The organism is Oribacterium sp. P9 (genome assembly GCF_046365365.1).
Classification (GTDB): Bacteria; Bacillota; Clostridia; order Lachnospirales; family Lachnospiraceae; genus Oribacterium.
Genome location: NZ_JBKEIS010000015.1, coordinates 1 through 55,040 on the forward strand (window position 1 = coordinate 1; position 55,040 = coordinate 55,040).

Here is a 55,040-nt window from a genome sequence, read left to right on the forward strand (position 1 = left end):
CCTTTGTGATATCATCCTTCTAGCAACCAATCTTAAGTTGACGTTGGGTTGACGACATTGGGGTCAGACCCCATAAACTAACCGTCGAGAAGTATGGAACGATCGATGTTGTCGTGAATAATGCTCAGGCGATCGTGCCGTCTTCGCCGGTCGAGGAGACGAGCTACGACAATATGCTGAAGGCATGGCAGAGTGGCGTGATCGGTTCGTTGAACTATATGCAGGCGGCGTTCCCTTATATGAAGGAGCAGCACGAGGGCCGCATCATTAACTTCGCGTCGGCGACCGGTATGTTTGGTATCGCCGGACAGCTCGCGTATGGCTCGAACAAGGAGGCGCTGCGCGGACTGACGAAGATCGCGGCCAAGGAGTGGGGGCAGTGCGGCATCTGTGTAAACATTGTCCTCCCAGGCGCAGAATCGCCAGCCGCAAAGGCCTGGGCGGAGAAGTTCCCGGAGGAGTACGCGAAGCAGGTGAACCTGAACCCGATGAAGCGTTTCGGTGACCCGGAGAAGGATATCGCACCGGTCATCGCCTTCCTCGCCGGCCCGGATTCCTGCTATTTCTCGGGCCAGAGCGTCATCGTCGACGGTGCAAACTCGATCATGCCGTAAAGACAGGCGTGACCGTCGACGGCGCATCTTGGTCATGCTGTAAGGACGATATGCTGGCGCGGAGGGATGAAATCCATCCTGAAGTGGCGCGCCGTCGCCAGAAGGCTACGAAGACGATGCCCCGACGGAATATTTTCAGACTGCATGTGATTTCAAATTCGAAAAGTGAGCGCGTCGCAGCAGCGGCGCGCTTTTTACGGTGCGCCCATTTTCTATGACCGTTGTCGATGAAATATACACGATTCCAGAATCAAAGCGGCTGTGTCTATTTTGACTGTTGATTTTTGCTTTTCGCAGAGAAATCGGTATACACAGTTTTTGAAATAAGCCCTGCGTGTACAGTATGCTTAAAATCATAGCTTCCCCGGATATATAAGGAGCGAACGGTGGACTGATCAGTCCCCCGTTCTTTTTCAGCACGTCTTTCCGAAAAAAGAGCTAGGAGAAATGCCGCGGGTGATTTATGATTTGGTGAGAATCAGATCAGGACGAAAAGGAGCGAAGCGATGATTCATTTACGACCACATCATGGTGTCTGTCTTCTGAATTTCAGGGGTAAGGGCTACTCAGACGAGTTCAGTCGGAATATGGCGGCGATGCAGGCGCGGCTGATGGCAGAGCCGGAGACGGAGATCTGCATCACGCGGGGCGCAGATGATCTCTGCGCGAAGTGCCCGAATCGGCGTGGCGAGGGCTGTACCTCGACGCATCCGCCACTCTTTGATGAAAATGTGCTGTGCTTGACCGGATTTCAGTACGGGCAGCGGCTCACGTGGCGCGCGTTCACGGATGCGACTTGCCCGATCAGTCTGCATCGCCTGGACGAGGCCTGCCCGGACTGCCAGTGGCTCGCCCTCTGTAAGGAAATCGCCGCAGCGCGGATGGAGGAAGAACCAGCGCTGCCGGACCAGCGCCGACATGCGGGTGGTGGATGGCAAAGCGCTATGAAGAACAAGCGTTAGATGTGAACGAAGGAGAATGCAAATGACATACTATTTTCCGGCGATTATTAAGAAGACGGCGGCGGGCTACAACTTGCGTTACGTGGACCTGCAGGACTGCTTCGGTGAGGGTGGGACACTCGACGAGGCGCTGGATGAGGCACGCGAAGCGGGCGTGAATTACATCCTGACCGAGCTCGAGACGGACATGGATCTGCCGACGCGGACTCTGCTGATGGATGTCGAGACCGCCGACGGCGAGGAGAAAACCGACCTCGCGCTGGTCATGCCGCGCGACGAGCAGTACGATTCGTTCGGCTGACCGCGGCCAATGTTTCCGCCGGTAGCACAGGACCTTCGCGTGACGCCTGCGAAGCCGGAACAAAAAAGTCGCGTGGAATGGATGTTACATACGGCTTTGTTTGTGATATGATATATAGATAGTGATGACACGAGAGTTCAATGGTGGAAGAGGCGAGAGCGTAGTGGCGACGGAAAGACGACGTAGCGGAAGCGTAGAGCCGATCGGTGGAGGTGAAGATGTGAAGCAGGAGGCATTGGCCGCGGGTGCGGAAGCGGCGAGGGTGCGGAAGCGGCGGCCGGGCGGTGGCAGGAAGCGGAAGCGGCCGGACTATGATGCGGGGCGAAACCTCGAGGAGCTGATGGACGCAGCAGTGGAGCTGTACGATGCGGGGCAGTCACTGCAGGCGATCGCGGATGAGCTTGCGCTGAATCCGATCAAGGTGCGGAAGCTGCTGATCACAGCGGAGGTGTACGAATCGGAGATCGCGGAGGAGGTACGGGCGACGTTTGAGGCGTACCGGGCGCGGCAGGACTACCGGGCAGCGGTGCAGGCGACGGCGGAGGAGCTTCGGCTCTCGATTCCGTCGGTGAACTCGTACCTGCCGTATGAGAAGGGCGTGTATTTTGCGGCGACGGACAGCGTCGAGAAGATCAGCGCCGGGGCGGAGCGGCAGCGGCGTTACCGCGCGATGAAGAAGTGGCGGGCAGCGCCGACGGAGGAGAACCTCTGGGGCGTGGTGCAGGCCTACGCGGGCGCGCAGTTTAAGACCTGGTCGGGGCTCGGGTTCAGCTATCAGCTGCGGCGTGGACGGAATGGCGAGTTCACGCGGGAACTCTGGATCGATCGCCGCGCGCAGAGCAAAAGTCTTGCGTGGAGCTCGGTGATGCTGGCGCTCGGGAAGGTGTCGGGAACGAAGAAGTCAGCAGAGCTCGGCGGAATGTCAGATTCCGGGCAGCAGGCGATGCTGGCACTTGGGAAGATGCCGGATGGGCGGAATTCAGCAGAGCTCGGCGTGATGTCAGATTTCGGGAAACAGGAGCCGCAACCGCAGAAAACAACGGTGCCGGTCATCCAGCGCCCGAAGGACCTCGGCGACATCCGCGGTATCAGTTACATCTACGCGATGTTCTACCGCTTCGGTATCATCGACGTGCCGGAGAAGGTGAAAGCGAAGATGGGACGATGAGGGACTTTATAAAAATTTAATGGGGTCAGACCCCATTAAGAATTTCTGAAGCATCGTAAGGAAAAATTAAGGGGCTCTGCCCCCATAAACTCCCCCGGAGTGACGATCGACAGGGCGTTTGCATTGGAGAGCGGAAAGTGCTGGTGTAGTGAAAGCAGGACAGCCAAGGTGCTGTTATAGGAGGTGTAATGATGATGGAATATCCAGAAGCGGTGATTTTTGATTATAATGGGACGATGGTGAATGATGAGATCTACCATAACGAGGCTTGGAGTCTGTTTATGAAGCGGCATCTCGGGCGGGATCTCACGGAGGAGGAGTTCGATCGGTACATCCACGGGATTCATGCGGATGTGACGATCCGGCATTTCCTCGGGGAGGGGCTCAGCGAACAGGAGGTGAAGCAGCTCGTCGAGGAGAAGGAGGAGACCTACCGGGAGATCTGCGTTTCGCATGCAGATATCTATCAGCTACGGGACGGGCTGCCGGCGTTTCTGGACCGGTTGCAGGCCGCGGGCGTGAAGCTCGGGATCGCGACCTCGTCGCCGATCGAAAATGTCGAGTTTTATTTCCGACAGATCGACCTCGCGCGCTGGTTTACGCTCGAGCAGGTGACGTACAACGACCACAGCTTCCCAGGAAAGCCGGCGCCGGATATCTTCCTGCGCGCGGCGGAGAAGCTTCACGCAGACATCCATCGAAGCTATGTATTCGAGGATGCGAAGTCGGGGGTGCAGGCTGCAGTGGCGGCCGGTGCGGCGAAGGTCATCGCTGTGGCGGGGACGGCCGACCCGGAGGCACTTCGAGCGCTCGGCGCCGCGCAGGTGATCGAGACCTACAGGGAGCTGCTGTAAGCTTGATGCACCTGCGCCATCGGCACCTGCCTGCGCCAATGCTGTATCAAATTGGCAAAAATCTCATTTGGTGAATTTAATAGGGTCAGACCCCATAAACTTCTGTTCAGATTCTGTTTAGAAAAATTTAATGGGGTCAGACCCCATAAACTAGAGGAGGGAAAACATGCGATATAAGGCGTTTGGTAAGACGGGGCTGGAGGTTTCGGAGCTGTGTCTCGGCACCTGGGGCATCGGTGGTGCGGGCTGGGATCAGAATCCGGAGGAGACGAAGATGGATGCGATCCGGGCGTCGTTTGAGCAGGGTGTGAATATCTTCGATACGGCGCCGGCGTACAACGCGGGCGCGGCGGAGCGGATCCTGGGCGAGACACTCGAGAAGATGGGCGTTCGGAAGGATGTGATCCTGTCGACGAAGTGTGGCAATGACTTCGTGAACGGGCAGTACGTGCATTGCGGTAAGCGCGACCACATCCTCGCACAGTGCGACGCGTCGCTTCGAAACCTCCGGACCGACTATATCGACCTGTACATCCTGCATTGGCCGCAGGACGATGCGACACCGGAGGAGACGCTCGGAGCAATGATGGAGCTCAAAAAGGCGGGCAAGGTCCGTTTCCTCGGTCTCTCCAACCACAGTGTGGCGCAGATGGAGGAGGCCGCGAAGTATGCGGACATCGATTTTATCCAGGTGCAGTATTCCATGCTGGAGCGCGAGCGTGAGGTGGAGATGAAGTACGCAGAGGCACACGGCATGGCGACGATGGGCTATGGCGTCCTCGGCGGAGGTTTACTCACCGGACGTTACCGCGAGCTCCGGACCTATGAAACCATGGACAGCCGGAACCGCTTCTACAAGTTCTTCCGCGAGCCGGGCTGGAGCAAGGCGCAGCAGCTTCTCGGCGTGATGGATGAGATCTCCGCTGCCCGCGGCGGCGTGCCGCTCTCGGAGATCGCCGTGAACTGGGCGCTTCAGAAGTCCTTCCTCACGACGGCCCTTTTCGGCACACAGCACCGCGCCCGCGTGATCGAGAACTGCCACGCCCTCGACTGGACACTCAGCGACGCCGATATCGCGAAGCTCGACCAGGCGCTGGTGGAGTTCGGGATCTGAATCGAACCATTGTGCAGACAGGGCCCAGAGGGGCGCTGCATGTATTGACCGAATCCATCCTTACGCGCAGCCACCTGTTTCGAGGCCGCCTGCATTGGCCAAAGCCAAACGAAAATATGTCGATTCTGTGAAGCCTGTGCCGAAAAAATGGCGAAAACAGCCCCTGAAAAAAATTCAAATTTGGTGAATCTTCAAGCCGAAAAAGGACTACCATAATGGCGTTACAGATAGTTGTCTGTGCACCGTATCACCACGGCCCTTACATCCTGTAAGAGCAGAAATCTTTCGCGGGAAATTTGCCGGGGATGTTACGATGTTTCTGCCGCGCCCACTGTGGACGTGGATAACATTTTCAGTGGCAGAGGCCACAGGAGGTAGTTATGGAGACATTAGAGGCGAAGACAAGAGATCTGAGCGTCAAGGGAAAGAAGCTTAGAAGAGAAGGCTATGCGACCGGTTCGATCAGTGGTAAGGCAATGAAGGAGTCCCTCGCGATCATCATGACGCAGAAGGATCTCGGCATGTTCTTCCAGGATCATCATGTCGGCTCCGAGGCAGAGCTTTCGGTCGATGGTACGAAGTATTCCGTTCTGATCAAGAGCGTGGATTTCGATGCGATGAAGCATCAGTATATTGATGTTACATTCCAGCAGCTGCTGAACGATGAGAAGATCCACTCGAAGGCAGTCATCGAGTTTATCAATGCAGAGAAGGCGCAGGGCTTCCTGACGAAGACCTGTGAGGAGGTCGAGTTCGTCGGCTATCCGAAGGACCTCGTCGATCATATCGTGATCGATCTCGCGAAGTATCCGGTCGGCACGAGACTGACCGTCGGTGATCTCGACATCGCGAAGGAAGGTAAGCTCGAGATCAAGACACCGCTCACCGATACCGTGCTTCATGTAACCGCACATCAGCATGGCAAGGCAGCTGAGGTCGATGAGCCAGAGGCACCGGCAGAGAAGGCGCTGGTAACACCGGCTACGAAGGAAGCCGCTGCACTCGCTGCGAAGGAAAATAAATAATTCCGTTAAGGATGCGGAGCCGGAGGGAGACCTCCGGCTCTTTTTTTGATCATTTCCGGCGTGTGTTTTGACATGTGATTTGTAGTTTTATAGTACGGAATCTGCTAGAATATCCCCTGTGGACGCAGGACGCCCACGCGAAATTTCTCATCTTAAGAATTTCGTAAGGGGGTCAGACCCCATAAACTTTAACTTTAGATTTTGTTTAGAAAAATTTAATGGGGTCAGACCCCATAAACTGCCAGGCAGGTGATGTATGGAACTTAAGAATCAGAACACAACACAAAAAGACTTCAAAAACTGGTCGGAACTCCGGATTTTTCTCTCGTATTTCCGACCGCACCGGAAGCTGTTTTACCTCGACATGGTGAGTGCGCTGGCGATCGCGGTGATCGATCTCGCCTTTCCAGCGGTGTCGCGCTGGTGCATGTACACGCTGCTGCCGGCGAACGCCTGGCGCACCTTCTGGACGGTGATGGCCGTCGTGACCGCCGCCTACGTGCTGCGTTCCGTGTTTTACTACGTGATCACGTACTGGGGCCACAACTTCGGCGCGCGCGTCGAGGCCGACATCCGCCGCGACCTGTTCCGGCACATCCAGGAGCTGAACTACAGCTTCTTCGACCATAACCGCGTCGGCCAGCTCATGAGCCGCCTCACGACGGACCTCTTCGACGTGACAGAGATGGCGCACCACGCCCCGGAGGACATCTTCATCAGCTCGGTGACGATCCTCGGCGCGCTCGTCATCATGTTCACCATCCAGTGGCGGCTCGCACTCGTGCTGACGCTCATGCTGCCGATCTTCCTGTCGGTGGTGCTGCGCTGCCGTTTCCACATGCGCGACGCCTCGCGCAAGGTGAAGTCAACGGTTTCCCTGATCAACACCGAGTTCGAGTCGGGTCTGTCCGGCATCCGGACGGCGAAGGCCTTCGCGAACGAGGGGGAGGAGCTCGAGAAGTTTGAGAAGGCCAATGCAGGCTACCGGAGCGCGAAGTTCGGGTTCCACCGCGCGATGGCGGAATTTCATTCGACGATGGAGTTCTGCCTCTGCATGATGTCCGTGGTGGTCATCGCGGTCGGTGGCGCCCTCATCATGAACGACCAGCTCACCGTCATTGACCTCATCGCGTTCAGCATGTATGTGTCGGCCTTCGTGAATCCGATCCGGAAGCTCGCGAATACCACGGAGGTGATCGCGAACGGCACGGCGGGGCTGCATCGCTTCGTGGAGCTGATGCGGACCGAGCCGGAGCTCCAGGACAGCCCGGGCGCGCTTGCGCTGGAGGACGTGCAGGGTGAGATCCGCGTCGATCACGTGTCCTTCGCGTACCAGAAGGGGCAGGGCATCCTGCACGACGTGTCGCTCGACATCCGGCCGGGTGAGACCGTGGCCTTCGTCGGTTCCTCCGGCGGCGGCAAGACGACGCTCAGCCAGCTGATTCCGCGTTTCTACGATGTCACGGACGGCGCGATCTACCTCGACGGGCACGATGTCCGCATGGTGACGCAGGAGTCCCTGCACCAGAACATCGGCGTCGTTTCGCAGGATGTGTTCCTGTTCGCCGGCAGCATTGCCGACAATATCCGCTACGGTCGTCTCGATGCGACGATGGAAGAGGTGATGCTTGCGGCTGCGAAGGCAGAGATTGCGGACGACATCGCAGCGATGCCGGACGGCTATCAAACCAATGTCGGCGAGCGGGGTGTCCTGCTCTCCGGTGGTCAGAAGCAGCGGATCTCCATCGCGCGGATCTTCCTGAAGAACCCGCCGGTCCTGATCCTCGACGAGGCGACCTCCGCGCTCGACAGTGTGACCGAGGCCCGCATCCAGGCGACCTTCGAGAAGCTCTCGCAGGGCCGCACCACGATCGTCATCGCGCACCGCCTCGCGACCGTGAAGAACGCGGACCGCATCGCCGTCATCGACGACGGCCGCATCATCGAGCTCGGCAGCCACGACGAGCTCATGGCCCGGAACGGCGCCTACGCCGCCCTGGTGCGCACCCAGGAACTCAAGTCTTAAGAATTTCGTAAGGGGGTCTGACCCCATTAAATTTTTATAAACTAAATCTAAACAAAAGTTTATGGGGTCAGACCCCATTAAGTTTAAAGAGGAGAGAAAGATGCAATTATTTGATGGACGGCCGGCGACGGCGGAGGGGCGTGAGCCGAAGGAGATGCGTGTGTATGATCTGCTCGATTCGCTGGGGATCTCGTACCAGCGGACAGATCATGCGCCGGCGACGACGATGGAGGTGTGCGAGGTGATCGACGCGGCGCTCGGCTGCCTGATCTGCAAGAATCTGTTTCTCTGCAACCGCCAGCAGACGGAGTTTTACCTGCTGATGATGCCGGGCGACAAGGTCTTCAAGACGAAGGAGCTGTCGCACCAGATCGGCTCCGCGCGCCTGAGCTTCGCGAAGGAGGAGCAGATGATGGAGTTCCTCGAGATCCACCCGGGCGCAGTGAGCATCATGGGCCTCATGAACGACACGGAGAATCACGTGCAGCTGCTGGTTGACGAGGACGTCCTGAAGGGCGAGTATGTCGGCTGCCACCCGTGCGTGAACACCTCGTCGCTGAAGCTCCGAACCGCGGACGTCTTCGGGAAGTACCTCGAGGCCGTGCACCACGATTACCGCGTGGTGAAGCTGGTCGGCGAGGCGTGACCGCGATGCCCGCACGGGGTCAGACCCCTGTCCGCATAGATTTTTTACATGGAGGTAAGATATGAAGGTTTTAATGCTGAATGGAAGTCCGAAGGCAGATGGGAATACGAATCGTGCGCTCACGGAGATCGGTGAGCAGCTGAAGAAGGAGAGCATCGATTATGAGATCTTCCAGATCGGCGGGCAGGCGATCCGGGACTGCATCGGCTGTGGCCAGTGCACGGAGAAGGGCTGTGTGTTTGATGATGACGTGACGAATGCCTTCATCGCGAAGGCACAGGAAGCGGATGGCTTCATCTTCGGCACACCGGTGTACTATGCGCACCCGAGCGGCCGCATCCAGTCGCTGCTCGACCGCGCATTCTATGCCGGCGGCACAGCCTTCGCGTTCAAGCCGGGCGCAGCAGTCGCTGTAGCGAGACGTGCCGGCACGACTGCCTCCGTCGATGTGCTCGAGAAGTACTTCGGCATCAACAACATGCCGACCGTGCCATCCACCTACTGGAATGTCGCGCATGGCCGTGTGCCGGGTGAAGCCGGACAGGACCTCGAGGGTATGCAGACTATGCGGAACCTCGCCCGCAATATGGCGTGGATGCTGAAGTGCATCGAGGCGGGACGGAAGGCGGGCATCGACCACCCGGAGGTGGAGAAGAGTGCACGCACGAACTTTATCCGCTGAAAAAACCACTTGCATATAGTATAGACTTATGGTAGTGTTACCACATTGTTTCACCCGTTGAAGTGTTAGGAATCGCAAGAAACCGAACATGGAGGGCGCTTTGGAGAATTCCATTCAGTTGGATGCCGAAGGTGTAAGGTGCGCATGCGCCGAATCTCTCAGGCAAAAGAACGAAGCTGCAAGTGAAATCATCGTGTGTACAATGTCGTACACGTATTTGTATTTGCGTAGAAGTTCTTGAGCCTGCCGGAAACGGAAGGCTCTTTTTTTTCGCGAGAAACGAGCCAAAGCCCATGCTTGCATGGGGCCGGGCACCAGACCGCGATACCATCTTTCAATTCTCCGAAGTGACAGCACATCATGATTTTCAGGGGGTTCTACATTATGCTGCTATCACTTGTCCAGACGATCAATTCCTATCTGTCCGACTATGTTCTCGTGATCCTGCTTCTCGGCGTGGGTCTCTGGTACTCCATCCGGACCGGCTTCGTCCAGATCCGCTACTTCGGCTATGGGATGAAGAAGACCTTCGGTGAGCTGAGTCTCTCCGGTAAGAAACACGCCGCCGGCATGTCCTCCTTCCAGGCCCTCGCGACCGCCATCGCGGCACAGGTCGGCACCGGCAACATCGTCGGCGCGAGTGGTGCGATCCTCACCGGCGGCCCGGGTGCGATCTTCTGGATGTGGGTCATCGCCTTCTTCGGCATGGCCACCATCTACGCGGAGGCGATCCTCGCGCAGGAGACGAGAGTGGTCCGTGAGGACGGCAGTATCCACGGCGGCCCGGTCTACTACATCACGACCGCATTCCGCGGTCACTTCGGCCAGTTCCTCGCTCGCTTCTTCGCGGTGGCGATCATCCTCGCGCTCGGCTTCTTCGGCTGCATGGTGCAGTCCAACTCGATCGGCTCGACGATCAGTACCGCCTTCGGTGTGCCGTCGTGGATCGTCGGCATTGCCCTCGTGATCTTCTGCGGTGCCATCTTCCTCGGCGACGTCAAGCGCCTCGCGTCCGTGACCGAGAAGGTCGTGCCGGTGATGGCGCTCGTGTTCCTGATCGGCGGCCTCGCGGTGCTCGTGCTGCGCATCCAGTATCTGCCGGCGACCTTCGCGATGATTTTCCGCTACGCCTTCCAGCCGCAGGCCATCATCGGCGGTGGCTTCGGCTATGCCCTGAAGACTGCGGTTAGCCAGGGGGCGAAGCGCGGTCTCTTCTCGAACGAGGCCGGTATGGGTTCGACCCCGCATGCGCATGCGCTGGCCAATGTCTCCTGCCCGCATGAGCAGGGTGTGGTCGCGATGGTCGGTGTTTTCATCGACACCTATGTGGTGCTGACCCTCAATGCGCTGGTCATCATCTCGACGATGTATACGAGTGACGGTATCCTCGCGGGCGGTGTGATTCCGGAGACCATCGGCAAGGCCAATCTCGCGCAGACCGCCTTCGGCACCGTCTTCGGCGAGCGCCTCGGTGCGATGTTCGTCGCCATCTGCCTCTTTTTCTTCGCCTTCTCGACGATCCTCAGCTGGAATCTCTTCGGAAAGATCAACGTGATCTGGCTCTTCGGCGACCGCGGCAGCCGCGTCTACACCCTGATCGCCCTCGTCTTCATCTTCCTCGGCACCCTGACCTCGAGTGACCTTGTGTGGGAGTTCTCCGACATGTTCAACCAGCTCATGGTCGTGCCGAACGTCATCGCCCTGTTCGCCCTCACCGCCCTCGTCGTGAAGAACGTGAACGCCGCGAAGTCCTCATCTTAAGAATTTCGTAAGGGGGTCTGACCCCATTAAATTTTTCTAAACAGAATCTAAACAGAAGTTTATGGGGTCAGACCCCATAAACTGCAGGCCTTAAGTGGTTCATGGCTACTATTAAATTTGTGCAAAATTCACTGATTTGTAAGAAAAAATGCGCAAACGAAGAACATTTTTCCTTCTATCTATGATAGATTAATAGTAGAGAGCAGGTGGCGGGCAGCGCGTGGCCATCCTGCGGGTGTTCGTGATTTAAAGAGTGAGAAACGACTGGGGATGTCGTATATTCCCGGCTATTTCGTCGTATCTGTAATTCTCGTCTGGAAAGGAGGCGTGTGATGCATAGAAAAGAGCATGAGAAGTTCAGCGCAGGCGATGTGAGAAGAGTGAGCGAGGGTCGGTGTTCGAGCCGGAAGCTCCCTGCCGGCTGCTTCCTGAGGCTGTGCCTCTTCAGCACACTTCTTCTCCTTATGTTTCTGACGGGCTGCGGGAAGAAGCCGGCGCAGGCGGGGCCGAAGCCATCCGGCGGCACTACGTCGAAGGTGGAGAGCACGGACAAATCAACGTCGGCGCTCCCGGAGGACATCGACTTCACGGCGCTCGACGAGGATAAGAAGGAGCAGCTGCTGAAGACGCTCGTGCAGGACAGCTACACCTTCGAGGGCGAGGTGAGCGACGGCCCGGCGGATCGGACCGATGTTTCTTATCATGTGCCGAAGATCTGCTCCGACAGCGCCGGCGCGAAGGAAATCAACCAGGCGATCGCGGCGGCATGCGAGGATGTGACGAGCCAGAAGGAGGACGACTACGTGGGCTGGATCGAGGTCGACTACGACAGCTACCTGAACGGCGACACGCTGAGCCTCGTCCTCACGAAGAGCAGCAACCTCGACGATTATACCGAGTATTACGCGTACAACCTGAACCTCACGGACGGCACGCGCATGTCGGCGAAGGAGCTCGCGCAGCTGCTGGTGCGTGGTGTGCCGACCGATGCAGACGATTTCGACGATTTTGACGATGACGAGGACGACGCACCGCTGACCCTCGAGCTGCAGAGCGGCGAAACCGTTGAGGCCGCACTTCTTCGTGTGATCCGAAGGGCCGCTGCCTACGAGTTCGACCAGTCCGTGCGCTATATGTACGATTCCGATTATTACAGCAGCGCGGGCGAGGCCGAACGCCAGAGCCTCTACGCCGAGTTCATGAAGTACCGCATGCAGACCCTCGCGGACGACAACATCACGTCGGACCTCCCGATGTATCTGGACGACGACGGCGAGCTCGTGGTCGCGGTGCCGGTCCACGTGATGGCGGGCGGCGGTCTCTACAACTGCGAGCTTAAGCCAATGCAGACGATCTATCAGTATGATGCTGCTTCGGGTCGTGTTCTCTCCGGAGAGGACTGGGAAGACAGGCTTGAAGATGCACGCGAGGCGGGTACGAGTGGGGACGTGATGAACGCGGAGCGTCATGATCTGAAGCTCAGCTTCGACGATGCGCTTTTCGTCAACTACGAGGATGGCCGCATGACCGTCCGCATCGAGCAGAATGAGTGGACCGAGGCTGCGTTCGGGGTCGGAAGCATTGACTATGGCAAGGAGTATGAGGTCGACGGCGTCTATAAGGATTACGTGAGCGCAGAGCTGCTGACCATCATGCACGGCGAGCATGTCGTGCCGACCTTCGTCTCGAACGACGGCATGATCGCTTACCTCGATCTCTACCACGGCGCGTGGGGCGGCCACTTCTGCCTGACCGAGCCGGCCTGCGGGATCGTGAATGTCGAAGCGATCGGGGAGGGCAATGCAGGCGAAATCGCAGCAGCACTTGAGAAGAACATGTTTGGGAGCAGCGACACGTTCAGCCGTACGGTGATGGGCCTCTACGAGAACGAGGGCTGCACGACGGAGACGAGCTTCGATACCGATGCCGGCACGAGCTACACGGATAGCTTCTACCTCGGTTTCGATCCGAACGATCCGTCGAAGTTCCTGTATCAGGATGCGTGTGTGGACGCGGAAATCTATCTGAATTATGAGGGCCGCTGCACCTGGCTCGGCATGAATGGGCAGGGCCTCGTGTTCTGCGTCGAGTTCTATGATGAGGACCTCGGGCAGATGCACTACAGCAGCTTCCAGATCCGCCGCGTGGAGGAACTGAATGAGAAGACCGACGAGTGGTATGAGTACATGCGTTACCAGCACCTCGGCGGCTATGACCTCTTCGGCAGCGACGACGAAGTGCGCGAGCTCAGCCTCGCGATGGGGGATGCAACGGCTGCGGATGCAGCAGAAAAGGAGGAAAGTATGAGCACTGGAAATCTGGCAGTTACGGGAACCTTTGTAGATGGTGGGATGCTGAGTGCGGCGGACCGCGCGGCGATGATCGTGCTTGAGAACGATGCATACAGCCAGTTTGCGAAGCTGACAGCGACCGAGACACTGACCGACGTTCGTATCTACACACTGGAAATGGATTTTGAGGCGGGATCCGACGATATCTACTTCCATGGCACCGAGAAGAGCAGTATACCGAAGCTCGCAGCCGGTCAGTCGATCTACCTGCAGCTTTCCTTCCCAGGCGATACACCGCACCACGGTATTTCCTTCGTGGATGCGAACGGCACACCACGCTGCTTCTCGATGATGATGAGCGGGTTTGATGGAAGCCTCGCACTGAGCGAAGAAAAGGCCTTTACGTAAGCGCGATATCGGAGCTCTTTTTGCAGAACAGGCCTGCGCAGGCTCTGTGACATTAGTTTTTCTGAATTTGACGCAATACCGGGGCCTGGGGAAAAAAGACATTAACCAAGTTTGACGATATCGCGCTCTGAATAGAATATGACATTATGTTTTTTCGCAATAAAAGAGCATCAGAAAAAAGGGCATTAGATTTTCGAAAGATTTGACACAAAACCGGTCATAATAAGAAAAGGGACATTACCTGAGGTAATGTCCCTTTTCTAAAAGGAAGCTCTATTGCGTCAAAATAAGGAAAAACAGCCCATGAAGCAGGGCGATGTTTGAGAAAACATAATGCCCGGATTTTTTCAGGACACCTATTGCGAAAAAGCATAATGCCTGAAATCTTCAGAGACACCTATTGCGAAAAATCTTAGAGTTTCCAGCGGGTCAGCGGTTCCTCGACATCGCAGATGCGGTTCTTATAGCCGGCAGCACAGTCGAGGGCGAGGAACTTCTTCGGTAGTCCCTTTTCGCCGAAGTTATGCATCGGGAAGATCCGATCGGCGTCGGCATAGTGCATGAAATCCTCGATGCCCTTCCACCAGCCATTGAGGCGAGGATCGAGGGGGATAAAGGCGGCTGTGAAATGTCGTCCGCGGATGCGCTCGAGTTCTTCGTGGTAGATGTCCGCGAGCTTCTGATCCTCCACATCGCCGTCCCACCACCAGTTGTTGAGATCACCGGCATGGTAGATGCGGAGGTCGCCGAGCCGGACGATGAACGCGACGCCCTCATCATTCGAGTGGAGAGTGTCGATGGAAACGTCGATGATCGAAGCATCTGTGATACTATGTACGTTCGGTGCATCCGGTGCCTTATCATCCATTCTCGCCTCTGATGTAGGATGAGGCTTCATCGAAGTTTCGCTCGCCCGCAGGATGCCTGCACGAAAGACAGCTTCCTGTTGTTTTGTGTCCATCGGCTGAACCAGCTTGTCAGCGGATGTCGGCACTACAGCTGCCCGCCCGCCTGCGAGCTGGATGAGACGGTGCTCGTGTGGAAGCATTGAACAGGTGAAAGGCTGAACGGCCGCCGGTACCGGGATGTCAGCCGAGAGTACGAAGAAAGACCTCGGATATCGCTCGTGCAGTGTGAAAATCTCCTTCGAAAAGTGATCAGGGTGCGCGTGGCTGTTAAAGAGTAGCAGCGGTTTTACAGGATCCAGCTCTGGAAGCTGTACGTCACCACAGTAGTAGTCAAACAACATATAGCATTCCGCTGTTTCGACCAGAAAACAAGAGTGTTCGATGTAGGTGATTTTCATTTCATACCTTCTTTCAGAGAATATGGGAATGCCCATCACGGAATCAGATGGCATCTGTCTGTATGCTCATATAATACGACATCGGCAGGCGTAAGAGCAAGGTCTGAAAGAGTCCCTGAAACATAACGAACAGGGTTTGACCGCTGCCGTTGAAATGGAACCCATCATACGGAATAGAATGGCAGTCAGCATGCCTGCACTTATAAATAAACGCCTTTTAACTATAGGATTAATCTATAACTGATTCGAAATATCCGGTATTAGGCATGATCAAACGGAGGTGTTATGATGATTTCATCACGTAAGAAAAGGTTACCCGAAAGGAGACGATATTATGGCAGAGTACAAGCTTTGGGATGCATTAAAGGAAGCAAAGAAGTATAAGTGGGTGGAGCTTTCCCACTCATTAAACAACGAGAGTCCGTACTGGTCGGGCATCCCGGAGGGCTCGGTCGAGCTGGGCACGACGGTGTGGGACTGGGGCAAGCCGGAGCTGGAGTGCCTGATCCAGACCTTCAAGTTCCCGGGTCAGTTCGGTACCCACATCGATTTCCCGGGACACTTCGTGCGGGGACGAGCACTGTCCGAGCAGTACGACGTGCATGATCTCATCTTCCCGCTGGTGGTCATCGACATTTCCGAGCAGGCGAAGCAGGATCCGCGCTACACGGTAACGGTCGACGACATTCGCGCATATGAGGCGCAGTACGGCGAGATCCCGGAGGGGGCACTGGTGGCACTTCGCAGCGACTGGTACAAGAAGTGGCCGGATATCGACGCACTGTCCGGCATCGATGCCGACGGCCATGAGAATGCACCGGGCTGGTCGCTCGAGGCACTCAAGTACATCTATGAGGTCCGCCACGCCGCCGCCAATGGCCACGAGACCCTCGACACGGATTCGTCCGCGGTCGCCGAGGCAGAGGGTGATCTCGCCTGCGAGCGTTATGTCCTCGACCAGGGCAAGCTTCAGGTAGAAGTCCTCGCGAACCTCGATCAGGTGCAGCCTGCTGGCGCCGTCGTCCTCATTTCCTACCCGCGCATCGAAGGTGCGACCGGCCTCCCGGCACGTGTCTGGGCCATCACGGAGTGATGCGCATCGCACCTGGTGACCAACTGCCGGAGACCCTTTCAGGCCAATGCCTCCATCCGGCACCCGCCCTGGAGTTTCTGGATATCCATAGATCATGAAATACAAAACCGGGAGTGTATCACTACGATGCACTCCCGGTTTGTGTCATGTTTAACCTTCCGGCTTAAGAATTTCGTAAGGGGGTCTGACCCCATAAACTCCAAGTTTAGATTTTGTTTAGAAAAATTTAATGGGGTCAGACCCCGTCAGTTCTGCGCCTCGGCCTGGATCTTCCGCATGATGCGGCGGAAGAGGAGGACCGAGAGGACAGCGGCGGTGGCTTCGGTGATCCAGAAGGCGTGCCATACGCCGGCGGCGCCGATCGCCTGACTCAGGACATAGGCGAGTGGCAGGAGCACGACGATATTGCGAGCGAGGGAGATCACGAGGGACTCCGCGCCCTTGCCGAGGCCCTCGAGGACGCCGGAGATGGTGACGGAGACGCCGGAAAGCATGAAGCCGCGGCAGATGATGAGCAGCGCCTCGCGCCCCAGCTGGATGGTGTCAGCATTGGACGCAAAAATCCCGATGAGCTGGTTCGGCAGCAGAATGCAGAGCAGCGTGCCGATCACCATGACGCCGCTCACCATCGCGAGTCCGGTGCGGAAAATCGCCTTCAGCCGCCGGAACTCGCCGGCACCGTAGTTGTAGCTGCAGATCGGTCGCATGCCCTGGACGATCCCGTTGGCAGTGAGGTAGATGAAGGTCTGCAGCTTGTAATACGCGCCGAGCACGAGCACATAAGACGCGGAGTAGACGGCGAGGATGCCGTTCAGTACGGTGATCATCAGGGAGGACAGCGCCAGATTGAGGGCTGCCGGGATGCCAATGCTGTAGACCTTTACGAGGGTGGCGCCGACCTGATGCATCTTCCGCGGAGCGATGCGAATCGGGATGTTCGCGAGGTCGCGGTAGTAGACGACGAGGTAGATGAGGAGGGAGACGACCTGTCCGATGCCGGTCGCCCAGGCCGCGCCGGCGATTCCCATGGCCGGGATCGGACCGAAGCCGAAGATCATGATCGGGTCGAGCACGATATTGACGAGACAGCCGATCAGCATGCTGATCATCGAAACCTTCATGCGGCCGATCGCCTGGAACATCTTCTCATAGGAAATCGCGGCAGCATTCGGCACACCGAAAAGGAAGACGATACGTGCATACTCGGTGCCCAGGCGGATGGTGTCAGCATTGTCCGAAAATCGTCCTACGAAGGCCGACATCCCGAAGATGCAGAGCACGCTGATGAGGATGCCGTGAAGGATGTTTCCGAGAAGACCGAGGGTCGCGGCGGTGTTCGCCTGTTTCTGAAGCCCCGCGCCGAGCGAATACGCGATCACGGCGTTCATGCCGATGCCGTAGCCGACCGTCACCGCGATGAGCAGATTTTGCGCCGGGTAGACGAGGGACAGCGCGGTCATCGCCTGCTCGCTGATACGCGCGACGTAGTAGCTGTCGATGATGTTGTAGAGCGAGTTCACGAGCATGGAAATCGTCATCGGAATCGCCATGGAAATCACGAGCGGCACGATCGGACGCTCCTTCATAAATGTCTGGTCCATAAGTTCTCCTTTACTTCATTATAGTAGCTGCACATCCTGGCTTCCCGGGACGACTGGGGGTCTGACCCCGTCATGGCCCCGGAACAGGGATGCCGAATGTCCGATGGGGTCAGACCCCGCGGCTGCCGGGCATCATCTTAAGAATTTCGTAAAGGGGTCTGACCCCATAAACTTCCTCTTTAGATTTTGTTTAGAAAAATTTAATGGGGTCAGACCCCGTTTTCGGCGCAAAAAAAGGCCACGCAGCGGGGAGAGCCTCCCGGCTGTGTGGCGAAAAATAAAGCGCGCATTGTCGCTTCAGAAAAATCCACTCCATTACATGGTTTTGGAGTATTAATGTACCATTGATGGAATTCATTTGTCAAGGTGGAATCACGCTTCCGCCAGAATTCAAGATGATTTCTGCTCAAAAATGAAAAAAATTTTCGTGCAATCTGCATGAAAATTTCGAAATATCTAAAATTCCGAAAATTGATTTCACAAAAACTATTGAATATTAAATTTCAGAAGACTAAGATGGAAATTAATAAAAGCAGTGGAGGGGGATATGTCCATGCAATTCCGTATGGCCTTAGTATGTCCACTGCGCTAAGGAGGCTTGTATGATTAGCTTTTTCTTATGTCTGATCGCACTCGTCGCCGGCTATTTTACCTATGGTAAGCTCGTCGACAGCACCTTCGGACCGGATGACCGTGAAACACCGGCCGTCAGAATCAATGATGGCGTCGATTACGTCGTCATGCCACAGTGGAAGCTGTTCCTGGTTCAGCTTCTGAACATCGCCGGCCTCGGCCCGATCTTCGGTGCCCTGCAGGGTGCACTCTGGGGCCCGGTTGTTTTCCTGTGGATCACCTGTGGTACCATCTTCGCCGGTGGTGTCCATGATTACTTCTCCGGTATGCTTTCCGAGCGAAACAACGGTGGCTCCATCTCGGAGGTCACTGGTAAGTATCTCGGTGGTGCTATGAAGAACGTCATGCGTGTATTCTCGGTCGTTCTCCTCGTCATGGTCGGTACCGTATTTGCGAAGGGCCCGGCCAGCCTGATCGTCAAGATGATCGATCCGGCAGGCACCGGCACCGGACTGCTGGCGAACGGTTCCTTCTGGCTCGCCATCATCCTGCTGTACTACTTCATCGCCACCTTCATCTCGATCGATGCCATCATCGGACGTATCTACCCGATCTTCGGTATCTGCCTGATCGCGATGGCTGTCGGTGTTATCTTCGGTATCATGACGAATCCGGCCTACACGATCCCTGAGATCTGGACGAACTTCTACAACATGCACCCGAAGGGAACCCCGATCTGGTCCTTCATGTTCATCACCGTCGCCTGCGGCGCGATTTCCGGATTCCATTCTACCCAGTCCCCGCTGATGGCACGTTGCCTGAAGAGCGAGAAGCAGGGCCACTTCGTATTCTACGGCGCGATGGTCGGCGAAGGCATCATCGCCCTCGTATGGGCCGCTGCCGGCTGCGCGATCTATGAGAAGACCGGTGGACTTTCGACCGGACTGCAGGAGAGCCTCGCAGGTGGTCAGTCTGCCGCCGTTTACGACGTCTGCGTCAAGACCATGGGCTCCGTCGGTGTCGCACTCGCGATGCTCGGCGTCATCGCCTGCCCGATCACCTCTGGTGATACCGCCTTCCGTTCCGCACGTCTGACCATCGCCGACTGGGCTGGCCTCGACATGAAGAACTGGAAGACGAGGTTAATGCTGACGATCCCGGTACTCGGTGCCGGTGCCATCATTTCCCAGCTCGACTACACCATCGTATGGCGTTACTTCAGCTGGACGAACCAGACCCTCGCGATGATCGTCCTCTGGGCCGCATCGATGTACCTCTTCCGCGAGAAGAAGAACTACTGGATCACCGCTGTACCGGCGACCTTCATGAGCGCCGTCAGCGCGACCTACTTCATCCTCGCTCCGGAGTGTCTCGGTGGCTTCGTGAACCAGAAGACTGCAGAGGGCGCGACGATCTACAACACCATGGTCGCTTATCCGATCGGCATCATCGTCGCCATTCTCTTCCTCGGTCTCTTCCTGAAGGCTACGAAGAAGCCTGCGAAGGCCTGAAAACGCATCACCTTCTTTCCCGCACCGAGCCGCCTGCATCCCTCCATCTGGCTTCGGCCAATGCTTCCATCAGGATGCGCTCACGCGGGGGAGTTCATGAAAAACTTCACCCTATGTTGACCAATGCATCCACCCGGATGCGCTGACGCGGGGAAGTCAACTGACAACCGAATATTCATGCGAAAGGCGGAGGTGGTGGCACTTCCGCCTTTTCTTTAAATGCATACTGCATCATGCGAAATCTCTTTACACCACCCGCTGCCGTGCTAGGATTACATGTAAAGAATCATATGCGATCTATGCAGCGGATCATATCCGGGTACGAATAAAAAAATGCCGTGTATCAGGATATGAAGAACATGGATGCGACTGCATATATCCGAATACCAAACTATCAAACAGCAAAGGATTGACGAAATTATGGGAATGTTTTTATCAGCCGTGGCCACGGACCTGTCTCCGGAGGAACTGAATATCGAAAAGAAGCACATGGTGAAGATCGGGCGTCTCGGCGTCAGCGATCGGGCCGTGTTCCTGTCCTCGCTGATGCTGGACCGGAGCCGTTACGTCCTCTTCACGGACATGAACCGCATCTTCAAGCAGGTCGCGATGTCGAAGGGCGGCTTCACCGGCAAGGGGATCTTCGGCAGTATGGCGTACATCGTCGTGGAGCTGAAGAGCGGGCACCAGATCCGCTGTGCTGTGCAGGCTGAGCCGTTCGCGGACACGCTTCTCGAGGAGGTCGCGAAGCGCTGTCCGGAGCTCCCGACCCACAGCCGCGAGGCCGAGCAGAAGCTGCGTGCCGCGGAAGAGGAAGAGAAGCGGCGCTACGCCGAGCACCTCACGCCGGCTGCCGAAGCAACGATCGAGAAGCTCGAGGCGGAGAAGGCGACGCTTGAGAAGCAGCCGGCACTGTACCGCCAGCTCTCCGCGTCTGCGAAGCAGCTCCGCATCGTCCAGCGCGTGAATCCGAGCGCGAAATGGGTGGCCCTCGTCGTCCTCATCATGGCCATCTGCGCGACGGCCTTCGGCATTGTCCGACTCCTGCAGGGCGGTACGACCGCGATCTACGTCGTGTTCTTCGGCTTCGCGATCATCTTTCTGCTCGCCGCGTCGCGTGTGCTGCCGAACGCACAGAACAACGTGCAGAAGGTGCGTGAGGCCAATGCTTCTGCCGTCGAGCAGATGGAGCACGCGCTCGTCGGTGAAGCCCTTGACGTGCCGGCCCGCTATGCCCACCCGGTTGTGATCGAACGCATGATCCGCGTGATCCGCGAGGGCCGCGCTGAAACACCGGCGGACGCCCTCGCCCTCGTGAAGAAGGACCTGCAGGCCCTGAACTCGAGCGTCACCGTCTCGCAGAAGGAGTACGATGAAGTCGTCGAAATCAAACCTATGTTTCTGAACTTCGATTACGAGTAGTGGGACGAGATGTGAATATGAAAGTGAAAGAGAATTTAATTCAATTACTTCAGAAGGATGGCGTGGATTCGGATCTTCTGAATAAGGCGCAGGCGTATGCTTCCGATGCATCCGTATTAACACAGGAGTTGGTGGCGAGAATCCCGACGCCGGAGTGTCCGTATTATGGCAGGGAGATCTGGGAGGCGGCGATCGCGGCGCTTCTCAGCGGGCGAAATCTGTTGCTGTCGGGGCCGAAGGCGACGGGCAAGAACATCCTCTGCGAGAATCTGGCGGCGCTGTTTGAGCGCCCGGTGTGGGATGTGTCCTTCCATGTGGGGATGGATGCGGCGTCGATGATCGGGGCGGACAGCTTCGATGGAAGTCGAGTCGTGTTCAAACCGGGGCCGGTCTACCTCGCGGGTAAATACGGCGGCTTCGCGGTGCTCGACGAGATCAACATGGCGAAGAACGAGGCGCTGGCGGTGCTGCACAGTGTGCTGGATCACCGGCGGGTCATCGATGTGCCGGGCTATGAGCGGCTGCAGCTGCATCCGGCGACACGTTTCATCGCGACGATGAACTACGGCTACGAAGGCACGCGCGAGCTCAATGAGGCGCTGGCGTCGCGTTTTCTCGTCATCGCGATGCCGATCATCTCGGAGGAGAACCTCTGCCGTGTGCTCGAGGGTCGCTTCCTGACGATCCGGAAGAGCTGGCGTGACCAGTTTGTGAAGCTCTTTTATGAGCTGAATGACAAGGCGGAGCACGCGGAGATTTCGGAGCGGGCGGTGGACCTGCGCGGCCTGCAGGATGCGATCGGCCTCATGCAGTTCGGTATCTCGATCCGCACGGCCCTCGACATGGGCATCGTCAACAAGTGCTTCGACCCACATGAGCAGCAGCTGATCCGCGACGTGATCACTGCACGGATCCCGGACCGCGGCGGGAGAGAAGTATTTGACTGAGGTGAGGTATGGCTGGAACAGAAGACGAGCGGAAAAGAGCGGAAAATCTGGTGTGGACGGCAGCGGGAGACTATGCCTTCACGCCGGATTTTCTGTCGTTTACAGAGGATGGCAGCGCGGACCTCTACATGAACCTCGTCATCGGGCTCGCGCATAAGTGGCTCGGTCGCCCGACGGAGGCGCTGCTCGAGGAGGTGTCCCGGAGTCGGCGTGCGGCGATCCTCAGTGACACCCTCTGGCTCGGCATCGAGTCCTACGTCTATGCGCGTGAGCTGCCGTCCCGTCCCGCACTTGAGACGCTTCGTGTGCAGCATGCCGAGGCGTATTTCGCGCACCTTCAGAATCTCAATCGCCAGCAGTGGATGGCGGAAAACAAGCGCCTCCTCGACCAGCAGACGATCCGCTGGAGCCGCGTGCTCGGCCGGAAAACGCGGGTGTACGCGCCCGACCGCAGGGCCCTCGCTGCTGCCCTCGAGCTCGATCCGACCCTCCGTGCGGATGAGGTGGCCGCCACCCTTCGCGCGATCCTCACGCGCTTTTTCGCCTACCGCGGAGAGGCGGAAGTGAAGCCCGTGCACATTCGCCTGAACACGGTGGAGGCCTGGATTCTGCAGCACGTTTTCAGGACCGAGCACCAGCACACCGACACGTTGATGATGAAAAACACCTACGCGGCCAATGCCTCCGCCGGGACGCCGGTGGCGTCGGATGGCAAGCACGGCGGCGCAGGGGCAATGGGTGATCGTGCCTACATCACGGCCTGCTTCGGACGCTCGCTGTATACGGACGAGGAGCTGCAACAGCTCGAGGCGCGGCTCTGCGTCGGCGGGCACCGCGGCTGCCACGTGTATGTGACGGATGGGAAGTTCGGTATGGGCTCTTCAGATGGTCTGACCTGGTTGCGCGAGAAATCTGGTGCACAGATGAACGACATCACCCGGACAAATCAGAGAACGGAAGATGGGGCAGGAAAAGCTTCGGGGTCAGGCACCCGGACAGACGTGGCAGCGCCACGTGGCGGTTTTTTCGACTCTGAAACGGCGAAGGTGCGGCAGGACAGCGCGCAGCAGGCGCTGGCGAACCGGCGCTTTTTCGAGTCGGAGGGAGAGCTTGCGCGTTCACTCGTGCGACGCCTTTCGGCGCGCCTCGAGCTCACGCTGTCGGATCTTCGGGAGAACGTCGCAGTGCATGCCCCTGTGGGCCGCCTCGATCCGGTGCGCGCCTGGCGCATGCCGGTCGTGCATGACCCGGATGTCTTCGAAAAGCAGCGCCCGGAGCGGGAGATGCCGCTCGATGTGACGCTGCTGCTCGACGCCAGCGCTTCCCGCATGCAGATGCAGGAGCAGCTCGCTGCCGAGGCCTGGATCCTCGCGGAAGCGCTGAAAAACTGCCACATGCCGGCCGCTGTCTGGAATTTCCGCTCGCTCCGCGGCTACACTGTCCTTGAGAAGATGAAGGACTTCTCCGAGCGGGACTGCGCGCACCTCTTTCATTTCTATGCCGCCGGCTGGAACCGCGACGGCCTCGGCCTGCGCCTCGCCGCGGAGGAGCTCCTGCACGGAAGTGGTCGCAGCTTCGCTGCGTCTCATGTACCGGACAGCAGCAGGACCGGTGATGGAGACACAGGTGCACGTATCCGCGGCGGATCCGAATGTCGGACAGCAGATGCACGCATCCGTGACGCAGCCGCTGCCGGACATTCGAATGGCCGAAAACACATCCTGATCGTCCTGACGGATGCGAGCCCGGATGACTCGACGCGCCTTTCCGCTTGTGAGAAGTACCCCTTCGGCAGTGCCTATGAAGGCCGCCCGGCGGTCGATGACGCCGCCGACGCCATCGCGGAGATGCGCGCCCAAGGCATCCTCGTGTACGGACTTTTCCTGGGACGCACGGAAAACCTCGGGAACCTCAGCCTCATGTATGGCCATCATCAGGTTCGGATTCACGACATTGCCCAGCTCGCCCGCGCCGCCGGCGAGATCTTCACGAAGGCCGTCGAAGAACTGTAAAACAGGTAAACAAAAAAGCGATGACTCAAAAGGAGAGTCATCGCTTTTTTGTTTACTTCACTACCGGACGCACGATCATGCTCTTATCGCCGTGCGGGTTCTCGGCCTTCACGAGGGTGATGCGGAGATCATCATCGACCACGAAGGTGTAGATCATGGTGTCATCCGGCTCTGCGCCGGCCTTACCGTAGTTGAAGGTGACGGTCACGGTGCCGAGTGCGTTCGGGGTGAGCATGAAACGGGTGGTGCCATCATTGATATTCATGGTATCGGACGGATCCTTCGCTGTGTAGGTCTTCTCGACATCGAGGATGTTGTTATCTATGGTGTAGCTCCAGTCCTCGCCGATCGTCGGATTCGAGAAGAAATCGAAGCGCGCCCAGTGGTTCGCGGCTTCCAGGGTCATGATGCCACCCGCCTCCTCGGTATCATAGTAGTTGATCTGAAGATCCGACGCGTCAGCGCTGGTATATGCGCCATCGAGCGCCATGCCCGCCTCCTGATTTGCGTCGGTGTTCGTGTATGCGTCATCGAACGCCATGCCTGCCTCCGGCTTCGCTGCTTCCTGATTCATATCCGCGGTCGGTACGGATGGACCGCTGGTTTCTGTCTCGGTGGTCTTCGGTGTCACGCCCTGCGCCTTCACACCCGCACACGCCGTCGTCGCGACCGTCGCGATCAGGATCCCCGCGAGGAGGATGCTCTTCATGCTGCTGTTGATCATATTCTTTCTCATAGTATTATTTCCTTTCGTTTTTGAATCGGATATCCTGTTTTCTGTTCCTTACATCCTTAATCACCGAAGAAGAGAAGGATGGGTCACAGGAATTATTTTTATTTTTGCATAATTCTAAATCTGAATGCTTCATTCGATATCCACCTCGTCAAAACCCGTGAGATCGTTGTCGGAAATACCGAGGCGCCGGTTCATTTCTTCTTCGGAAATCAAAGAGGCAGGATCGAAGTGCGCCATACGTTCAGAGGCAACAGCGAGCAGACGAGCATCATTTAGCTCCTCCATCAACGAATCTCTAACCTGTACTGGTGTTAATTGCATTTATAATAATACCTCCATATATCGTCACACATTCATCGCTCCATATTATACCAAGCTTTCGTGCTTATATTGTGATTTATATTAGCATGAAGGTCAAGGCGATAGCGAGCGGGCGTGAGACACCGCCAAGCATATTTTTTGAGTGACCCAACCCTTGCTTATGTGTAACAGTTCAGACACCCACGGCTCCCCTTGGGAAGTTTGAGTCTGCTCCTCATTCGCCCAGCTGAGCCAGTCTCGTCGCCGCATACTTAATGTCACAGAGTTTTATATTTCTTATTCTGTGAAATAATCTAATGTCACAGATCACTGAAATTAATGATTTGTAAAAGTCACTTAATGGCACGAACCTTTAAAATGCCCTGTTTGTTACAAACTCCAGAAAACATAATGGCATCGCTCTTTGAAATCCTTTCTTTGCGAAAATCATCTAATGGCTCTCAGCCCGAAAATCGCTTGTTTGTAACAAAGATCAAAAAAACTAATGGCGCAAGAATTCTATAAATGGTTTTTGTGAAAACTTCGGAAACCGTTATGACAGTGATCCGCATGCCGCCTTTCTAAAACTCCGATCACAAGTTTTTCATCCGATTTCACTCCGGTCAGGATGCATTGGCGTCGATTTTTGTTTGTTTGCATGGGGCGGGTCCGATAAGTAAATAGAAAATCTGGGCATAACGGATTCACTCTATTTTCATGGAACATCCGTAAATGAACTGGTGGAGTCGTTTCATAACAGTATCGATAACTATCTTGATTATTGTGCTCAGTGTGGTAAGAAGCCGGAGAAGGAGTTTCGGGGAGTTTTTAATGTGCGGATAAAACCGGAAATGCATCGCTGTGCCGCACTGGAGGCGGCAAAAGAAGGCGTGACGATGAATCAGTTCGTTTCTGAAGCGATTCAGGAGAAACTGGCAGAGAAGGGCGCCGTATATGGGTGAGGGTTATAGGAAACGATGGTAATACGTGTCGACAGCGTCTGGAGGGAAAAGAAAAATGTTGCCTGGAGCAGATGGGAAAAGCGTAAGTAGAATGACAATGTATGTTATGTAAAAAACATGAAGTATTTATATTTTCCGGTTGGTACTTCGAATTTCGAGAAGATTCGAAGTCAAGGATATTACTACGTTGATAAAACGGGGATGATCAAAGAGATTCTTACAGAGCGAACACCTATGGTCATGCTCATCACTCGTCCGCGTCGTTTCGGTAAGACCCTGGGTATGAGCATGCTGGAGGCTTTCTTCGACATCCGGAAGGATCATCGGGCGCTGTTTGAGGGTCTCGAAATCGCATCGTATCCTGCGCTGTGTGCTGCATGGATGAACCGGTATCCGACGGTCTTCATCACGCTTCGGCAGGTGGATGGCCTGAACTTCCAGGATGCGTATGGCCAGCTGCTGTATGAAATCGCGCTTCTGTATCAGGAGCATGCGTATGTTCTGCACGCCCGCCTGGGCGAGTATTTCGGCTTCCTGCAGGAGGAAGTCGACCACATCCTGGAGGATGCCAATGTCTCCGACCGGGCAGATCGTGTGAAGAGATGGTACGATGGCTACCACTTCGGGGATTCGGATGTGTACTGTCCGTGGGATGTGATGAACTATATGCTGGAGCTGCAGCGGGACCCGCAAGCGGAGCCGGTGAGCTACTGGAAAAACACCAGTGATAACGCGATCATCCGTTCCTTCATCGACGTTGCAGGCAGCGACATCACACAGAAGCTGGAGACTCTGATGGCCGGCGGCGTCATCGTTCAGCGTGTGGATGAGAACCTGACCTATGACCTCATCCATTCTTCGGAGGATAATCTCTGGAGTCTGCTGTACCTCAGCGGCTATCTGACCGTCGCGCGTGCTGAAGACATCGAGGGAGAGGTCCCGAAGGGGTGCATTGCCCTGATGATCCCGAATGCAGAGATTTGTGACATCTTCGAAACGACGGTCATGCGCTGGTTCGATGACAGCGCGAAGACGTGGAACCGGACGGCGCTGTTTGATGCCGTGTGGCAGGGCGACAGTGCGACCATCACGAAGGAGATGAATGCGCTGCTTCGCCGGACCATCAGCTACCATGATTACCGCGAGGATTTCTACCATGCGTTCCTCGCCGGTATTTTTACCGGTGCCGGCTATATGGTCGACTCAAATAAGGAACATGGCGAGGGCCGCAGCGACGTGGTCGTGCACGATGGCATCCACGCCCGCGTCGCGATCTTCGAAGCGAAATACACGAAGTCCCTCGGCCAGCTCGAACGTGCGTGCGACGTCGCCCTGCAGCAGATCGATGAGCGCATGTACGCGAAGGAATACGAGGACGACTACGATGAAATCCTGTGCTACGGCATCTCGTTTTTTAAGAAACGGTGTATGGTGAAGAAGAAATAAAAAATCACATTATTATTAATAAAAGTGTGAGAAATATCACACTTTTATATGTATTTGCGTGCATTTCATTTGAAGAAGAGTAGCTGTCATATTTGAGCTATTCTACAGAAACAACAACGCGGAGGACCGATGAGAGTCCTCCGCGTTCTTATTTTAGTATGTGATCCATTCGATCGATCAGGATCGTCTGGAGTCGATGTCTGCGTTATGACTTATTCGTCATCGTCGCCACTGCTGATGGAGAGGCGGCCGTTGCTTGCGATTACCTTGCCGTTGGCATCGGTTTCGTTGATGTTGTAGTCACCAGCGGCCTTGACCTGCGCACCCGGGTTTGCAAAACTGGAAGCGTCCGCTGCGGCTGCAGTGGTCTGTGCAGCGGTCTCGGTACCGGCAGCAGCGGCTGCCTGGGTAGCGGTGGTGCCGTTTGCGGCAGCTGCGGCTGCTGCGCTGCTTACCGTTGTTTCCTCGGTGTCTCCGCCTGGGCCGGCCGCCTTGGACTTACGCTTTGCGTTCTTGCCGACGATGGTAGTTGGCTGTGCACCCGGATGATCGACACCGGCTGCGTATACGCCTGCGTTTGCGTCGGTGACAGGTTCGAGCTCGACCTCATACCACTCGCCGTTATACTTCTCCTCGAGGATACCTTCACTGTTGTAGCGGGTCGGGTTCGTGGTCTCGTACTTCGTGGTCTCTGGAACAGCCTCCTGCGGTGCGAGTACGCCACCCTCCGCTACGACGCCGGAGCCAGGACCGCCGACCGCGATATCGCCATCCTCCATAGCGCCAGCCTGCTGAAGAACAGGGGTACCGTCTGCGTTGGTCTCCTCAACAGCTGCGAGGAGATCCTCGGCGCTCAGCTCGTCTTCGGCGGCCATGGTCTCATACTTATCATAGCTCTCCGGGAGGGCAATGTTTCCACAGATGCTCATACCTGCGAAGGTATCGGCTTCTTCCTTGGTCGCGAACTTGATGGTGACGTGATCCGCGGAAGTGAAGTTATCGTTGATGAGCACGATGTGCTGCTCGGACTCGGCACCGTCGAACTTCACGCTGTGGCGACCGAACGGCTGGCCATCGACGGTCACGTAGACATCATTGTCACCGGTCAGATAATCGTAGTCGAGACCGAGGAGGCCCTGAAGCTTGTTGCCGTCGGCGTCGGTTACGTAATCGGAGAGGATCTCGTAGGTGGTGTCGTTCAGCTTTGCGAAGCTGCTTGCCGGGATATAAGCGAAGCTCTCCAGCTCGGAGATCTTCTCGTCGAGCGGCTGGATGGTCTGGGTTTCACCCTTCTGATCACCAGCGGCAGCGGATGCCCGGATCGCGGACAGGATGACATCGGAAGTGATGTCGTTGCCCTCGTCGTTCTGGTTGATCTGATCCTTTGCGACGGTCTTCTTCACATCCTTACCGGCATCCTCGAAGCCCTTCGCGATGTCGATGGTCTCGCCGAGGTAGTGAGAGGTGATGTTCTTGATGGCGTCTGCATTGGCCGCCGCAGGACCGTCCGGGTTCGTCACGCTGGACGGCTCGATGAGGGAGATGATCTCGATGCCCGGGAACTTCTTATTCAGGGCGCGGATCAGGGCCTCGTAGAAGGCCGGGAAGGTGTCCTGATCGTCGTAGCTTCCGAAGCTCAGCACAGCGGCGTCATACTCGACGTCGGTGGTGAGCTCGTTTGCGATGACGAAGCCGGCGTAGGCACCGTTGTCACCAGCGAGCGCGTAGTTGTTTACGAATACGTTTGACTTAAATGCATCACCGAGCTTCTGAGAGAGCTGCTCGGACCAGCTGTCCTCGAGGTTCGTCGCGCCGTCGCCGTATGCGAAGCCGTCGCCGAGCACGAGTACGTTGACTGCATTGCCGGAATTCAGCTTATCATAGAAATCGCCACGGGTAACCTCGACCGGTGCGGTCTCGACGGTGGTCGTCTCGGCTGCCTCGGTGGAAGCGGCTGCGGTCTCCACTGTGCTGTCACCACCGGTATGGCTGGTTGCGACCGCGATACCCATGAGGATCACGACAGCACCTGCCAGGCCGCCGATGCAGGCCTTCTTATTCTGCTCGAAAAATTCCTTAAAATCCATAATAGTACTTCTCCTTATGAAGTGGTTTCACATTTTCGATATACCGCTACATATTACCCTTTTATCATAGAAAAAACAATTAATTTTATTTGAAGATTTTGTGTTTTAAACGATAACGGTCACCGTGCGGGTTATCCCCTTGAGCATTCACGGCAGGCCGAGCGCGTGCTATGATAATACCTGATTGTTTTACATTCTGAACATTACTTCATCGTGTTGAAAAGATATTCTAAATAAGATATGCGTTTGAAAAACGCGTCGTGGAAATCGCTGTATGGCGCAGGGCTGTCAGATATTTCACGAGTAGAAAATGGGTGCACTATGTTAAAGGACAGGGACATCCGTGAGCCGCTGTTTGCTTTCCTGGAGGAGAGCTACGGGCGCATCCGGATCATCGAGGAAAAGAATATGGGCGGGAGCCGTGCGGATGTCATCATGGTGACACCGGACAGCTTCGTGGGGATCGAGATCAAGTCGGATGCCGATACCTACACGCGACTCGCGGGGCAGGTCGAGGACTACGACCGTTACTTCGACATGAACATCATCGTCGTCGGCACGCGCCACGCGATGCACGTCGAGGAGCATGTGCCGGCGAGCTGGGGCATCATCACCGTCGAGGAGGTCGAGGGACGCGCGGATTTCTATGTGCTGCGCCGCCCGAAGCCGAATCCGGGGATCGATCCGGCGCGGAAGCTGAGCCTTCTCTGGCGTCCGGAGCTGCAGCACATCGTGTATCGTCATCTGAAACATAAGTATGATCGCATCTCGAAGAAAGACGTGATCGAAAAGATCCTTGCGGGTGTGCCGTATGAGACGCTCCGCCTTGAGATGTCGGAGGAGCTGTTCGAGCGCGACTACACCCGCATCTTCGACGAAATCAACCGATTCCGCGTCGAGCGCGAGGGGAAGAAGCCGCGCCGCCGGCGTCGTCAGCTGCACGCAAAGCTTCATCCGGCCAATGCCTCCGACGCAGGATCGTCACCGTCACCGGAAGCATCCGGCGACGAAAAGCCGAAGCACGCCGGCACGACGCGTACGGCCCGTCACCGCAAGCCGAATCTTCATGTGAAGCATGTCGTGAAGGGATGGAAGCGTCCGAAGACCGGTAAAAAATCTACGTAGCAGCATGAGTGAAATGGAAAGGGGAAATATATGGAAAGCTTTTTCGTGGCGGCGAACGCCGTCGTACCGTTTATTTGTTATATGTCGTACGGATATCTGATCCGTCACCTGAGGTTCGGTGATGAGACCTTCTATAAGCGTCTGAACCAGATCGTCTTCAAGGCGTTTTTTCCACTCATGATGTTTAACAGTCTTTATAATTCGAAGGCGGATTTTCAGACGAACACAAAGCTGGCGCTGACCGCGGTCGTGATCCTTCTTGCGGCGATCCTGCTCACCGTTCTGCTGACACCGCTGTTCGTGAAGGGAAACCCGCAGCGAGGCGTCGTGGCCCAGGCCACCTGGCGGTCCAACACCCTGATGTTTGCACTACCCCTCGCCGTCAGCATGTACGGAGAAGAGGCAGGGTCGCTCGCATCGATCGTCATCGCGTGCTGCGTGCCGATCTACAACATCGCGGCGGTCTTCATCCTCGAGTACTTCCGACGGACGGAGGGAGAGAAGACGAGTTCGGCGAAGATGCTCCGGAATATCCTCACGAATCCGCTCATCATCGGTGCCATCGCCGGGATCGTGTTCCGAGCGCTGCATATCTCACTGCCGGCCTGCATCCTGAAGCCGATCAAGTCGATTTCGGATATGACCTCGCCGCTCGCGATCTTCATCTGTGGCGCGACGCTGGTGCTGCCGGACATCCGGAAGAACCTAAAGCTCATCACAATCTGCACCGTGCTGAAGCTCGTCATCCTGCCGGCGATTGTCACGACGATCTGCTACCTCCTCGGCTTCCGCGGCATCGAGCTCTTCATCCTGTTCTCTCTGTACGCGACCCCGCTTGCGAACGCGATCTTCCCGATGAGCCAGAGCATGGGCGGCGACGGCGAGCTCGCCGGGGAAATGCTGGCGATCAGCACCGTGAGCTCCATGTTCACGATCTTCCTCTGGATCATCGCGCTGAATTCCATCGGCATTTTCTGAACATCATCCACGATCAGTCGTAACCGTTCAGGCAGGGGACCCGGAGAGCCGGCAACGGAGGCCATACGTAGAGACCGTTGAAATCAAGCCGGGTCCCTGCCTGAACGATTCCCCACCTAAGATTTTTACAGATTGAAAGAGGTTTTTCGCGTTGACTGTGAAAAACCTCTTTTTTATAATAATAGCTGTATGTGTTAAAATTTTACCACGCGTGCGCGGATATCGTAGCTGCCCTTGTGCTGAAAGCCTATGTTTCGTGGGATTTCGGTGTTTTTCGGGAGTCGGTACCATGGACGACCGCGGCGGCAAGGAGGAAAAGATGGATCTTTCGTACAAGGAGAATGCGCTGAAGGCATTTGAGGAGAAATTTGGTGATACGAATGGCGTGAAGTGTTACTTCGCACCAGGCCGTGTCAATCTGATCGGTGAGCATACGGACTACAATGGTGGTCACGTTTTCCCGTGCGCACTGACCATCGGTACCTATGCGGCCGCCCGTCGTCGTGCGGATCGGAAGCTTCGTTTCTACAGCGTGAACCTGAGCAGCAACGGTGTCATCGAGACTTCCCTCGACGAGTTCAATCCACTGAAGGAAGAGCGCTGGATCACCTACCCGATGGGTGTGATGTGGGCGTTTGAGAAGCGTGGCTTCAAGCTCGAGAGTGGCCTCGACATCGTGGTCAACGGTAACATCCCGAACGGCTCGGGCCTCAGCTCCAGTGCCTCCCTCGAGGTGCTGACCGGCTTTATCATCCGTGATCTGTTCGGCTTTACAGAGGTCACAAATGTGGACCTCGCCCTGATCGGTCAGGACGCCGAGAACAACTACGCCGGCATGAACTGCGGTATCATGGATCAGTTCGCGAGTGCGATGGGTAAGAAGGATAACGCCATCTTCCTCGACTGCGCGACGCTGAACTATGAGTACGCACCGGTCGTGCTGGACGGCATGAAGCTCGTCGTGACGAATACCAATAAGAAGCATAAGCTCGTCGGCTCCGCCTACAACGATCGCCGTCGTGAGTGCGAGGAGGCACGCGAGATCCTCGCGAAGGAGTGCGGTATCCAGACCCTCGGTGATCTGTCCAATGCTGACTTCGAGGCACATAAGGCCGCCCTCACGGATCCGATCGTCCAGAAGCGTGCGATGCATGCGGTTTATGAAAACAACCGTGCCATCGAGGCTGTGGCAGATCTCAAGGCCGGCAACATCGAGGCGTTCGGAAAGCTCATGAATGCATCCCATGTCTCTCTCCGCGATGACTTCGAGGTCAGCTGCGAGGAGCTTGACGTCCTCGTCGAGGAGGCATGGAAGGTGCCGGGTGTCATCGGCTCCCGTATGACCGGCGGCGGCTTCGGCGGCTGCACCGTCTCCATCGTAAAGGACGACGCCATCGAGACCTTCGAGAAGCAGGTCGGCGAGGCGTATAAGAAGCGGATCGGCTATGACTGCACCTTCTACGTGGTCAGCATCGGCGATGGCCCTTCCATTATTTAATTTAAGAGGAGGAAATATTATGACTATTCTTGTAACAGGTGGTGCTGGATATATCGGAAGCCATACATGTGTGGAGCTTCTGAACGCAGGCTATGATGTCGTGATCATCGACAATCTGTATAATTCGAATCAGAAGGCCGTGGACCGGATCGAGGAGATCACCGGTAAGAAGGTGAAGTTTTATCCGGATGATATGATGGATCGTGCAGCGGTGAAGCGTGTCTTCGATGAGAATAAGATCGATGCGGTCATTCACTTCGCAGGTCTGAAGGCCGTCGGTGAGTCTGTGCACAAGCCGATCGAGTATTATCGCACAAATATCGGTTCCACGCTGAATCTGACCGACGAGATGCGTGCGCACGGCTGCAAGAATATCATTTTCTCGAGCTCTGCGACCGTATACGGCGATCCGGCGGAGATTCCGATCACGGAGAACTGCCCGAAGGGCACTTGCACAAATCCGTATGGCTGGACCAAGTGGATGCAGGAGCAGATTCTGACGGATATTCATACCGCAGATCCGGAGTGGAATGTCATCCTGCTTCGTTACTTCAACCCGATCGGTGCGCACAAGTCCGGTCTCATCGGTGAGGATCCGAAGGGCATCCCAAACAACCTGCTTCCGTACGTGGCACAGGTGGCGATCGGCAAGCTTCCGGAGATCAATGTCTTCGGTAACGATTATGATACACCGGATGGCACGGGTGTGCGTGATTACATCCATGTCGTGGATCTCGCACGTGGTCATGTAAAGGCCATCGAGCGTTTCGCGAAGAAGGATGGTGTATTCATCTGCAATCTGGGTACCGGTCATGGCTACTCGGTACTGGATGTCATCCATGCGTTTGAGAAGGCCTGCGGCAAGGAGCTTCCGTATGTGATTCGGGAGCGTCGTCCGGGCGACATCGCGACCTGCTACTCGAGCCCTGCGAAGGCAGAGAAGGAGCTCGGCTGGACCGCGGAGTTCGACCTCGAGGATATGTGCCGCGATTCCTGGAACTGGCAGCAGAAGAATCCGAACGGATATAATTCTTAAATACTTTGAGGCTATTGCCGAAACCGATATCGGGCGTCCCACTTAGTTCAAAGGACAGAACCCTCGGGATGTGCACATGGATCGGACAGGGAAAGCACCTGTCCGTCCATCGTGTACATCCCTTCAGAGCAGGCCTTTGCATCAGGCAAAGGCCGGAACGTACATGTACCGATCTTCGATCGGTATCCCGAAGGGATCGAGCTCGGACCACAAGTCCGGGCTCGACCTTACCTGTTCTTTGAATGCGCAAGACTGCCCGATACCGGCTTTCGGCAATAGCCTGTTTACGTTATGAAATGATTTATGTAAGGAGATAGAACTATGGACATTCAGATGGCTGTAAAGGATCTGGTGGCGTATGCGTTGAAGACGGGGCTGATTGAGGAGGCGGATATCATCTGGGCGCTGAATACGGTGACGCTGGAGCTGGGCATCACGGAGGTGACGGCGACCAGGGAGGATGTGATCGCGGAGGCCGACAGCATTGCCTTCGATGAAACGGAGGCGAGCGAGGATCAGAAGGTGAATGCGCTGGGGATGGTGTCCGATGGTACGTACCTGGAGAATGTACTGGCAGCGCTGGATGATTATGCGGTGGAGCACGGCCTCACGGGCAGTGATTCGGTGGTTTATCGTGATCTTTTCGATACGCGTCTGATGGGTGCGCTGACCCCGCGTCCGTCGGAGGTGCAGGCGAGATTTGCGAGTCTCTATGAGGAGAGCCCGAAGGAGGCGACCGAATGGTACTACACCTTCTCGCGGGATACGGACTACATCCGTCGTTACCGTGTGAAGAAGGATGTGAAGTGGCAGACGCATACGGAGTACGGTGATCTCGATATCACGATCAATCTGTCGAAGCCGGAGAAGGATCCGAAGGCCATCGCGGCGGCGGGCAAGGCGAAGCAGACGGGGTATCCGAAGTGCCAGCTCTGTCATGAGTGCGAGGGCTACAGTGGTCGTGTGGACTATCCGGCGCGTGAGAATCATCGTATCATCCCGATCGAGATTCAGGGCGCGGAGTGGGGCTTCCAGTATTCGCCATACGTGTACTACAACGAGCACTGCATCGTGCTGAACGCGGCGCACACGCCGATGAAGATTGATAAGGCGGCGTTTCTGAAGCTGTTTGATTTCGTCGCTCAGTTCCCGCACTATTTCGTCGGGTCCAATGCAGACCTTCCGATCGTGGGTGGCTCCATCCTCGCACATGAGCACTTCCAGGGTGGTCACTATACCTTCGCGATGGCGAAGGCGCCGGTGGAGCGGAGCTTTACGGTTCCGGGCTTCGAGGATGTCGAGGCGGGTATCGTGAAGTGGCCGATGAGTGTCATCCGTCTGAGTGGTCCGGATACGGTACGTCTCGCCGAGCTTGCGGATCGTATCCTCACGAAGTGGAGAGGCTACACGGATGAGAGCGCGTTCATCTTCGCGGAGACCGAGGGCACACCGCACTCGACGATCACGCCGATCGCGCGCAAGGTGGGCGATCAGTTCCAGCTGGATCTCGTGCTTCGGAACAACATCACGACGGAGGAGCATCCGCTCGGTGTATTCCATCCGCATGCGAAGCTCCATCATATCAAAAAGGAGAACATCGGCCTCATCGAGGTGATGGGTCTCGCGGTACTGCCGAGCCGTCTGAAGGGCGAGATGGCAGACCTTCGCGAGGCGATTCTCGCTGGAAAGGATCTTCGTGCCGATGAAGCGCTCGCGAAGCACGCCGACTGGGTCGACGAGTTCCGCGCGAAGTACGCGGCACAGGGCGTGCAGCTCACTGAGGAGAACCTCGAGGGTATCCTCCGTGATGAGATCGGTATCGTCTTCATGCAGGTGCTCGAGGACGCCGGCGTCTACAAGCGCACGCCGGAAGGCCAGGCCGCGTTCGACCGCTTTGTTGCGACGATTTAAAACCCGGAGGGCCGGTAACAGAAGCACAGTATTTCGAGTTCGGAAGAATCTAAAATTGTCCCCCTAAGAACCAGTAGGCTCTCTGCAACACTGAGTTTTCTTTATGAAAACTCAGTGTTGCAGAGAGTGCTAAGGAAAATTACTCCAACTGGTTCTAAGGGGGACAATTTTGATTCTACTCGAACTCTACGTATGGCTTCTGTTGCCGGTCCTCCAGGCTTTCGTGTATTTATCGCTACGAGACTTTTGCCGTTTTCTGTCTGCTGTTGAAATCAGTGATTGACGAGAAGCGGCAGTTTCCTTGATAATATGAAATGACTGAACATTTGTTGTACTGGTCATGCTTATAGAAAAATGGTCATGTTTACAGAAAATACAGGAGATGGAAGCGTATGAAGGAAGGAAAAAAGGGAATCCTGAGAGCGATTCCGATGTTTCTATGTGTGGGTGCGGCGTGTTGTGCGCTGCAGTCGTTTTACCGGGTGTCCGAGCAGGAGCAGGCGGTCGTGACGCGGTTTGGGAAGGTTAATGACATCAAAACCGCTGGTATGTACTTTAAGATCCCGTTTATCGACCAGGTGCAGAAGGTGGACACGACGACCTATGGTATGCCGATCGGCTACACGATCACGAACGAGCGGAATGGTGAGAATCCGGACTATGAAACGACGAGTGACTCGCTGACCATCACCTCGGATTTTAATCTGGTCAACACGGATTTTTATCTCGAGTATAAGGTGTCGGATCCGGTGAAGTATCTCTATAATTCGAACGAGCCGGTTCGTTTCATCTCGAACATGGCCGCGGCGGCGATCCGTTCGACGGTGTCGGATTTCACGGTCGATGATGTCATGACGACGGAGAAGTCGAAGATTCAGGCGGAGGTGCGGGATCAGCTGACGAAATCGCTGGAGGAAGCGGATATCGGGATTCAGATCGTAAATCTGTCGATTCAGGATGTGGAGCCGCCGACTTCGGATGTCGTTGCGGCATTCAAGTCCGTCGAGACGGCGAAGCAGGAAGCGGATACCACGATCAACAAAGCAAAGCAGTATAAGTCTGAGCAGATCCCAGCCGCAGACGCGACGGCCGACAGCATTGTCCAGAAGGCAGAAGCAGAGAAGGAGGCGCGTATCGCGGAAGCCAGCGGACAGGTCGCCCGTTTTAACGCGATGTACGATCAGTATAAGCTGAATCCGCTGATCACGAAGAAGCGTATTTTCTATGAGGCGATGGAGGATGTGCTGCCGGAGCTGAAGGTGATCATCAGTGATGGCAGTACCCAGACGATGCTGCCGCTGGAGAGCTTCGCGTATGTCTCGGTCGAGGCCGCAGATGGAGGTGACGAGAATGGAAAATAATGAGAAGAAGGAAGCGCTCGAGCGGGTAAAGAAGGCGGTGAAAAGTGTCGTCACCATCCTCGTGGCCTGCGCGGTTTTCCTGGTCGTCCTGCCGCTGCTTTCCCGAGGGGTATTCTATTCGGTGTCTGAAAATCAGTACGCGGTCGTGACGCGCTTCGGAAAGATCGTGGATGTCAAGGATGCAGCGGGCTTATATACGAAGATGCCGGTGGCCGACAACATCCGTTTCGTGACGAAGGCGATGCAGCTCTATGATGTGAAGCCGTCGGATGTCATCACGAAGGATAAAAAGTCGATGATCGCAGATAACTACATCGTCTGGAAGATCACGGATCCGACGAAGTTCATGCAGACCCTGAACGGGTCGACGAGTGGGGCAGAGGATCGTGTCGGCGTGGCCGTATACAACGCCACCAAGAATATCATTTCCTCGATGAGTCAGGATGACATCATCGCTGCGCGCGGCGATAAGCTGACCGATATGATCACCGCGGAGGCGAATTCTGATATCGGCGGATACGGGATCGTGATCACGAAGGCGGAGATCAAGGCCCTCGATCTGCCGGATGATAACAAGGATGCCGTTTATCAGCGCATGATTTCGGAGCGGGAAAACATCGCGGCATCCTATACCGCGGAGGGTGCCGCAAGGGCTCAGAAGATCCGGAACGAGACCGATAAGGAGGTTTCCATTCGGAAGGCGGAAGCCGAGAAGCAGGCCGCGGAGCTGTCCGGTGAAGGCGAGGCGAAGTACATGGAGATCCTCGCGGACGCCTATAATACCGAGGAAAAAGCCTCCTTCTATAACTATATCCGCTCCGTCGAAGCCATGAAGAAATCCCTGAGCGGAAGCGGAGACAAGACCATCATCCTCGACAAGGACTCGGAGCTCGCCAGAATCCTGTATGGGGACATCCACTGAGCACACCCCAGAGGGCCGGCAACAGAAGCTCAGTACTTCGAGTTCGGAAGAATCTAAAATTGTCCCCCTAAGAACCAGTAGGCTCTCTGCAAACGACTGAGTTTTCTTTATGAAAACTCAGTGTTGCAGAGAGTGCTAAGGAAAAATTACTCCAACTGGTTCTAAGGGGGACAATTTTGATTTTTCACGAACTCTTCGTATGGCTTCTGTTGCCGGCCCTCCTCGGGCTCTTGCATAAAACATGTGATCTATGGTATCATTTTTAAGATTAGGCCTTCGCAGGTGTTCGATGCCTGTGGAGTTGAAATAGAGTAAAAACAGGAGTGTTTATGGCAGAGAAGTATGATGCGTCGAGTATTACGGTCCTCGAGGGGCTGGAGCCGGTCCGTGTGCGACCGGGTATGTACATCGGTTCGGTGGGACAGCGTGGTCTCAATCACCTGATCTACGAGATCGTAGATAACTCGGTCGATGAGCATCTGGCAGGATACTGTAGAAATATATGGGTAACGCTGACCGCGGATGGCGCATGTACCGTGCGCGATGATGGTCGTGGTATCCCGGTCGGGATGCACCAGAAGGGTGTGTCTGCGGAGCGTATCGTCCTGACGACACTGCATGCGGGTGGAAAGTTCGACGATAAGGCATATAAGACCTCCGGTGGTCTCCATGGCGTTGGCTCGTCCGTGGTCAATGCTCTCTCACAGATGATGCGCGTGCGGGTCTATCAGGGCGGAAAGATCTATGAGGACTCCTACGAGCGCGGTAAGCCGACGACGGAGCTCGTGAACGGACTTCTTCCAGTGGTCGGAAAGACGAAGGAGACCGGTACAGAGATCAGCTTCATCCCGGATCCGGAGATCTTCGAGAAGACACGTTTCAAGGAGGAGTGGCTGAAGTCCCGCCTGCATGAGACCGCGTACCTCAACCCGCAGCTGACGATCCACTATGCGGATCAGCGCGGAGAGCTGCCGGAGACGATCGAATACCATGAGCCGGAGGGCATCATCGCCTTCGTAAGGGAGCTCAATAAGGACAGCGAACCGGTGACCCCGGAGATCTACTTCCGCGGGGAGAGCGAGGGGACGACCCTCGAGTGCTGTATCCAGTTCTGTGATAATTTCGAGGAGAACATCCTCGGCTTCTGTAATAACATCTTCACCCAGGAGGGCGGTACACATATCGTGGGCTTCAAGACGAAGTTCACGCAGCTCATCAACAGCTACGCACGCCAGCTCGGGATCCTGAAGGAGAAGGATGCGAACTTCACCGGTGCGGATACCCGTAACGGTATGACCGCGGTCATCGCCATCAAGTTCCCGGACCCGATTTTCGAGGGCCAGACGAAGACGAAGCTCGCGAGTGCGGATGCTGCAAAGTATGTGCAGAGCATCGTCGATGCGGAGCTGCAGCACTACTTCGATCGAAACGTCGAGGTAGTGAAGGCCATCATCAGCTGCGCCGAGAAGTCCGCGAAGATCCGTCGCGCCGAGGAAAAGGCGAAGACGAACATGCTGAGCAAGTCGAAGTACAGCTTCGATTCAAATGGCAAGCTTGCGAACTGCATCTCGAAGGACCCGGAGAAGTGTGAGATCTTCATCGTCGAGGGTGATTCGGCGGGCGGCTCTGCGAAGACCTGCCGCGACCGTCAGACCCAGGCGATCCTGCCGCTTCGCGGTAAGATCCTGAACGTCGAGAAGGCGTCGATGGATAAGGTCCTCGCGAACGCGGAGATCAAGACCATGATCAACACCTTCGGCTGCGGCTTCTCCGAGGGCTACGGCAACGACTTCGACATCTCGAAGCTGCGCTACAACAAGATCATCCTGATGACGGATGCCGATGTCGATGGTTCGCACATCGACACCCTGCTGTTGACCTTCCTGTACCGCTTCATGCCGGATCTCATCCGTGAGGGACATGTGTACGTGTCGATGCCGCCGCTCTACCAGGCGATCCCGCACAGTAAGAAGGAGGCGCCGGAGTACCTCTACGACGAGGCGGCGCTCACGAAGTATCAGAAGAAGCATAAGACCGGCTCCTATGAGCTGAAGCGCTTCAAGGGTCTCGGTGAGATGAACCCGGAGCAGCTCTGGGAGACGACCCTGAACCCGGAAAACCGCGTACTGAAGCGCGTAGAGATCGAGGACGGCCGCATGGCCTCCGAGGTGACGTCTATGCTGATGGGCTCCGACGTAGGACCGCGCCGCGACTTCATCCACGACCACGCAAACGAAGCAGTTATTGATTCGTAATCACATCGGGTGGCCCGAAGGGACGGGACTGCCCTAAACTCGGGCTTTGGAGGCCCGAGTTTAGCCCTGCGGGCACAGAGCACAGCTCTGTGGGATATCGTTTCGGAGTTTGTCTTATACAAACTCCTACACTCCATGTGATGCCCCCGGGCGGCGAGGCCGTTTTGCCGCCATTGCGGCAAAATCAAACGACAATGCCCGCGCCGTAGGCGCATCAAATGGCATTGTCTCCTTATAAAAAATAAAGGGAATATTATGGCTGAACAGATTTTAACAACTGAATTTTCCGAGGAGATGCAGAAATCCTACCTCGATTACTCGATGTCTGTCATCACTTCGCGTGCGGTGCCGGACATCCGTGACGGACTGAAGCCGGTACAGCGGCGCGTGCTCTATGATATGAACGAGCTGCATGCAAACCATGACCGCCCGACCTACAAGTCGGCGCGTATCTGTGGTGATACGATGGGTAAGTACCATCCGCACGGTGATTCCTCGATCTACGACACCCTGGTCGTCATGGCGCAGGACTTCAAGCGTATGCAGCCGGTGGTGCATGGCCAGGGTAACTTCGGTTCGATCGAGGGTGACTCTGCAGCCGCACCGCGATACACCGAGGCGAAGCTCGAGAAGTTCACGGATGACTGCATGCTGGCGGACCTCGATACGATGGTGCCGTTTCAGCCGAACTACGATGAGACATTGCGGGAGCCGGTGGTGCTGCCGGCACGTATCCCGTACTTCCTGCTGAACGGTTCCGAGGGCATCGCGGTCGGCATGACGACTTCCACCCCGAGCCACAATCTCGGTGAGATCATCGACCTCATCCTCGCGTACCTGCGCAACCCGGCGATGGAGACCGCGGACATGATGCAGTACCTAAAGGGACCGGATTTTCCGACCGGCGGCATCATCGCCAACAAGTCCGAGCTCGTCGACATTTACCGCAGTGGTACGGGCCGCCTCAAGCTCCGCGGCAAGCTGCAGTTTGAGAAGAAGGAGGGGCGTTCCGACCGCGATAAGCTCGTCGTGACCGAGATTCCGTATACGATGATCGGTCAGGGCATCATGAAGTTCATGCAGGATGTCGCCCAGCTCGTCGAGGATAAGATCCTCCCGGAGATCGTCGATATCTCGAACCAGTCCGACAAAAACGGCATCCGTATCGTACTCGAGCTGAAGGCTGGTGCGGACATCGAGCGCATCCAGAATATACTGTATAAGAAAACGAGACTCGAGGATACCTTCGGCGTGAACATGCTGGCCATACACGAGGGTCGGCCGGAGACCATGACGCTCCGGGGCATCCTGAAGGCCTATCTCAAGTTCCAGTACGAGATCCTCACGAACAAGTACCAGAACCTGCTTGAGAAGGAGCTCGCACGTAAAGAGATCCAGGATGGTCTCATCAAGGCCGTCGACCTGATCGACGCCATCATTGCCCTCCTCCGGAACTCGAAGAACCAGGCCGATGCGAAGCAGGCACTTATGAGCGGTGAGATCGCGGGCATCAAGTTCCGTGAGCGGGACCGCGAGTTCATGTCGACGATCGAGACCTTCCACTTCACGGAGCGGCAGGCACAGGCGATCCTCGATATGCGTCTCAGCAAGCTCATCGGTCTCGAGCTGATCGAGCTGAAGAAGCAGCATGCCGAGACGCTCCGAAACATCAAGGAGTACCGCGGGATCCTCGGCAGTCGCGAGCGCATGAACGAGGTGCTGTCCGAGGACCTCATGATGATCCGAGCCGCGTATGCCGTGCCGCGTCGCACCGTGCTCGAGGATGGTAAGGAAGCCGTCTTCAACGAGAACGAGGTGCAGGAGATCAGCTGCTACTACATCCAGGACAAGTTCGGCTACTGCAAGCTCATGGATGAGGCAACCTACCAGCGGAACCAGGAGGCCGTCGAGTCGGACAACCGTTTCGTGCTGAAGTGCAAGAACACGGACCGCGTGCTGCTGTTCACTGATAAGGGCAATATGCACCAGATCAAGTGCCAGGATGTGCCGCTCGGAAAGTTCAAGGACAAGGGCGTACCGATCGACAACATCAGTAAGTACAACGCGAACCAGGAGGAGATCATCTATGCCAATGTGAAGTCCGCCCTGGCCGGGAAGACCCTGATCTTCGCGACGAGAGACGCGATGGTGAAGCTCGTCGAGACCTCGGAATTCGAGACTGCGAACAAGCTCGTCGCCGCAACGAAGCTGGGCGAGGGCGATCGACTGATCGAGATTCGGGAGATGGCTTACGAAACCGACATCGTCTTCGAGACACATGACGGCTACTTCCTCCGCTGCTCCCTGAGCGATATACCGCTCCAGAAGAAGAACAGCAAGGGTGTCATCGGCATCCGACTCGGCAAGTGCGACACCCTCGAGCACTTCTACCTCCTCGGCACCGAGCCGGTGGAGATCACGTACCGGAAGAAGCCGCTCAGCTTAAACCGCCTGAAGCTCGCCGGCCGCGCCGGAAAAGGCACGAAGCACTGATTACGGGGATGTCACCTGTTGCTGTTCGGGCGAAACTCGACGGATGGCAGCCGAGCCATGCCTGGACATAATTACGTTTTGACAGTAGTTGTCCGGGCGGCGAAAGGCTGCTATTCGAAAATGTTATATTGCCACTGACAGTTAAAAGTAATACAATACGGAAACATATACGTGCCTGCGGGGTGAAGAAACAGCTGTATGTCGAAATCCTGCAGGATGTATGCATCTGAGAGTAAAAATACGGATAGAAGTTGACGAGGAGACTGAAATGGAAAAGTTAAAGGTTGGTGTTCTTGGTGCGACTGGAATGGTTGGCCAGCGTTTTATCACATTGCTTGTAAACCATCCATGGTTCGAGCTGACGACGCTTGCAGCGTCCCCGAGATCTGCGGGTAAGACCTATGCAGAGGCTGTAGAAGGTAAGTGGAAGCTGGATATTCCGATTCCGGAGGAAGTAAAGGACATGATCGTCCTGGACGTTTCAAAGGTAGAAGAGGTTGCAAAGGATGTCGACTTCGTATTTTCCGCAGTGGATATGAAGAAGGACGAGATCAAGGCCATCGAGGAAGCGTATGCGAAGACGGAGACCCCGGTCGTTTCGAACAACTCTGCACACCGCTGGACGACCGATGTTCCGATGGTCGTTCCGGAGATCAACCCGGATCACTATCAGCTCATCGAGGCACAGAAGAAGCGTCTCGGCACCACACGTGGCTTCATCGCTGTAAAGCCGAACTGCTCGATCCAGTCCTACACACCAGCCCTCGCTGCATGGATGCAGTTCGAGCCGTATGAGGTGATCGTTTCCACCTACCAGGCGATTTCCGGTGCCGGCAAGAACTTCGAGTCTTGGCCGGAGATGGAGCACAACATCATCCCGTACATCGGTGGTGAGGAAGAGAAGTCCGAGAAGGAGCCGCTCCGCGTACTCGGCAGCCTCGCGGGAGATCACATCGATCTTATCGAAGGTCTGAAGATCTCTGCACAGTGCATCCGTGTACCGATTCTGAACGGTCACACCGCGACGGTTTTCGTCAAGTTCCATAAGAAGCCGACGAAGGAAGAGCTCGTCGAGGCACTCCGCAGCTACCGCGGTGAGCCACAGGAGCTCGAGCTGCCGTCTGCACCGAAGCAGTTCATCCAGTACCTCGAGGAGGACGATCGTCCACAGGTTTCCCTCGACGTGAACTACGAGAACGGCATGGGCATCTCGATCGGCCGTCTCCGTGAGGACTCCATTTATGACTGGAAGTTCGTCGGTCTCAGCCACAACACCCTCCGTGGCGCTGCCGGCGGCGGTGTAGAAGCTGCCGAGTACCTCGCAAAGAAGGGCTATATCACAAAGAAATAAGCGGATCATCAAATTTTGATGGTTACTGATCTTTTTTAAACCGGAGTGACGATTCACTCCGGATTTTTTATGGTTTGAATGGTACCCATTGCCAAGGACACCGGAGATTTTAGCTGCCCCAATTTTCAGACAGCTATGAGTCTCTTTTCTCTGGTAGAAACGAGCCTGAAAATAGAGTATAATACTTGCAGTTTATGGGCGGTGCCGATGACGCGCTTGCTATTCCCAGACCCTGCAGAAGGGGATGGGAGAGTTGCGTGAGTGTCGATGAAAAGCTGCCCTTGCATTTTCGGTATTGAATCTTCGATGGGAGGGACATGCGATGTCAGTGAGAGAATCAGTGCTTGGAACACTGAAGGATGGCCGCGAGGTGAAGCGATATACGATTACAAATCAGCATGGTACGGAGGCGAGCTTTACGAATCTCGGTGCCATCTGGCTTACGATGCTGGTACGTGATAAGGACGGAAAGATGCGGGATGTCGTACTCGGTGTCGATCAGGCGGAGCTTCTGCTTGAGAATCCGGGTCACATGGGTGAGCCGGTCGGTCGAAACGCGAACCGTATCGGTCAGGCGGGCTTCGATTTGAATGGAAAGCATTATGCGCTCGCCGTCAATGACAATGGTGCCAACAATCTCCATTCCGGACCGGATTACTGGCGTACGCGCATCTGGGAGGCAGACTATGCAGACGCTGGCCTCGGCAGCTACGTGATCTTCTCTCTGCATTCCCCGGACGGTGATCAGGGCTTCCCTGGCGCTGCCGAGGTGGCCGTGACCTACACCCTGACCGAGGACGACGCGCTCGAGATCCACTATCAGGCGACCGCCGACCAGGACACCGTCTTCAATATGACGAACCACGCGTATTTCAACCTGAACGGCTATGACAGTGGTGACGCGATGAATCAGCGTGTCTGGATTCATGCAGACAGCTATACACCGGCCAGCGAGATTTCGATCCCGTACGGTCGTATCGAGCCGGTGGCCGGCACCCCGATGGACTTCACCACCGAGAAGGTGATCGCACGCGATATCGATGCGGACTTCGATCAGCTGAAGTTTGCGCACGGCTTCGATCATAACTGGGTGCTCAATGACTATGACGGGGACGTACGTCTCGTCGCCTCTGCGTATGCGGAGGAGTCCGGCATCCGGATGTCCATCTATACCGATCTCGAGGGCTTGCAGTTCTATACCGCGAACTTCATGGGCAGTGATTTCGAGGGCAAAAACGGGGCGCACTTCGGACCACGCCATGCGTACTGCTTCGAGACCCAGCACTATCCGGACTGCCTGCATAAGCCAGAGTGGCCGACCAGCATCGTGAAGGCCGGCGAGGAATACGACACAACGACGATCTACAAGTGGGAGCTTCAGTAAACAGAAGTACTTCTTTTCGAAGCACCCACAGAACATCCACAGGCGGTGCGCGGCGCGCATTCGCTGAAGCGGCTTCACATGAAGCCGGCGCTCGTACATGGATCAGTGGGAGGCGAATTGAAGAAATTATTTATCGCAGAGAAGCCGTCGGTGGCGCAGCAGTTTGCACAGGCGCTCGGGATGAAGAACGTCCGGCGCGGCGACGGCTTCCTGGAAAATGAAGATTATGTGGTGACCTGGTGCGTGGGTCACCTCGTACAGCTCAGCTACCCGGCAGCGTATGACGAGAAGTACCAGAAGTGGAGCTTTGACACGCTCCCGTTCATCCCAAAGGCGGATGAGTGGAAATACGAGGTCAGTAAGAGCACGGCAAAGCAGTTCGCGGTCGTCGCGAAGCAGCTGAACCGTCCGGATGTCGAAACCATCTACATCTGCACCGATAGTGCCCGCGAGGGAGAGTACATCTACCGGCTCGTCGACAGGATGGCAGAGGTGCCGAAGGAGAAGGAGCGTCGCCGTGTCTGGATCGATTCCCAGACGAACGAGGAGATCCTCCGCGGCATCCGCGAGGCGAAGCTCGACAGCGAGTATGACCACCTGTCGGCGGCGGCCTTCAGCCGGGCGAAGGAAGACTACCTCATAGGCATCAACTTCAGCCGCGCGCTGTCGCTCAAGTACCGCTACCGGATCAAGCAGCAGCTCGGCATGAAGCCGGAGGAGAAGATGACCGTGGCCGTCGGCCGCGTCATGACCTGCGTCCTCGGCATGATCGTCAAGCGAGAGCAGGAGATCCGGGCCTTCCAGAAGACGACCTTCTACCGCATCCTCGGCGATTTCGATCTCGGGGAAGGCGCGAAGCTGAGTGCGGACTGGAAGCCGTCGGAGCAGTCGTCACGCTACAGCCCGACGGACATCTACGACGGCAAGGGCTTCCTGAGGCCGGAGCGCGCCGCCGAATTCATGAAGAGTTTCATGCCGTTTCCGTGTGAAGCGACGGTGACGGCTGTCACGAAGAAGAAGGAGACGAAGAATCCGCCGCTGCTCTACAACCTCGCGGAGCTGCAGAACGACTGCGCGAAGATGTTCAAGATCAGCCCGGATGAGACCCTCGCCATCGCGCAGGAGCTCTACGAGAAGAAGCTGACCACCTACCCGCGTACCGATGCGCGTGTGCTCTCGACCGCCGTTTCGAAGGAGATCGAGAAGAACATCCGCGGCATCGCGAGCTACGCACCGGTGGCCCCGCAGGCGCAGGAGATCCTGTCGTCCGGCAGCTTCCGAAGCATCGCGAAGACCCGCTACGTCGACGACAAGAAGATCGCCGACCACTACGCGATCATCCCGACCGGTCAGGGCCAGCGCGAGTACCAGTCGCTGAAGCCGCTTTCGAAGAAGGTGTACGAGCTCATCTGCCGTCGCTTCCTCTCGATTTTCTTCCCGCCGGCGATCTACGAGCGCATCGCGCTGATGATCGACTGCCAGGGCGAGACCTTCAGCGTGAGCTCCCGTGCCCTGAAGGACGAGGGCTATCGGAAGGTTGCTGACCTGCGTCGGAGCGCGGCCCTTGTCGGTGCGTCCCCGACAGCGGATCCGGCCAATGCAGGCGCCGGATCGTCGATGGCTTCTACCATGGCGACGGCGGCCTCGGCCAGTCACACGGCCAATGCAGGAGGCACCACGTCGGATGCCGCGACCATGGCTTCTTCGACCACGGGACCGGACGGCGTCGCGACGACGCGAGCGGACGGAAGCATTGGCCTGGAAAACGGTGGAGAGAGCGAAGAGGAGGGCGACAACCGAAGCCTGAGTGAGGCACTGCTGAAGCTCCGGAAGGGGCAGAAGCTGCAGCTCGAGACGCTGCGCGTGAAGGAGGGCGAGACGGCACCGCCGAAGCGCTACACCTCCGGATCGATGATCCTCGCGATGGAAAACGCCGGCAACCTCATCGAGGACGAGGAGCTGCGGGCGCAGATCAAGGGCGCGGGCATCGGCACCAGTGCGACGCGTGCAGGTATCCTCACGAAGCTCGTGGACAATAAGTACATCGCGCTGCAGAAGAAGACGCAGGTGCTGTCACCGACGAAGCTCGGCGAGTACATCGCGTATTATGTGAAGATTTCGGTGCCGCATCTGCTGAATCCGAAGCTGACCGCCTCCTGGGAGATGGGGCTGTCGGAGGTGGCGGACGGCACGATCACCGAGGCCGAGTACATGGAGAAGCTCGAGGACTTCGTTCGAAGTCGGACGGAAAAGATCCGGGCGCTCTGATGGACGTATCTGAGAAGCGGATCAGATAGATGGAGACTTCCACATGAAGGTTTCCGACACCAGATGATACTAGTTTAGAAAGCCCGAAGCCTCACGGGATGAGGCAGCTTGAGCTCTCTGGAAAGAAGAGAATTATGAAAAAACAAGATGTAACGATTGCGGCGATGTATGACCTTCAGTATACGGAGGCGGGGGCGATCTTCGAGGGACTCACCTATCCGTGGGAGGCGCTTCCGAAGATCCACGATTTCATCGCGGCGTACGGTCCGACGCTTCCGAAGGACGAGTACACGGAGGTGAAGCCGCATGTCTGGATCCATAAGAGTGCGACGGTATTTGAGTCCGCGTACCTCGCGGAGTATATCATCATCGGGCCGGAGACCGAGGTGCGCCAGTGTGCATTCCTCCGTGGCAACATTATGGTCGGAAAGCACTGCGTGATCGGCAACAGCTGCGAGCTGAAAAATGTCGTGATCTTCGACAACGTGCAGGTTCCGCACTATAATTATGTTGGGGATTCGATCCTCGGCTACAAGTCCCACATGGGTGCGGCGTCCCTGACCTCGAACGTGAAGTCGGACAAGAAGCTCGTCGTGGTACACACCGAGGACGGTGACATCGAGACCGGACTCAAGAAGTTCGGCGCGATGCTGAGCGACCATGTCGAGGTGGGATGCGGCTCTATCCTGAATCCGGGCACGGTGATCGGACGCAACACGAACGTCTATCCGCTGAGCTCGGTGCGCGGCTGCGTGGATGCAGACAGCATCTACAAGTCGAAGGGCGAGGTGGAGATCGTCGCGAAGCACTGATGCGATCACAGCGTCGCCAGGGACCTCTGCCTGAATGCTGACCTGATTCGTTTTCTACCGGCTGCGGCCGGAACATATATCAAAGGAGTTTACTATGGAACATAATTTCGGAGCAAATGTACACATCATGAACCACCCGCTGCTTACGCATAAGATTTCACTTCTGCGTGATAAGCACACCGGAACCAACGAGTTCCGTCAGCTCGTTGAGGAGATCGCGATGCTGATGGGCTTCGAGGCACTGTCGGACCTTCCGACGAAGACCGTCGAGCTTGATACGCCGATCGAGACTGCAGAGGTCGAGATGCTGGCGGGCCGTAAGCTCGCTATCGTGCCGATCCTTCGTGCCGGCCTCGGCATGGTATCCGGCCTGACCGCACTCGTTCCGAGCGCAAAGATCGGCCACATCGGCATGTATCGTGATGAGACCACGCATCAGCCGGTCGAGTACTTCTGCAAGCTGCCGAACCCGATCGAGGAGCGTCAGATCGTCGTCTGTGATCCGATGCTGGCGACCGGTGGCTCTGCGGTTGATGCCATCGACCAGATCAAGAAGCACGGCGGCAGAAAGATCAAGTTCATCTGCATCATTGCGGCACCGGAAGGCGTGAAGCGTCTCGCCGAGGCACATCCGGATGTACAGATTTACGTCGGAAACCTCGATCGCTGCCTGAACGAGAACGCATACATCTGCCCGGGTCTGGGCGATGCCGGCGACCGTATCTTCGGTACGAAGTAAATAGCAGCCTGGTTGCGGTGTCCGGAGGGCAACCCCCGGAAGCACAGTACTACGAGCTCGGAAGACTCTAAAATTGTCCCCCTAAGAACCAGTAGGCTCTCTGCAAACGACTGAGTTTTCTTTATGAAAACTCAGTGTTGCAGAGAGTGCTAAGGAAAATTACTCCAACTGGTTCTAAGGGGGACAATTTTGATTCTTCACGACCTCTTCGTATGGCTTCCGGTGGCTGTCCTCAGGAATTTGCATACGTATGGCTCAAATGCTCTTCTTGATTAATCGATGGGGATATTCTAAACTAAGGATACTTTTAATGGGATGGCTTAAATAACATCGAGCTCGGACCATAGGTCCGAGCTCGATGCCGCCAGTGGGACTTGAACCCACACAATGTTACCATTATCAGATTTTGAGTCTGACGCGTCTGCCATTCCGCCATGACGGCGAGTCCTGTGTTACGCGAGGACAACATACAGAATTTAGCATATAATTGCGAGGTTTTCAAGTCGATTATGACCTGTCTGGAAGCACGGAAGTGCATTTACGATTATCTGAATAACAAGCTGTCGGATGAGAAGCTGCAGGAGTTTATGGAGCATATTTCGGAGTGCGATGAGTGCATGGAGGAGCTGCGGATCACGCATATGGTCTACAGTGGTGTGCAGAAGCTGGATGCGGTGGATGATTCGAATCTGAACATCGACGGGTCCTTCCGGCGGCAGCTGATGGATACGCGCTTTTATCTGTTTCGTATCCACGCGATCCGGATCATCCGGATGGCGGCGGATTCGGTCGTGTTCTGGGCGGTACTGGTGACGCTGCTTCTGCAGCTTCGGATCTGGTTTCTGTAGCCAGTGGTTTCGTGACTGTCTGATATCGGCAGTCACGGATGTTCAGGACAGCTGCCTATGGCGGCGTCCGGTTCTGATCGCTTCAGATGTTCAGGACAGCTGTTTTCAATGCAATCTGCTTTTGAACGCATCAGGTTTTGATCATATATGGTTTCAATCGTTAGAGGAGGAAGAGAGTTGACGGATAAGATTTTACTGATCGATGGACACAGCATCATGTCCCGGGCGTTTTACGGGATCCCGGAGCTGACGAATTCGCAGGGGCTGCATACAAATGCGGTCTATGGTTTCCTGAATATCCTTCTGAAGGTGCTGGATCAGGAGCAGGCGGATCATCTGGCGGTGGCCTTCGATGTGCACGAGCCGACCTTCCGCCATAAGATGTTTGCTGACTATAAGGGGACGCGGAAGCCGATGCCGCCGGAGCTGCACGAGCAGATTCCGCTGATGCAGGAGGTGCTTCGGTCGATGCACATTCCGCTCCTCATGAAGGGCGGCTATGAGGCGGATGACCTTCTCGGTACCATCGCAAAGCGCTGCCAGAAGGAGGGCGTGGAGGTGACGATCGTCTCTGGTGACCGTGACCTCCTGCAGCTTGCGGATGAGAAGATCAAGATCTGTCTTCCGAAGACGGCGAAGGGCGTGACGACGGTCTACAACTACTATCCGGACGATGTGATGAAGGAGTGGAACGTGACGCCGCTCGAGTTCATCGACCTGAAGGCCCTGATGGGTGACACCTCCGATAACATCCCGGGTGTGCCGGGCCTCGGTCCGAAGTCTGCGGAGTGGATCATCACGAAGTATCACACCATCGAGGCGGCGCATGCAGCGGCGCTGGCGGGCGACCCGGAGTTCAAGGTCCCGCGGAAGCCGAAGGCCGCGCAGATGCTGATCGATGAGTGGGAGAGCGCCGCGTTGTCGAAGACCCTCGCGACCATCTGCATTGACGCCCCGATCGACTTCGATTATGATGACGCCCGCGTCGAGAACATGTTCAATGCAGACTCCTTCGAGTTTGTGAAGCGGCTGGAGCTGAAGTCGCTCCTGAAGCGCTTCGATGTGTCGAGCCTCGACCTCGCGGCGGAGCAGCAGCTGGATCTGTCGGGCCTCAAGGAGGTCGACGACCCGTACCTGGCGCGCATTGCCTTCCGGGACGCGGCGAGTGAGGGCCAGGCCGGCTTCGCCATCGCCGGGGAAGACCTTTACTTCGCGCTGGCCGGTGACCGCAGCTACCATTTCTACGGCTTCGACTGGCAGACGGAGCTGCAGGCGCTGGCACAGAAAAAGGGCGTCGAGCTCTACACCATGAACCTGAAGCAGGCGCTCTACCACTGTGCCTTCGCGCCGGAGAGCCCGGTCTATGACCTCGCGCTCGCGGCGTACGTCATCAATCCGCTGAAGGACAGCTACAGCTACGAGGACCTCGCCCGCGATTTCATGGGCCTCACGCTGCCGTCAGAAAAGGAACTCCGTGACGATCTGAAGGATCGACCGCATTGTCCGAATCCGTTTACGGACGACGCGGCCAATGCAGGCGACGGTGCGCAGGTGGCGGGCTTCAACACGGACGCTGACGGCAGCTCGGCGGATCCGGTGGCGTGCACCATGGCGGCGTACAGCGCGATCGTGGCGCTTCGCAGTGCGAAGAAGATTTTCGCGAAGCTGGAGGAGCTCGAGGAGCGGACACTCTATGAGGAGATCGAGATGCCGCTCGTGTATACACTGTATGACATGCAGCGGGCCGGTATCCTGGTTGATAAGCAGGCGCTCGTCGACTATGGCGTCGAGCTTCGGGCCGGCATCGAAGAGCTGCAGGCGCGCATCTACGAAGAGGCGGGGGAGGAGTTCAACATCAACTCGCCGAAGCAGCTCGGGGAGATTCTATTCGTGAAGCTCGGCATGAAGGGCGGCAAGAAGACGAAGTCCGGGTATTCGACCGCGGCGGATGTGCTCGAGAAGCTCGCCGAGGACCACGAGATCGTGGCGGATATCCTGAATTACCGTACGCTTACGAAGCTGAACTCGACCTATGCGGAGGGACTTCTGAACTTTATTCAGGCGGATGGCCGCATCCATGGAGAGTTTAATCAGATGGTGACGGCGACGGGCCGTATCTCGTCGACGAATCCGAACCTGCAGAACATCCCGGTGCGTACGGAGCTTGGTCGACGCTTCCGCACCGTTTTCGTGCCGAAGCCGGGCTGCGTCTTCATCGACGCCGACTATTCCCAGGTCGAGCTCCGTATCCTCGCATCGCTCTCGGGTGATGCGAAGCTGATCGCAGCGTATAAGGATGCGAGCGATATTCATGCCGTGACGGCCTCGCAGGTCTTCCATGTGCCGCTCGAGGAGGTGACGCCGGAGCTTCGTCGGAACGCGAAGGCGGTCAACTTTGGTATCGTCTACGGTATCTCGGCCTTCGGTCTCAGTGAGGGTCTCAGCATCAGTCGGAGTGAGGCGAAGGAGTACATCGAGCGGTACTTCGCGGCGTATCCGGATGTCAAGAAGTACCTCGATGGCGAGGTGGCGTTCGCGCATGAGCACGGCTATGTGAAGACGATCTTCGGGCGTCGTCGGCCGGTGCCGGACATCAATGCCTCGAACTTCGCGCGCCGCAGCTTCAGTGAGCGTGTCGCGATGAACTCCCCGATCCAGGGCAGTGCCGCCGACATCATGAAGAAAGCGATGAACGAGGTGAACTGTGCCCTCCGTGCGGGCGGTTATGCATCCCGCATCGTGCTGCAGGTGCACGATGAGCTTCTGATCGAAGCGCCCGTTGCCGAGCAGGAGGCCGTGAAGGCCCTCCTTGTCGATAAGATGCAGCACGCCGTCGACCTCGCCGTCGAGCTCGTCGCCGACGCGAATGTGGGCGAAAACTGGGATGCCGCACACTGAGGTGTTTGCTTCAGCAAACACCGAAGGGGTGAGCAAGGGCTTCCATTGGAAGATAACAGTACCGCTAAGATGCCCGGAGGGGCTGCCGACCCTTACTGTCATATTACATCACTATCTAATATGGTTTGATTTTGAAAAAACTGGATATATTTTTGGACCGAAATAATCGAAATCGATTGTAAAATATCCACTCTTAGGTGATTTCAAAAATACTGGATATGAAAAGCCTTATTTCATAAGGAGAATTCGGGCTCGAGTATCCAGTATTAAAAAAATGAAGCGTTATTGGATATCTGCTTAAAGAAATGTTTCTATGAAGTTCGAAATCCATATCTACTATTTGAAAAAATGAGGTAGATTGGATAGTACGCATATATGCGTATGCCTGATTTCGCGGAAAAGTATCCAATAAGTGCCTTATTTCAAAATCGTGGATAGTTTAGCTCTGCGCATAAAAATGATAAACGATGTTGAAAGTATCCATGATTTCGAAATCAAGCGGTTATTGGATAGTACCATCAATCTTTGTCAGATTTAGCTAGCTGAATTGGTACTGTTTTGTGCCTGGGCGAGGTGAAAGGAATGGATAGAAAAATGAAAGAAATCCAATCGAACGATATCATGCACATCGGATTCCTGAAGATGGAGCCCTTTGCCGGCTCCTCAGAGGGAATGCGCTTCCGTATGAGTAAGGTGACGTATACGGAGCCGGATACGGAGCTGCTTCAGAAGATCGAGGCGGGGGAGGCGGCATATCCGGTCGATAAAAAGACCGGTGAGACGATCATGAACCCGACGAAGGATCGGTACACGCTCGGTGTCTGGGTCTGGCCGGAGCCGTACAGCTTCGACTTCACGCCGGATGAGTACAAGACCTTCCGTGAGTTTGTCTTCTCGGAGGACGGCGTCATGGAGGGCCTCGCCTGGCTGAACGAGGAGAAGCAAGCGAAGGACTGGGCGGAGGCCGCCCTTTCGTGGACGGACTGGAAGACGATGGCAGGGAAAGCAGATGCTGGGGTCTGACCCCATTAAATTTTTATAAACAAAATCTAAAGTTAAAGTTTATGGGGTCTGACCCCATTAAATTTTTATAAATAAAATCTAAAGTTAAAGTTTATGGGGTCAGACCCCAATGTCGTCAACCCAACGTCAACTTAAGATTAGTTACCAGAAGGATGATATCACAAAGGCGGCGGAAAATTTGAATACCAGCGAAAAATCTTTAAAGAAGGCGCACTTTAACAGAGCTCCGTTAAGAAACTCCTTCAGCGGTATTGATTTTGAGCAGAATTAAAACGCTACCTTTTTGTTGT

40 protein-coding genes, 1 tRNA gene, 1 pseudogene and 1 riboswitch are annotated in these 55,040 nt (G+C 56.1%); of the genes and pseudogenes, 36 read left to right on the forward strand and 6 right to left on the reverse strand.

Translation table 11 applies throughout. From position 1 onward, the window contains the following. Positions 1–56 precede the first annotated feature (56 nt). The 12 genes from ACK8P7_RS08705 (at position 57) to ACK8P7_RS08760 (ending at position 13,852) form a co-directional block, all read left to right on the forward strand. Positions 57–614 (forward strand): SDR family NAD(P)-dependent oxidoreductase, encoded by a 558-nt coding sequence (locus tag ACK8P7_RS08705; RefSeq protein ID WP_410043859.1) that lies wholly within the window; start codon positions 57–59, stop codon positions 612–614. Positions 615–1,120: 506 nt separating this feature from the next. Continuing rightward, a complete protein-coding gene (locus tag ACK8P7_RS08710; RefSeq protein WP_410043821.1) occupies positions 1,121–1,576 on the forward strand; it encodes a DUF1284 domain-containing protein in 456 nt (151 codons plus the stop codon). A 22-nt stretch (positions 1,577–1,598) separates the two neighbouring features. Beyond that, a complete protein-coding gene (locus tag ACK8P7_RS08715; protein WP_410043822.1) occupies positions 1,599–1,877 on the forward strand; it encodes an antitoxin HicB in 279 nt (92 codons plus the stop codon). A 163-nt stretch (positions 1,878–2,040) separates the two neighbouring features. Then, positions 2,041–3,045 (forward strand): hypothetical protein, encoded by a 1,005-nt coding sequence (locus tag ACK8P7_RS08720; protein ID WP_410043823.1) that lies wholly within the window; start codon positions 2,041–2,043, stop codon positions 3,043–3,045. A gap of 191 nt (positions 3,046–3,236) precedes the next feature. After that, complete coding sequence (locus ACK8P7_RS08725; protein WP_410043824.1) at positions 3,237–3,899, forward strand: HAD family hydrolase; 663 nt, start codon at positions 3,237–3,239, stop codon at positions 3,897–3,899. Positions 3,900–4,065: 166 nt separating this feature from the next. Then, on the forward strand, positions 4,066–5,013 hold the full coding sequence (locus tag ACK8P7_RS08730) for an aldo/keto reductase (protein WP_410043825.1): 948 nt from the start codon (positions 4,066–4,068) through the stop codon (positions 5,011–5,013). A 380-nt stretch (positions 5,014–5,393) separates the two neighbouring features. Then, the gene (locus ACK8P7_RS08735) at positions 5,394–6,038 is read left to right on the forward strand and encodes a hypothetical protein (RefSeq protein ID WP_410043826.1); all 645 of its coding nucleotides are present in this window, start codon (positions 5,394–5,396) and stop codon (positions 6,036–6,038) included. Between the two features lie 256 nt (positions 6,039–6,294). After that, positions 6,295–8,064, forward strand: coding sequence for an ABC transporter ATP-binding protein (locus ACK8P7_RS08740; protein ID WP_410043827.1), 1,770 nt, complete (start codon positions 6,295–6,297; stop codon positions 8,062–8,064). 100 nt (positions 8,065–8,164) lie between these two features. Beyond that, positions 8,165–8,710 carry a prolyl-tRNA synthetase associated domain-containing protein gene (locus ACK8P7_RS08745; RefSeq protein ID WP_410043828.1) on the forward strand — a complete coding sequence of 182 codons (546 nt, stop codon included), beginning with the start codon at positions 8,165–8,167 and terminating at the stop codon, positions 8,708–8,710. A 61-nt stretch (positions 8,711–8,771) separates the two neighbouring features. Beyond that, positions 8,772–9,392 (forward strand): flavodoxin family protein, encoded by a 621-nt coding sequence (locus ACK8P7_RS08750; protein WP_410043829.1) that lies wholly within the window; start codon positions 8,772–8,774, stop codon positions 9,390–9,392. A gap of 90 nt (positions 9,393–9,482) precedes the next feature. Continuing rightward, a riboswitch (glycine riboswitch) is annotated at positions 9,483–9,576 on the forward strand. Between the two features lie 203 nt (positions 9,577–9,779). Beyond that, positions 9,780–11,153 (forward strand): alanine/glycine:cation symporter family protein, encoded by a 1,374-nt coding sequence (locus ACK8P7_RS08755; RefSeq protein WP_410043860.1) that lies wholly within the window; start codon positions 9,780–9,782, stop codon positions 11,151–11,153. 332 nt (positions 11,154–11,485) lie between these two features. Next, on the forward strand, positions 11,486–13,852 hold the full coding sequence (locus tag ACK8P7_RS08760) for a hypothetical protein (protein ID WP_410043830.1): 2,367 nt from the start codon (positions 11,486–11,488) through the stop codon (positions 13,850–13,852). A 412-nt stretch (positions 13,853–14,264) separates the two neighbouring features. Here ACK8P7_RS08760 and ACK8P7_RS08765 read toward each other — a convergent pair whose 3' ends face one another. Beyond that, entirely contained in the window at positions 14,265–15,158 is an 894-nt protein-coding gene (locus ACK8P7_RS08765; RefSeq protein WP_410043831.1) for an MBL fold metallo-hydrolase, read from the reverse strand. A gap of 334 nt (positions 15,159–15,492) precedes the next feature. Here ACK8P7_RS08765 and ACK8P7_RS08770 point away from each other — a divergent pair, with 334 nt between their 5' ends. After that, complete coding sequence (locus ACK8P7_RS08770) at positions 15,493–16,251, forward strand: cyclase family protein (protein ID WP_410043832.1); 759 nt, start codon at positions 15,493–15,495, stop codon at positions 16,249–16,251. Positions 16,252–16,496: 245 nt separating this feature from the next. Here ACK8P7_RS08770 and ACK8P7_RS08775 read toward each other — a convergent pair whose 3' ends face one another. Then, the gene (locus ACK8P7_RS08775) at positions 16,497–17,852 is read right to left on the reverse strand and encodes an MATE family efflux transporter (RefSeq protein WP_410043833.1); all 1,356 of its coding nucleotides are present in this window, start codon (positions 17,850–17,852) and stop codon (positions 16,497–16,499) included. Between the two features lie 602 nt (positions 17,853–18,454). Here ACK8P7_RS08775 and ACK8P7_RS08780 point away from each other — a divergent pair. The 4 genes from ACK8P7_RS08780 to ACK8P7_RS08795 all read left to right on the forward strand — a co-directional run bounded on the left by ACK8P7_RS08780 (position 18,455) and on the right by ACK8P7_RS08795 (position 24,317). Continuing rightward, positions 18,455–19,936, forward strand: a complete 1,482-nt coding sequence (locus ACK8P7_RS08780; RefSeq protein WP_410043834.1) for a carbon starvation protein A — start codon at positions 18,455–18,457, stop codon at positions 19,934–19,936. A gap of 420 nt (positions 19,937–20,356) precedes the next feature. Beyond that, entirely contained in the window at positions 20,357–21,358 is a 1,002-nt protein-coding gene (locus ACK8P7_RS08785) for an ATPase P (RefSeq protein WP_410043835.1), read from the forward strand. A gap of 17 nt (positions 21,359–21,375) precedes the next feature. Further along, the gene (locus ACK8P7_RS08790) at positions 21,376–22,305 is read left to right on the forward strand and encodes an AAA family ATPase (RefSeq protein WP_410043836.1); all 930 of its coding nucleotides are present in this window, start codon (positions 21,376–21,378) and stop codon (positions 22,303–22,305) included. Between the two features lie 8 nt (positions 22,306–22,313). Then, complete coding sequence (locus ACK8P7_RS08795; protein WP_410043837.1) at positions 22,314–24,317, forward strand: hypothetical protein; 2,004 nt, start codon at positions 22,314–22,316, stop codon at positions 24,315–24,317. Positions 24,318–24,369: 52 nt separating this feature from the next. Here ACK8P7_RS08795 and ACK8P7_RS08800 read toward each other — a convergent pair whose 3' ends face one another. Together ACK8P7_RS08800 and ACK8P7_RS08805 are read right to left on the reverse strand one after the other, a co-directional pair. Next, positions 24,370–25,053, reverse strand: coding sequence for a hypothetical protein (locus ACK8P7_RS08800; RefSeq protein ID WP_410043838.1), 684 nt, complete (start codon positions 25,051–25,053; stop codon positions 24,370–24,372). 129 nt (positions 25,054–25,182) lie between these two features. Beyond that, positions 25,183–25,374: a hypothetical protein gene (locus ACK8P7_RS08805; RefSeq protein WP_410043839.1), complete on the reverse strand. Its 192-nt coding sequence runs from the start codon at positions 25,372–25,374 to the stop codon at positions 25,183–25,185. A gap of 719 nt (positions 25,375–26,093) precedes the next feature. Between ACK8P7_RS08805 and ACK8P7_RS08810 the strand changes: the two genes are divergently transcribed. Both ACK8P7_RS08810 and ACK8P7_RS08815 read left to right on the forward strand, forming a co-directional pair. Then, positions 26,094–26,315 (forward strand): type II toxin-antitoxin system HicB family antitoxin, encoded by a 222-nt coding sequence (locus ACK8P7_RS08810; RefSeq protein ID WP_410043840.1) that lies wholly within the window; start codon positions 26,094–26,096, stop codon positions 26,313–26,315. 117 nt (positions 26,316–26,432) lie between these two features. Beyond that, the gene (locus tag ACK8P7_RS08815) at positions 26,433–27,761 is read left to right on the forward strand and encodes an AAA family ATPase (RefSeq protein ID WP_410043841.1); all 1,329 of its coding nucleotides are present in this window, start codon (positions 26,433–26,435) and stop codon (positions 27,759–27,761) included. A gap of 212 nt (positions 27,762–27,973) precedes the next feature. On the opposite strand, the gene ACK8P7_RS08820 is transcribed toward ACK8P7_RS08815, so the two are convergent. Beyond that, positions 27,974–29,848: an SGNH/GDSL hydrolase family protein gene (locus ACK8P7_RS08820; RefSeq protein ID WP_410043842.1), complete on the reverse strand. Its 1,875-nt coding sequence runs from the start codon at positions 29,846–29,848 to the stop codon at positions 27,974–27,976. Positions 29,849–30,169: 321 nt separating this feature from the next. On the opposite strand from ACK8P7_RS08820, the pseudogene ACK8P7_RS08825 reads away from it, so the two are divergent. The 14 genes and pseudogenes from ACK8P7_RS08825 to upp all read left to right on the forward strand — a co-directional run. Then, positions 30,170–30,778 (forward strand): annotated as a pseudogene (locus tag ACK8P7_RS08825) (sce7726 family protein); the annotation flags it as partial. A gap of 225 nt (positions 30,779–31,003) precedes the next feature. Then, entirely contained in the window at positions 31,004–31,951 is a 948-nt protein-coding gene (locus ACK8P7_RS08830; RefSeq protein ID WP_410043843.1) for an AEC family transporter, read from the forward strand. Between the two features lie 289 nt (positions 31,952–32,240). Further along, complete coding sequence (locus tag ACK8P7_RS08835; protein WP_410043844.1) at positions 32,241–33,449, forward strand: galactokinase; 1,209 nt, start codon at positions 32,241–32,243, stop codon at positions 33,447–33,449. A 19-nt stretch (positions 33,450–33,468) separates the two neighbouring features. After that, a complete protein-coding gene (gene galE, locus ACK8P7_RS08840) occupies positions 33,469–34,485 on the forward strand; it encodes a UDP-glucose 4-epimerase GalE (protein WP_410043845.1) in 1,017 nt (338 codons plus the stop codon). A 321-nt stretch (positions 34,486–34,806) separates the two neighbouring features. Beyond that, complete coding sequence (locus ACK8P7_RS08845) at positions 34,807–36,396, forward strand: UDP-glucose--hexose-1-phosphate uridylyltransferase (protein ID WP_410043846.1); 1,590 nt, start codon at positions 34,807–34,809, stop codon at positions 36,394–36,396. 392 nt (positions 36,397–36,788) lie between these two features. Next, on the forward strand, positions 36,789–37,757 hold the full coding sequence (hflK, locus tag ACK8P7_RS08850; protein ID WP_410043847.1) for an FtsH protease activity modulator HflK: 969 nt from the start codon (positions 36,789–36,791) through the stop codon (positions 37,755–37,757). Next, complete coding sequence (hflC, locus tag ACK8P7_RS08855) at positions 37,747–38,679, forward strand: protease modulator HflC (protein ID WP_410043848.1); 933 nt, start codon at positions 37,747–37,749, stop codon at positions 38,677–38,679. Before hflK ends, hflC begins: the two co-directional genes overlap by 11 nt. Positions 38,680–39,008: 329 nt before the next feature. Beyond that, positions 39,009–40,934, forward strand: a complete 1,926-nt coding sequence (locus ACK8P7_RS08860; protein ID WP_410043849.1) for a type IIA DNA topoisomerase subunit B — start codon at positions 39,009–39,011, stop codon at positions 40,932–40,934. Between the two features lie 255 nt (positions 40,935–41,189). Continuing rightward, on the forward strand, positions 41,190–43,427 hold the full coding sequence (locus tag ACK8P7_RS08865; RefSeq protein WP_410043850.1) for a DNA topoisomerase (ATP-hydrolyzing) subunit A: 2,238 nt from the start codon (positions 41,190–41,192) through the stop codon (positions 43,425–43,427). A gap of 268 nt (positions 43,428–43,695) precedes the next feature. Continuing rightward, positions 43,696–44,778 carry an aspartate-semialdehyde dehydrogenase gene (gene asd, locus ACK8P7_RS08870; RefSeq protein WP_410043851.1) on the forward strand — a complete coding sequence of 361 codons (1,083 nt, stop codon included), beginning with the start codon at positions 43,696–43,698 and terminating at the stop codon, positions 44,776–44,778. 322 nt (positions 44,779–45,100) lie between these two features. Continuing rightward, a complete protein-coding gene (locus ACK8P7_RS08875; RefSeq protein WP_410043852.1) occupies positions 45,101–46,162 on the forward strand; it encodes an aldose epimerase family protein in 1,062 nt (353 codons plus the stop codon). 117 nt (positions 46,163–46,279) lie between these two features. After that, the gene (locus ACK8P7_RS08880; RefSeq protein WP_410043853.1) at positions 46,280–48,430 is read left to right on the forward strand and encodes a DNA topoisomerase; all 2,151 of its coding nucleotides are present in this window, start codon (positions 46,280–46,282) and stop codon (positions 48,428–48,430) included. Positions 48,431–48,564: 134 nt separating this feature from the next. Beyond that, positions 48,565–49,242 carry a UDP-N-acetylglucosamine pyrophosphorylase gene (locus tag ACK8P7_RS08885; protein WP_410043854.1) on the forward strand — a complete coding sequence of 226 codons (678 nt, stop codon included), beginning with the start codon at positions 48,565–48,567 and terminating at the stop codon, positions 49,240–49,242. A 94-nt stretch (positions 49,243–49,336) separates the two neighbouring features. Beyond that, on the forward strand, positions 49,337–49,981 hold the full coding sequence (gene upp / locus ACK8P7_RS08890; protein WP_410043855.1) for a uracil phosphoribosyltransferase: 645 nt from the start codon (positions 49,337–49,339) through the stop codon (positions 49,979–49,981). Positions 49,982–50,340: 359 nt separating this feature from the next. On the opposite strand, the gene ACK8P7_RS08895 is transcribed toward upp, so the two are convergent. Then, a tRNA-Leu gene (locus ACK8P7_RS08895) sits at positions 50,341–50,423 on the reverse strand. Positions 50,424–50,490: 67 nt separating this feature from the next. On the opposite strand from ACK8P7_RS08895, the gene ACK8P7_RS08900 reads away from it, so the two are divergent. The 3 genes from ACK8P7_RS08900 (at position 50,491) to ACK8P7_RS08910 (ending at position 54,750) form a co-directional block, all read left to right on the forward strand. Further along, positions 50,491–50,829, forward strand: a complete 339-nt coding sequence (locus tag ACK8P7_RS08900; RefSeq protein WP_410043856.1) for an anti-sigma factor family protein — start codon at positions 50,491–50,493, stop codon at positions 50,827–50,829. Between the two features lie 177 nt (positions 50,830–51,006). Next, positions 51,007–53,727 (forward strand): DNA polymerase I, encoded by a 2,721-nt coding sequence (polA, locus tag ACK8P7_RS08905; protein ID WP_410043857.1) that lies wholly within the window; start codon positions 51,007–51,009, stop codon positions 53,725–53,727. Between the two features lie 594 nt (positions 53,728–54,321). Then, positions 54,322–54,750, forward strand: coding sequence for a hypothetical protein (locus ACK8P7_RS08910; RefSeq protein ID WP_410043858.1), 429 nt, complete (start codon positions 54,322–54,324; stop codon positions 54,748–54,750). Positions 54,751–55,040 lie beyond the last annotated feature (290 nt).

What these genes read in the sequence shown, in the direction of transcription:
- ACK8P7_RS08780 (WP_410043834.1), top strand. Translation starts at nt 18,455, where the DNA reads ATGATTAGCTTTTTCTTATGTCTGATCGCACTCGTCGCCGGCTATTTT.
- ACK8P7_RS08750 (WP_410043829.1), top strand. Translation starts at nt 8,772, where the DNA reads ATGAAGGTTTTAATGCTGAATGGAAGTCCGAAGGCAGATGGGAATACG.
- ACK8P7_RS08735 (WP_410043826.1), top strand. Translation starts at nt 5,394, where the DNA reads ATGGAGACATTAGAGGCGAAGACAAGAGATCTGAGCGTCAAGGGAAAG.
- ACK8P7_RS08820 (WP_410043842.1), bottom strand. Translation starts at nt 29,848, where the DNA reads ATGGATTTTAAGGAATTTTTCGAGCAGAATAAGAAGGCCTGCATCGGC.
- ACK8P7_RS08865 (WP_410043850.1), top strand. Translation starts at nt 41,190, where the DNA reads ATGGCTGAACAGATTTTAACAACTGAATTTTCCGAGGAGATGCAGAAA.
- ACK8P7_RS08815 (WP_410043841.1), top strand. Translation starts at nt 26,433, where the DNA reads ATGAAGTATTTATATTTTCCGGTTGGTACTTCGAATTTCGAGAAGATT.
- hflK (WP_410043847.1), top strand. Translation starts at nt 36,789, where the DNA reads ATGAAGGAAGGAAAAAAGGGAATCCTGAGAGCGATTCCGATGTTTCTA.
- ACK8P7_RS08745 (WP_410043828.1), top strand. Translation starts at nt 8,165, where the DNA reads ATGCAATTATTTGATGGACGGCCGGCGACGGCGGAGGGGCGTGAGCCG.
- ACK8P7_RS08760 (WP_410043830.1), top strand. Translation starts at nt 11,486, where the DNA reads ATGCATAGAAAAGAGCATGAGAAGTTCAGCGCAGGCGATGTGAGAAGA.
- ACK8P7_RS08860 (WP_410043849.1), top strand. Translation starts at nt 39,009, where the DNA reads ATGGCAGAGAAGTATGATGCGTCGAGTATTACGGTCCTCGAGGGGCTG.
- ACK8P7_RS08785 (WP_410043835.1), top strand. Translation starts at nt 20,357, where the DNA reads ATGGGAATGTTTTTATCAGCCGTGGCCACGGACCTGTCTCCGGAGGAA.
- ACK8P7_RS08765 (WP_410043831.1), bottom strand. Translation starts at nt 15,158, where the DNA reads ATGAAAATCACCTACATCGAACACTCTTGTTTTCTGGTCGAAACAGCG.
- ACK8P7_RS08740 (WP_410043827.1), top strand. Translation starts at nt 6,295, where the DNA reads ATGGAACTTAAGAATCAGAACACAACACAAAAAGACTTCAAAAACTGG.
- ACK8P7_RS08800 (WP_410043838.1), bottom strand. Translation starts at nt 25,053, where the DNA reads ATGAGAAAGAATATGATCAACAGCAGCATGAAGAGCATCCTCCTCGCG.
- ACK8P7_RS08775 (WP_410043833.1), bottom strand. Translation starts at nt 17,852, where the DNA reads ATGGACCAGACATTTATGAAGGAGCGTCCGATCGTGCCGCTCGTGATT.
- ACK8P7_RS08715 (WP_410043822.1), top strand. Translation starts at nt 1,599, where the DNA reads ATGACATACTATTTTCCGGCGATTATTAAGAAGACGGCGGCGGGCTAC.
- ACK8P7_RS08835 (WP_410043844.1), top strand. Translation starts at nt 32,241, where the DNA reads ATGGACGACCGCGGCGGCAAGGAGGAAAAGATGGATCTTTCGTACAAG.
- ACK8P7_RS08770 (WP_410043832.1), top strand. Translation starts at nt 15,493, where the DNA reads ATGGCAGAGTACAAGCTTTGGGATGCATTAAAGGAAGCAAAGAAGTAT.
- ACK8P7_RS08790 (WP_410043836.1), top strand. Translation starts at nt 21,376, where the DNA reads ATGAAAGTGAAAGAGAATTTAATTCAATTACTTCAGAAGGATGGCGTG.
- ACK8P7_RS08900 (WP_410043856.1), top strand. Translation starts at nt 50,491, where the DNA reads ATGACCTGTCTGGAAGCACGGAAGTGCATTTACGATTATCTGAATAAC.
- ACK8P7_RS08710 (WP_410043821.1), top strand. Translation starts at nt 1,121, where the DNA reads ATGATTCATTTACGACCACATCATGGTGTCTGTCTTCTGAATTTCAGG.
- ACK8P7_RS08875 (WP_410043852.1), top strand. Translation starts at nt 45,101, where the DNA reads ATGTCAGTGAGAGAATCAGTGCTTGGAACACTGAAGGATGGCCGCGAG.
- ACK8P7_RS08885 (WP_410043854.1), top strand. Translation starts at nt 48,565, where the DNA reads ATGAAAAAACAAGATGTAACGATTGCGGCGATGTATGACCTTCAGTAT.
- asd (WP_410043851.1), top strand. Translation starts at nt 43,696, where the DNA reads ATGGAAAAGTTAAAGGTTGGTGTTCTTGGTGCGACTGGAATGGTTGGC.
- ACK8P7_RS08910 (WP_410043858.1), top strand. Translation starts at nt 54,322, where the DNA reads ATGAAAGAAATCCAATCGAACGATATCATGCACATCGGATTCCTGAAG.
- ACK8P7_RS08725 (WP_410043824.1), top strand. Translation starts at nt 3,237, where the DNA reads ATGATGGAATATCCAGAAGCGGTGATTTTTGATTATAATGGGACGATG.
- ACK8P7_RS08845 (WP_410043846.1), top strand. Translation starts at nt 34,807, where the DNA reads ATGGACATTCAGATGGCTGTAAAGGATCTGGTGGCGTATGCGTTGAAG.
- galE (WP_410043845.1), top strand. Translation starts at nt 33,469, where the DNA reads ATGACTATTCTTGTAACAGGTGGTGCTGGATATATCGGAAGCCATACA.
- ACK8P7_RS08805 (WP_410043839.1), bottom strand. Translation starts at nt 25,374, where the DNA reads ATGCAATTAACACCAGTACAGGTTAGAGATTCGTTGATGGAGGAGCTA.
- ACK8P7_RS08795 (WP_410043837.1), top strand. Translation starts at nt 22,314, where the DNA reads ATGGCTGGAACAGAAGACGAGCGGAAAAGAGCGGAAAATCTGGTGTGG.
- ACK8P7_RS08830 (WP_410043843.1), top strand. Translation starts at nt 31,004, where the DNA reads ATGGAAAGCTTTTTCGTGGCGGCGAACGCCGTCGTACCGTTTATTTGT.
- upp (WP_410043855.1), top strand. Translation starts at nt 49,337, where the DNA reads ATGGAACATAATTTCGGAGCAAATGTACACATCATGAACCACCCGCTG.
- ACK8P7_RS08730 (WP_410043825.1), top strand. Translation starts at nt 4,066, where the DNA reads ATGCGATATAAGGCGTTTGGTAAGACGGGGCTGGAGGTTTCGGAGCTG.
- hflC (WP_410043848.1), top strand. Translation starts at nt 37,747, where the DNA reads ATGGAAAATAATGAGAAGAAGGAAGCGCTCGAGCGGGTAAAGAAGGCG.